Source organism: Acidicapsa borealis (genome assembly GCF_059115245.1).
In genome coordinates this window covers 1,265,024-1,322,694 of the sequence record NZ_JCACNY010000001.1, presented here as the reverse complement: position 1 = coordinate 1,322,694, position 57,671 = coordinate 1,265,024, and the positions used below count along the sequence as shown (strand labels likewise).

Below are 57,671 nucleotides of genomic sequence, written 5' to 3'. Positions count from 1 at the left end.
CAACTGGACGGGCAGCGTGATCGCGCAGTTCAACTCCGGTCGTCCTTATACGGCGCTGGTGAGCGATCTGAATGATTCAGCGGCGAACCAGGCTACAGCCAACACTGCGGCGGGTCTTGGTGGAGGCAACTCACCGGGATATGGACTTGCTCCTGGAGACGGAATGAACGGCTATACCGGACCCTGGATTATTGAAGTGGATACCGGTATTCAGCGCAAATTCCCTATCGGCGAACGGCAGGCCATCACGTTGAAAGCGCAGGCGTTCAATCTGTTGAACTCCGCAACCTACTACGTTGAGGCAGGCAGCGGCGTGAACGCAGTGAAGTACAGTTCGACGCTAAACGAGGATGGAAGCTATACGCTTGCTCCCAACGGCGATATCACCAACGGGGGCTTCCAGACGAAGACGTCGATTTCGCAGCCTAACCCGCCGCGTATTCTGCAATTCTCGTTCAACTACAGCTTCTAGGCTCGTAAGAGCTTAGATGAAATGATGACGAGGGCTTTTACGACTGCAATTGGTTCGAGAAAGCCCTCTCCGTTCCCCTCTGGTAAGCGTGTCGTAACGGATTTGGAATGATCGATGCACGCAGCAACTCTGGAGCAGCGCGACGTTGACACTGGAATGGTTTGAAAATAACGTGAAGAGAGTGACGGGCGTGTGGAACTCCGCCCTTGTTCTTCTTGGCAAACGACAAACGACCTGTGAATCCCCATCTTCTCCGGAGAGGAGGACGCAACCGGTGTATCCGACGCAACCACACCATCCCTTCGCATACTTTTCCCGCGCTGTTCTTTTCGCCGGTCTGCTGTCGTATGCAGCGTTCCCTACTCTGGCGCATGGCTCAGATGACGCTGCCTTCTACACCGAAAAGGTGCAGCCGGTGCTGGATCACCGCTGCGGCAGTTGCCATATAGCGAAAACCAAGGGCGGCCTGAGCATTACATCCTTCCAGGCACTGCTGAATGGCGGCGATAGTGGCGCCGCGATCGATGTAGAGCATCCGGAGAAGAGTTTGATTCTCGATGCTATCCACTACACGGATGTCGACTTGAAGATGCCGCCAAGCGGCAAGCTGCCGGACGATGAGATTGCGCTGATTGAGAAATGGATTCGCGGCGGCGCGAAGATGCCCATTGGAGACCCAGCTGTCATCGAACACAAGAGCACCAAGCAGGTTTCGAGCTCTGTGGAGCCACCTCAGTTCACCGCCGCACAGGATCAGTATTTTGAGGCCAAAGTCCGTCCTCTACTGATCAATCGTTGTTATGGATGCCATGCTGATTCAGCTTCGGGTGGACTGCGATTGAACTCTCGGGATGCAGTGCTGAAGGGCGGCAAAGATGGAGCTGTAATAGTTGCGGGTCATCCTGAGCAGAGCCTGCTGGTGACGGCAGTTCACTATCAGAGCCCCAGTTTGAAGATGCCGCCGAATGCCCCAATGTCGAGTGAAGAGGTTGGTATCCTCGAGCAGTGGATTCATGACGGAGCGCCGTGGCCTCATAGCACTGAGGCTGATAAGGGAATCGGCAATAAAAATTGGTGGGCGTACAAGAAGCCTCTACCGCAGACGGTTCCGACGATCAACTCCAAATGGGCTTCGACCGACCTTGATCGCTTTGTCCTTGCGAAGTTGAATGAGAAGCATCTGCAACCCGTTGGCGACGCGGACAAGAGAACGCTGCTGCGGCGCGTGACTTACGATCTGACAGGGCTGCCTCCTACGCCTGCTGAGACTGCCGCGTTTCTCGCAGACCGGCGGAGCGATGCTTATGCGCGCGTTGTGGATAGACTGCTTGCATCGCCTGCATACGGTGAGCGATGGGGTCGGATCTGGCTGGATGTTGTGCGCTATTCCGACACCTCAGGCAATGGGCCGGACTATCCTACTCCGGAAGCTTATAAGTATCGCAATTACGTGATCGATGCATTCAATCGCGATTTGCCGTATGACGAATTTGTTCGCGAACAGATAGCAGGCGACTTGTTGCCGAGCGAGTCTGAGCCGGAGCATTGGCGCAAGACCATTGCAACAGGATATCTGGCGATTGCCCGGCGCGGTGGTGACGACGAGGACAAGACGCTGGTCTACAGCGATGCGGTGGATAATCTGGGCTACGCATATCTTGGGGTGACAGTAGCGTGCGCTCGTTGCCACGATCACAAGTTCGATCCTATTCCGACCAAAGACTACTATGCGATCTATGGCATTCTTGCCAGCACGCATCTTCCGCACCCCGGCTCGGAGTCGATTCGCTATCCCACAGGCATGGTTTATCGCGATCCGGCGGCTGCAGATAGCCCGGAATTGAAGAGCTTTCAAGAACAACTGAAGCCGATCGCCGATACGATCGAGGCAGCACATAAGCTGCCTTACTTCGACGATATCCTGCCTCAGCTTGAGGCACGACGCATGGAGCTGTTTAGGCAGGTTCCGCGTTATGAGGCCGCTTATGCAGCGAGCGAGGGCACTCCACATGATGAGCATATTCAGTATATGGGCGATCCTCTTAAGCCAGGAAAGCTTGTACGGCGTGGTTTTCTGCAGGAGCTTGGAGGAGGGCCACTGCCTGAGAGTGTAAAGGGTAGCGGGCGCCTTGAACTGGCCGACTGGATCGCGAGCAAAGAGAACCCGTTGACTGCGCGAGTAATGGTCAATCGTATCTGGCAGGGCCTCTTTGGGCGTGGCATCGTTGCAACTCCGAATGACTACGGCAAGCGCGGCGTGGCGCCGAGTCATCCCGAATTGCTGGACTATCTTGCGCTTGAGTTCATGCGCAATGGATGGTCCGTCAAGGCGATGCAGCGTACGATTCTGCTGTCGCACACGTACCGGCTTGCCAGCACGACCTCACCTGCCGATGCGCTTGTAGATCCAGAGAACATTTACCTGTGGAAGCATTCGCGGAAACGCCTGGACGCAGAAGAAGTGCGGGATAGCTTGCTTGCTACATCTGGCACACTCGACAAGAGCATTGGAGGTGAGCATCCATTTCCCGCACTCTCAGAATGGAACTGGTCGCAGCATCGTCCTTTCAGTGCGGTGTATGACACGGACAAGCGCACTGTTTACGTCATGGTGCAGCGAACGAAGCGGCATCCGTATCTTGGTCTTTTCGACGGTGCTGACACGAATAACTCGACAGCCACGCGAGCAACAAGTGTCACTCCGCTGCAGGCACTCTACTTCATGAATGCTGGATTTCCGAAGAGTTGTGCTGTGCATCTGGCTGATTCCCTGCCCCATGGGGAGATGCAACAGAAAGAGCAGATCACGGGAGCGTTCGAAACAATTTTGGATCGGGCTCCAGATGCAGAGGAGCTGGCGCAATCGCGCGAGTTTTTACGTAAGACAGAATCGTTCTACAACGCTCATGGAGTAGAAGGCGATCAGGCCAGGAAAGACGCATTGAGCAAGTGGATCGAAGTGCTGTACGCGAGCAATGAGTTCATCTTTCTGGATTGATCGGCAGGTTAGTAAATCAATGTCTATTGCGCATGCATAGCCAAGCGAGGTACGAATGACGAAGTCTAGAGTGCGAGGCGTTTCCCGGAGAGGCTTTCTACAATCGCTTGCGAGCGCGTCTTTGCTGATGCCTGCCATGCTATCGAATCTGATGGCTGAAACTCCCGGCGCCGATAGCAGCAATCCTCTGGCACCGAAGCAGCCTCACTTTGCTCCGAAGGCTAAGCGCATTATCTTTCTTTACATGAGCGGTGGCGTTTCACACGTAGATACGTTTGACCCCAAACCGAAGCTGATTGCAGATGATGGAAAGAAGTACAAGGATAACTACCTCTCAGCGCCACGATGGAAATTCAATCGCTATGCCAAATGTGACACACAAGTGAGCGAGTTGTTTCCTCATGTTGGGGCGATGATGGATGACATTTGTGTGATTCGCTCGATGAAGAATGACTTTCCCAATCATGTCCAGGCCGCGATGGGGCTGCATGGTGGATCTGTGCTCTTCGAGCGACCAAGTTTTGGCTCGTGGGTAAGCTATGGTTTGGGAACAGTGAATCAGAACCTACCCTCATTTGTGGTGCTTGCGCCGGAGATGCCCTATGGGGGCACTATCCCGTGGGATGCGGACTTTTTGCCTGCATGCCACCAGGGAATTCACGTCACACCAGGCGGCGAACCGATTCCAAATATCACCCCGCCCGATGCCGCCGAAGTTCAAAATCTCCAGCTCGGACTGGCTGACTTCTTCAACAAACATCATGCTGCCTCGCGCGATGGCGATTCGGTTTTGGCGGCTCGTGTTAAAACTTATGAAACAGCATTCGGTATGCAGATGGAGGCACCCGAGGCCTTTGATCTCTCGAAGGAAACGGATGCAACGTTGAAGATGTATGGTCTGGAGCGCGGCAGTACGAAGGGATTTGCATGGCAGTGCCTGGTGGCGCGCAGACTCGCTGAGCGAGGTGTGCGTTTTATTGAGCTCATCGACGTTGGCACGAACCAGCTTGTGAATTGGGATGCGCATGCCGATATGCAGACACATGTGCCACTGGCGAAGAACGTCGATCAACCTATCGCAGCATTGCTTCAGGATCTGAAGTCGCGCGGCATGCTTGATGACACGCTTGTAGTTTGGTCGACAGAGTTTGGACGACGACCTGGTGACACCATTCCGAACCTCAAGGGACGCACGCATCACTCAGACGTTTACTCGTCGTGGATTGCCGGCGGTGGGATCAAAGGTGGTATCACGTATGGCGAGTCCGATGATTATGGTTATGCTGTGGCCAAGGATGAGTGCCATGTGCATGACTTCCATGCAACGATCCTGAACCAGATGGGGCTCGATCATACACGGCTTACCTACAGGCATGCAGGAAGAGACTATCGCCTCACGGATGTGAGCGGGCGTGTGATACGCGATATTCTTATCTGATTGGTAACGAGCCTTCAATGACACTTCGCTTTTGACAGCTTGTCTCTTGCTTTGCTTTGACGATGCACTAACATAGGACTCTCTCACGTGTACGATAATTGGCAACTCAGGAGCGGATGGATGAAATCCAGCCTCAACGGAATTGATCAGGCATTGGCAGAACAGCTTCCACCACTCTCAGCCAATGCGGCTTTGGTAGAGGCAGATCGATGCCTATATTGCTATGATGCGCCGTGTACCCACGCTTGCCCGACCCACATTGATATTCCTCGATTCATCAAGAAGATTGCGACCAACAATTTGCGCGGCTCTGCAGAGACTATCTATGCCGCCAACCTGATGGGCGCGACCTGCGCCCGGGTGTGTCCGGTTCAGGAGTTGTGCGAGGGCGCTTGCGTTTTGGGAGGGGATCACAAGCCGATTGCCATCGGGCGTCTTCAACGCTATGCCATGGACTTTGCCAGTGCTTCAGGGACTTATCCAACGGTGACGGACGCGCCAACTGGAAAGAAGATAGCTATCGTCGGCGCGGGGCCTTCCGGTTTGTCCTGCGCAGGCGAACTGGCTCGGCGTGGACATGCTGTCACGGTATTTGAAAAGCGCGAGCTTGCTGGCGGCTTATCGACCTACGGGATCATCGCTTTGCGTGAACCTGTTGAAGTTGCGATCGAAGAAGTCCGTATGATTTCAGCGATGGGCGTAGAGGTCAAGACGGGCGTCGAGTTTGGCAGGGATCTATCCTTATCCGCACTGCAAGCGGAGTTTGACAGCGTGGTTCTAAGCGTCGGTCTTGGCCGAACACCGTTACTGGGTATTGAAGGCGAAGAAGCGATCGTGGACGGTTTGGAGTTCATTGAAGCCAGTAAGACAGGAAGCGAAACGATGAAGGTTGGGCGCAACGTCCTCGTGATTGGTGCCGGGAATACTGCGGTGGATTGCGCGACGATCGCCAAACGCCTGGGTGCAGAGCGCGTCACGATGGTGTATCGGCGAACCGACAGAGAGATGACCTGCTATGAACACGAGTACGACTTTGCGCGCAAGGAAGGCATCGAGTTCAGGTTTCTAAGCCAGCCTTCTCGTGTCGTGATTGCCGATGAGGCGCCGGTGGGTCTTGAGTGCCTCAGAGTAGAGTTAGGTGGAACCGATGCATCGGGCCGGCCGTCGCCCATGGTTGTGGATGGGTCCGAGTTCGTCCTGGAAACAGATCAGATTGTGAAGGCGGTAGGACAGAAGAAGCCCGCCCTAGCAGTTGATTTAGGTCTCGAAACAAAAGGCGGCTTCATCTCGGTTACGAACGATTTCGAAACAAGCGTTGCTGGAGTTTACGCAATTGGGGACTGCATTCGCTCTCACGGAGCGGCTTCCACGGTGATGGCGGTTCAAGATGGAAAGCTGGCAGCGACGGCAATCGACGCACAATTGATGCGGCAAGCTGCTGCAGCGGGGGTACGGTAGCGATGGCAGATCTTCGCATTAACTTTGCAGGTATCAAATCACCGAATCCATTCTGGCTGGCTTCTGCACCTCCTACCAACTCCGGCGCGCAGATTCACAAGGCGTTTGAGGCAGGCTGGGGAGGTGCGGTATGGAAGACGATCGGCGCACCTGTATTGAATGTTTCCAATCGATATGGAGCCTGGCATTATGGTCGTCAGAGGATGCTGGCGATTAACAATGTCGAGCTGATTTCAGATCGTCCTATCGAGATTAATCTGCGCGAGATTGCTGAAGTAAAGCGGGCGTGGCCCGATCGGGCGGTGATCGTCTCAGCGATGGTGGAGGCCAAGCCCGAGGCGTGGCACACAATTGTCAGGCAGATCGAAGATACGGGCGCTGACGGCATCGAGTTGAACTACGGTTGCCCACATGGCATGAGTGAGCGGGGCATGGGGAGCGCGATCGGGCAAGTGCCCGAGTATTGTGAACAGATCACGCGATGGGTCATGGATGTCGCTTCCATTCCTGTGATCATGAAGCTCACGCCGAACATCACTAACATCGTGTTGCCTGCACGCGCTGGTGTTGCTGCGGGCGCAAGCGCGCTTTCTCTCATCAATACAATTAATTCCATCGTCGGGGTCGATCTCAACACCCTTGAGCTGACGCCTAGCATCGGTGGGAAAGGCGGGCATGGCGGTTATGCCGGTCCAGCCGTGAAACCGATCGCGCTGAACATGCTTGCCTCTCTCGGCACAGACGAGATTGTCGCTAATTCTGGTTTGCCTATTTCTGGTATGGGTGGCATTGCAACCTGGCAGGACGCTGCGCAATTCTTGTTACTCGGTGCTTCGAGCCTCCAAGTATGCACTGCTGTGATGCACTATGGGTTTCGGCTCATTGAAGACTTGTGTGACGGACTCTCAAATTGGATGGATACGCAAGGCTTCACAACGATTGCTGATGTGACCGGCAAGAGCCTCCACCGCGTCTCTGAATTCAAAAACTTTGACCTTTCCTATCGTGCTGTGGCTCGTATCGATGAAGCGAAATGCATCAAGTGCAACCTCTGCTATGTGGCTTGCAACGATACTGCTCATCAGTGTATCGACCTGGTTTCTCCGGATGGAAAACTGGTTGCGCCAACTTCCTATGATGTGCGTTCAAATGGCAAGCATGAGGCAGTAGAAACGCGGCCACAGCCTGTTGTGCGCGATGATGATTGCGTCGGTTGTCGTCTTTGCTATAACGTTTGCCCGGTGGATGATTGTATTGCGATGGTCGAGGTTCCATCCGGACGTGAGTCTGTCACGTGGAGTGAATTGTCAACCAACCAGACCGAGATTACTGAGGACTGGGAGAAGATGAAGGAATATCGCGAGCAGGTTGGTATTCACATCCACTAGGGCGATCGTTTGTCGTGTCAGTAGGGTTCATCGAGGAAATGGCGGTATGGGGTTGCTTATTCAAGGCGGAGAGATCGTGACTGCGGATGCACGCTATCGTAGCGACATCTACATTGAAGATGAGGCGATCACTCAGATTGGCATCGATATACCAGTGCCAGCAGGGACAGAGGTTATCGATGCAACGGGCAAATATATATTTCCCGGGTTCATCGATCCTCACGTACATATTCACCTTCCCTTCATGGCGACCTTCGCAAAGGATACGCACGTGACGGCGAGCAAAGCCGCATTGATTGGCGGAACGACCACGTTTATTGAGATGGTCTGTCCTTCACGCCATGAGGATACACTCGAAGGCTATCGAACATGGAAGGCCAAGGCAGAGGGGAACAGCGCGTGTGACTACGCCTTTCATATGGGTGTGACTCGCTTCGAGGATGAAACCGAGTCACAGCTTCGCGAGATCGTAGCGGACGGAACGGCCTCCTTCAAAATTTTCCTTTCCTATAAGAATTTCTTTGGCGTGAATGATGAAGAAATGTTTCGCACTCTGAAGCTTGCTGCGGATTTGGGCGTGATCACAACGGCGCACTGTGAGAATGCCGAACTGGTCGGCGAGTTGCAGCAACTGTTGTTAACTGAGGGCAAGACCGGGCCTGAATGGCATGAGCCGAGCCGCCCAGAATCCGTTGAGGCCGAAGGTACGAGCCGTTTTGCGACATTTGTTGAGCAGACGGGAGCGACCGGCTATGTGGTTCATCTGTCATGCGCTCCTGCACTTCGTGCAGCTGTCGATGCAAAGATGCGTGGAGTCAAACTGTATATCGAAAGCGTATTGCCGCATTTTCTGCTGGACAAGAGTTATGCCGAGCGTGACGGCGTAGAGGGGATGAAACATGTGATGTCTCCGCCTCTGCGTGACAAACGTAATCTGCCTGCGCTTTGGAGCGCCTTGCAGACTGGCCTTATCGATACCGTGGGAACGGATCACTGCCCGTTCGATGTAGAGCAGAAGCTTCTGGGATCAAAAGCATTCACACAGATACCCAATGGCATTCCGGGATTGGAAGAACGCGTGAATCTGATGTACACATATGGGGTGAAGCGAGGAGGGCTGGATCTGCACCGTTTTGTGGATGCTCTGAGCACTAAGGCTGCAAAGATATTCGGCTTGTATCCCCGCAAGGGCACAATTGCTGTTGGCACCGATGCTGATCTCGTGGTCTACGATCCTGCCTATCGCGGGACTATCAGCGTTGCGACGCAGCACACCAATAACGACTACAACGGATTTGAAGGATTCTCGATCGAAGGAAGGCCATCCGTTGTCACTGTACGAGGCAAGGTACAGGTGCGAGATGGAGAGTTTGTGGGAGAAGCGGAACGGGGACAGTTGCTTCGCAGGATTCCCCAATATAAACGCGAGGCCACCCATGCCGGTTGATGCCAAAGGAGCGATTTCGCTTCTCAAGGAATTGCGGACTGTCACCTCCGATGAACACGGCGCACAGAGAATGGCTTGGTCGCCCGTCTGGCTGAAGGCGCGAGAGTGGTTTCAGTCTAAGTTGCAGAGCTTGCCCATCGAACATCACTACGATGCTGCGGGAAATAGCTGGACTACGCTTCAAGGAACTACGGATGCCGCACTGATTCTCGGGAGTCATCTTGATTCGGTACCGAATGGTGGATGGCTGGATGGATGCCTCGGCGTAATCGCGGGCTATGCCATTTTGAAGCGAATTTCAGAAGAATATAACGGCAAACCTCCTGTTACTGTTCGCATGGTGGATTGGGCAGATGAAGAAGGTGCTCGTTTTGGGCGAAGCCTGTTTGGCTCATCGGCTTTTGCCGGTACGCACTCGATTGAAGCAGACAGGCGACGTACCGATGCCAACGGTGTGAGCCTGGAAGATGCGTTGGCTCAGTGCGGTGTTGCTGTGGATAATATCGGCTCTGCGCAGGTAGAACGCACACATGCTGCTGCCTACTTAGAGCTGCATATTGAGCAGGGGCCGGTGCTGGAGCGCATGGGACTTCCACTGGCCGCGGTGCTTGGAACAAAGGGAGTGGAGCGCCACACGATCACCTTCCATGGTCAGGAAGCTCATTCCGGTTCTACTCCGATGACGGTGCGGCGCGATGCACTCGCGGCAGCGGCCAAGCTAGCGATTGAGATTCGTCCAATAGCCATGCGACATACGGATGCTGTCTGCACTATGGGGAGCGTCAAGACTTTTCCGGGGATCGTGACTGCGGTTGTGGGCCGTTGCGAGACAACCCTCGATCAGCGTGATCTGGATGCTGATGTTCTAGCCCAGATGTATCGCGAGGCTAAGGTTAAGAGCGAACAGTTCGCGCAGGAAGAAGGCTGCACCGTGGAGTGGTCTCGCATCTGGAATATCGCTCCAGAGCCATTTCATCCTGCGCTGATCGAGATGTGCAAAGAAGCCATTCATGAAACCGTGCCCCAGGAAGGGGGCGACGTCCCAAGTCTTCCATCTGGACCTCTGCATGATGCTGCAGAAGTTTCGCGAGTGGGAATCCCTACGGTGATGATGTTTGTGCAATCGCTGAAGGGCATCAGCCACAACCACATTGAGGATACAAAAGAGGCACATCTTGAGTTGGCCGTCGAGGCTTTCGACAGGCTAGCTTCCAAGGCGATGCATTGGGTAGGCCAGCAATGAGGCGAGTTTCTGCAATTGGTTCAAGTGCCACGGGTCTGCGATTGCGGATGTCGGTTGGACGCGCCTCCGCGAAGAATTTAACCACTGAGCAACTTGTAAGCGCAGGCCTTCCGACTGTCGGTTCGATACTCGATCTAGCAGCGTTCAAGTCAGGAGAGTTGGTTACCGGATTTGGGCAGTTGCACCGCCCGGTCACGTGGGTGCATGTTGCGGAGGTGCTTGATGTATGGCGATTCTTGTCTGGCGGAGAGTTTCTGCTCAGCACCGGTATACAGTTGGCAAGCGCAACCAGGGAGCAGCGGTCGGTGTACATACGATCATTGATTCGCGCTGGCGCATCTGGTTTGGGCATTGAGATTGTACAGTCGTTGCGGCAACTCCCAGTTGAGATCTTTCGTGTTGCGGAGGAAGCCGATTTTCCCCTCGTGCTGTTTCGATCTGAGGTGAGCTTTGCCAATCTTACTCGCGCTGCACATGAGCGGATTCTACTGCCTCGCCTGGAGCGCAAAGAAGCTCCTTCCTTTGCTCCGATACTTGATGCATTGGTTGAAACAGGTCGAGACCGGATGTTTCTAGATAGCCAGCTTGGACCGGTGCTCTCTCTGCCACGCAGACAGAGAGTCATCTTACTTGGTACGCTTGAATCGCTCCTCGAGGCCCAATTCAACATTGCGGAAACGGCACGCCGCTTGAAAGTGCGCAGGCAGAGCATCTACTATCGCCTGGCGCAATTGACGGTGCTGCTGGGGTCGCTTAACGATCCTCAACGTAAGGTTGGTTTCATGATTGCGTTTGCGCTATTGCGTCGTACCGCAGTGGTGTAGATTAATCAACGGAAACGCTCCTTGATCGCAGACAAGAAAGACCTCATAGGAAGCGAGTCATCTTTGACTCAGTTCATCGATCCTATGAAGGAATTGAAAGGTTGAATCAGAGATGACGACAGATAGTGTGGCGATTGCAACTGCTTCTCATTGGATTGGCGGCAAGGCTGTCATCTGCCAATCAGGACGCTCGGGAAACATCACGAATCCGGCAACGGGCGAGGTCATTGCAGAAATATGCTTTGCCTCGGTTGATGAGGTCGATCAGGCCGTTGCGGTCGCAAAGGCGGCATCGGTCGAATGGCGTGCTACACCGCTTTCGCGGCGCGCGGAAGTCATGTTTAAGCTTCGCCAACTCATCGTTGACAATCGGCAGCGACTGGCAGAGATCATAAGCCTTGAGAATGGGAAGACCATTGCAGATGCTCTGGGTGAGGTGGCTCGCGGACTGGAGAACGTTGAGTTTGCCTGCGGAATTCCGAACCTCTTGAAGGGGGGCTATTCGGAGCAAGCAAGCCGAGGCGTGGATGTATACCAGATTCGCCAACCACTCGGTGTTGTGGCGGGCATTACGCCATTTAACTTCCCTGCAATGGTGCCGCTGTGGATGATTTCAAACGCCATAGCCTGCGGCAATACCTTTGTGTTGAAGCCTTCCGAGAAAGTGCCCTCAGCGAGTCTTTTCATCGCTGAACTCTCGAAAGAAGCGGGGCTGCCAGATGGCGTGCTCAACCTCATACAGGGCGACAAGGTGGCAGTGAACAGGCTCTTGGAGCATCCTGATATCAAGGCCATCAGCTTTGTCGGATCGACACCCGTAGCGCGTTACATCTATGAGACGGCGACGCGCAATGGTAAGCGTGTGCAGGCGCTTGGTGGGGCGAAGAATCATATGCTGGTACTACCCGATGCCGACGTAGCCATGGCTGCCGATGCTGCTGTTTCGGCAGGCTACGGTGCAGCAGGTGAACGATGCATGGCCATCTCTGTGGTGATCGCCGTGGGCGGTGTTGCTGATCCGTTGATCGATGCGATTCGCGAGCGAGTGGCGCGGATCAAGGTTGGTCCTGGTTCAGATGCATCGAACGAGATGGGACCGCTCATTTCGCGAGAGCATCGCGACCGCGTGGCTTCTTACCTTGATTCCGCAATCAGTGAAGGTGCGAGCTTGCCGATCGATGGGCGGCTTGATCCGGCAACAAAGACCGAGGGATATTTTCTTGGACCTTCCCTGATCGATAACGCGAAGCCAGGCATGCGCTGCTATGACCATGAGATCTTTGGCCCCGTTCTAAGTGTAGTGCGTGTCGATACGTATGCTGAAGCGCTGAAGCTGATCAATGATAATCCGTTTGGCAATGGCACTGCCATCTTCACTCAGAACGGTGGGGCTGCCCGGCAATTTCAATTCGATGTTGAGGTTGGCATGGTCGGTATCAATGTTCCGATACCTGTGCCTGTGTCGTATTACAGCTTCGGTGGCTGGAAGTCTTCCCTCTTCGGCGATCTGCACATGTACGGACCTGAGGGGGTGCAGTTCTATACAAGGTCCAAGGTTGTAACGAGCAGATGGCCTGATCCGGGTTCGAGTAAGGTCGATCTCGGGTTTCCACAAGTCCGGTAGACCCCAGAGCGCTTCTTCACCAGGCTGCCATCAGGGCTTGGTGAAGATCTGCTTAGGACACATGGCATGCACGCCTACGTTGCCATCGACTAACTGTGTGATGTCCACATCGACAGCAACGCTGGTCAGCATGTAGGCTTCGTCACGGCTCAGGTGTTTTTGCTGCACGAGGAAATCAATCATGTCGCGGACTGCGAGAGTCGTGGCTTCCTTGAGGTCGGGACTGAAGCCCATGCTGATGTAGTGGGTCGGCGTCTCAGCTCTCGGCCAGAGCAAGTGTTGATCTTTGTGAACGATGAAGCGGAAAGTTCCGGTAAGAAAGGTTTCCATTGCCGTAATATCAACTTCGCCATTGCCCTGCCCCGCATGCCCGTCACCGACCTCAAAGAGAGCACCATGAGCGTGAACGGGAATGAAGAGAGTTGTACCCGCAACCAACTCTTTGTTGTCCATGTTCCCTGCGTGCATCCAAGGTGGAGCGCTATCGAGGCGTCCAGCTGACTCGGGTGGCGCGACTCCCATGCTGCCGAAGAAGGGATGCAGGGGGATTTCAATACCCGGAGCAAATTTCGCGATCATCCTTTGCCTATCGAGTGGAATGATCTTCGAGCGGCTGTAGGGATAATCGTTGGGCATGAATCCACGCCCGGTGCCGAAGCGATTACAGGCGAAGGGAGTGTCCAGATCGATCTTGAGGATCTGCACTTCAAGGACATCTCCTGGTTCGGCTTCGGCGATCTCAAGCGGGCCGGTGAGGATATGGCCGCCGGGCCCCCTGTCCTTGACTTCGCGATAAATGTCGGCGTTATAGGAAGGGATATCAGCCGCTGCTACACCTTCACCGATCAGGCGCTCAGTGGGTCCGCAGGTCGACAGGGTTTGAATGCGCACGGTATCACCCGAGTGAGCCGTCATCGCAGGCTTGGCTTTTGCAGAGTAGTAGCCCCATACAACCGTCGACGGAGACGCAGGTAACACGAGCGATGCGCTCTGGCAGTAGCCGAAAGTTGGGGCCAACAGTAAAAGTGCAAGGGTGATCTTCCCACGCATAGGCTGCTCCTATATTGAGTGTCAATGCGATGGTATCAGCCCGCTGGTCGAGGCATTGACTTTTGATCGTATGAGTTGATGCGAACACTCAGATCATGCGTTACCCCAACCACCGCCGCCTGGAGTCTCGATGCGCAATACATCTCCCGCGGCAACTTGGCGACTGCACTTGCCGGGCAAGTTGATAACTTCCCCGCCATCGAACGGCGCAATCGAAGCCGCGCCGGTAGCGCCACCCTCTCCGTTATTCAGACCGTAGGGCGCGAAGGTGCGACGGTCCGCCAGCAGAGATACCTGTGCATCGCCGAGCAACTCTATTTCGCGTATGAGCCCGTCGCCACCAGTGAATTCTCCCGCACCCCCTGATCCACAGCGATAGGAATAGCGGCGCACACGCAGCGGGTATGCATATTCGAGCGCCTCTACGGGAGTGTTGAGCGAATTGGTCATGTGGGTTTGCACACCACTGATGCCGTCCAGGCCTGGTCTTGCGCCCATACCTCCTGCTGCCGTTTCGTAGTATGTAAACGGCTCACCGGTACGCGCGTCGATGCCGCCGATCGTGAGATTGCTCATCGTACCCGCGCTCGCGGACGGAACCCGTTTGGGTACTGCCTTGGCCAATGCGCGAAGCAGAACATCCACGATGCGTTGCGAAGTTTCTACGTTTCCCCCAGCCACGGGTGCGGGGGGAACAGCGTTGACAATACTGCCTCGCGGCGCTGTCAGAGTAAGAGGGCGCAGGATGCCGGCGGTTGCGGGTGCGCCATCACCAAGCAAGCAACGCAATACGTAGAAGCATGCAGAAAGTGTGATCGCCTCCACCGCGTTCACACAGCCGGTGACTTGGGGTGAGGAGCCGGTGAAATCGACATGCAAAGCGCAAGCCGCTGGGTTGAAGAGAAGGTTGACGGCAATCCTGATCGGCTGATTAGAGACTCCATCGTCGTCGAGCCAGTCCTCGGCATCAAAAGACCCTTCTGGCATCTTCTGCAATTCAGCGCGGATCAGGCGCTCGGAGTAATTGAGCAACTCGTCGACAAGTATGCCGAGATCTGCTGTCGAGTAACGTTGCATCAATTCAAGAATCCTGAGTTCACCAACCCGGCACGATCCGATCTGCGCTTCCAGGTCGCCCTGACGCTCTTTAGGCGTACGAACATTGAGGAGAATCAGATTCAGCACTTCGCGATCGACCGTTCCACCGCGGACGATGCGCACGGGCGGGATGCGTAAGCCCTCCTGGTAGATCTCACGCGCAGGCCCCATGGAGCCCGGGAACGTTCCGCCAACGTCGGCATGATGCGCGCGATTGGACACATAAAAAAGCGGCTTAACACCTCCAGCATCAAACACCGGGAGAATCATGGTGATATCCGGAAGGTGGGTACCGCCGGCATAGGGATCATTGAGAATTCCAATATCGCCACGGTCGAATGCGATTGCACTGATTGCCTCTTTCACCGACATCGGCATGGAGCCGAGATGAACCGGCATGTGGTCGCCCATGGCGATCACTCTGCCATGCGCATCAAAGACGGCACAGGAATAATCGCGGCGCTCCTTGATGTTGGGTGACAGCGCAGTCCGGCGAAGTGCAGCTCCCATCTCCTCTGCAATCGAATGGACTGCGCTCTGGAAGACTGCCATTGCGATCGGATCGGCTGGTTGCGAGTTCATGTCAGGCTCTTTCCTGGATACTGATGACGAGGTTCCGATAGCCATCAACGCATGCAATACAACCGGTTGGAATCAGAGTCGAAGAAGTATATTCGACGATCATCGCGGGTCCTGAAATCCGATGCCCCGGTTGAAGTGCTTCACGTTGATAGACGCGCGACGGAATTCGTTTGCCATGCAGGATCATCTCGTACTCTGTCCAGTGTGCATCGCAGAGCTCTGTGTCGATTGGATCACTGAATGCAGCGACAAAATGCTCTCCAGCCTTGACCGCCCGTAAACGGGCGTTCACAATCTCGACGGACCTCGATGCGTCATGAAAGCCATAGCGCTGTTGATGCTGGCGATGAAATGCCGTTACGCTATCTTCTGGCGAAGCTGGATCAAACGGTACGTTTAATTCGTAGGCCTGCTTGCGATATCGGATGTCAACACTGTAGTGCAGTACAGCGTTCGGATCGCACTTATACTGATCCTGCAAGTGCGCGAAGACAGAACCAAAGTGTGTAATCTGTTCGCCTGGCAACATCACGGTCCGGGAGTAATCTCGCACGCCGTCTGCGAGCAATATGCCCATCGCCGATAGTGCACCCGGCATCATGGGAACAAGTACCGTAGGAATCTTCAGTGCGCGCGCCAGCGAACAGGCGTGCAACGGACCGCCGCCGCCAAAGGCTACCAGTGCGAACTCGCGGGGATCGAAGCCACGCTCCATCGAGATAACACGGATGGCCTTCTCCATTTGCGTTTCGATAACCTTCAACACGCCAGCGGCAAACTCTTCGACGGATGCAAGCGGCCCCTTATGCTGAGACAGGATTTGCTGAGTACGCTGTAGATCGAGTGTCACGCCGCCATCAAGGAAGCTTTGCGGATGGAGTCTTCCCAGTACCAGGTTTGCATCGGTCACAGTTGGGAGCAATCCTTGGCCAAAGCAAACCGGCCCAGGTAGCGCTCCTGCAGACTCGGGGCCGACGCGCAACATTCCGCCTGCGTCCCATCGCGCAATCGAACCGCCGCCCGCTCCAACGGTGTGAATATCGAGCATGGGCACGCTGACAGGAACACCCGCTACCAAGGATTCACGCGTCAACTGAGCTCCACCCAGGCTCGAGTCGGAAAGAAATACATCCGTCGACGTACCCCCCATATCGAAGCCGATGATGCGATCGAAGCCAGCCCACTGTGCCAGGCGCGAAGCGCCCACCACTCCGCCTGCGGGCCCTGACAATAGCGTACGAACCGGTTCCTCGGCTGCAAGTTGGACCGGCACAATTCCTCCAGACGACTGCATGACATCGACGCTTCCAGCAGGAAAGCGAGTCGTTACCTGGTGTTGCAACTCCAGTAAGTAGGTTCGCATTCTTGGCGCGAGATAAGCGTTTACCACCATCGTCGATGCTCGCTCGTACTCACGGAATTCGGGAAGAATGCGGTGCGAAGTTGAGATGGGAAGATTTAGTTCCCGGAGCGCAGATTCGATCTGCAACTCATTTTCTGGATTCGCGAAGGCGAAGAGAGTCGAGATGGCAATCGACTGCGCGCCAGATACTCGAACGCTTTCGAGCAGTTCCTGAAGTTGCTTTGAATCTGGTCGAAGAAGGATTTGGCCTTCGGCAGTTACACGCTCGTCAACGCCAAACCGCAGATCTCGCTCTGCGAGGCATACAGGTATCGGAGCGAACCAATCGTAAAGTTTCGCGCGAGTCTGCCTGCCGATCGCGATGGTATCTTCGAATCCAGCTGTCGTGACAAAGGCGACACGCGCGCCCTTGCGCTCAAGCATGGCGTTCGTGCCCACAGTGGTTCCGTGTCGCACGTCGAAGCGGATGTCAGACTGCTGCTTAATTTCCGTGTCGGCAGCAATCTGTTCAAGAGCACGAATGACTGCGCGGGAGGGATCATCGGGAGTGGAGAAAACCTTGAGGACTCGCGGTTGCCCGTTCACCAGGTAAACACAATCGGTAAACGTGCCGCCTGTATCGATCGCTATCAGCAAGTGGCTTCTCTCTCGAATAAGGATAGCGAGACCCAATCCGTACGACGGCCTGCCTTATGCTAGAACTCTAACGCAAGAGGCGCAGAATCGAACACTGAGTGAGACGCGATTGAACAGGATTTTTGGTTGGCTGATCCATGCATCGCCGGAGGAAAAGCGCTCGCTGTTGGCAGCGTCGCTCGGTTGGATGCTGGATAGCATGGACGTCATGTTGTATGCCCTCGTGCTTGGTGAGGTGCAGAAGGAGCTTCATTTCTCTGCCGAGCTCGCCGGAGCGATGATGTCGGCCACGCTTGTATCCGCTGCAGTTGGCGGCATCGCATTTGGCTGGTTTGCAGACCGATACGGAAGAACACGAGCGCTGACAGCAAGTGTGATGATCTATTCCGTGGCCACTGCAGCGTGTGGCCTGTCGCATGCCAGCATGCAGTTGTTGATGTGCCGCATCATTCTGGGCCTGGGCATGGGCGGAGAATGGGCCTCAGGCGCGGCGCTTGTTGCTGAAACATGGTCTGAGAAACATCGCGGTAAAGCACTCTCGTTGATGCAGAGTTCATGGGCCGTCGGTTATGCCTTGGGCGCACTCGTCGTAGCGCTGGTGATGCCGCACTTTGGATGGCGAGCAGTCTTCTTTGTAGGCATCGTCCCTGCGCTGGTCGCCCTGTGGATTCGCAGGCACTTGCACGAGCCCGAAGCGTGGGAAAAGGTGCGCACGCCGTCAGTAGCGTTTGGTCAATTGTGCCGAGGATCCCTCGGCTACTCGACGCTGGTGTGCGCCACGATGAATGCAGCGACACTGTTCGCCTGGTGGGGCCTATTCACGTGGGTTCCGCGATTTCTTTCCATGCCCCTTTCCGATGGCGGACGGGGACTGAATATCATCCAGACTTCAAGCTGGACGATCGAGATGCAGGTTGGCACCTTCCTCGGATACGTTTCTTTCGGGTACTTGGCGGCTCGCTTCGACCGCAAGAGAACGTATATCGGATACCTGCTGATTGCAGCTGCGATGGTCCCGCTGTTTGCGCTGATCCGCGAGCCGATGGCACTGCTAGTTATCGGCCCTCTCGTTGGCTTTTTTGGCAGTGGCTATTTCAGTGGATTCAGCTTGATCACCAGCGAACTCTTTCCAACCGCATTGCGCGGGTCGGCCATGGGCTTTGTCTACAACAGCGGACGGCTTCTGAGTGCTGCTGCTCCCTTCATCGTAGGCAGCATTTCAGAAGGCCACGGGATGAGTTTTGCCCTTTGCATTACCGCGGTTGCCTTTGCCGCTGCGGCCGCCATTGCGACCGGATTGCGACTGCCGCGACGAAACCCCGAGGCGCTACAGTAGGGCCGAAGTCGTGCGATCGCCGTTTTTATGTCCGTGGTTGCCCGCATCCGTTAAGGCGATCAACCCCGGTCCGTATAGATCCAAGATAGAATGGTGGTGGTCAGGTCCCGCATCCTGAAAACGCTGCAGAGTGCGATTTGGGCTGGACTATAAGCTGCACTTAATCAATGTCTTGCGATCCTGCCGATCTTTTTCCCTGCCTTGGTCAAAATGACTCTGCACCCTGCTATCGATGCCCGTCATACTGCATCTAAAAGGTTGTGTCTTAATTTGGCATTCTCCCGGCGCTACAACCACTTACGTACTCGATGCCGATTCCCGCGAGGATGCCCTTTCCCCCCTTGCTGAAGGAGGAACGTGATGCATTTTTTTCGTATCAGGCTCGTTGCTGCGTTGCTCGTGGGCATCACCCTTATATCCGTAGGTTCGACCTATTTTGATGTGTTGGCTCATAAACATACCTTGCGAACCGACCTGGCACGACGGACACAGTGGTACGGAGCCGGCTTACAACCCCAGATTGAGCTGCAATTGACGCTGGGGCCTCCTGAGGCTCTGCCACGCGCTCTGCAACAGTTACGCCAATATCCGGATCAGCCAAGCCTTGCGGTGTATGACGTGCAGGGGCGCTTAATCGCATCGACTGGCGATATACTCCCGCTTGCTAATCTCTCGACCTCGTTCCTTGATCGTCCTCTCAAAGATGGCAAAGAAGCTACAGCCTTCGTTAAGGTCGCGGCACCCCGCAGTAAGCCGTCCGTGGAGTCTTCTTCCGATGCAAATCGTGGCGGAGACGCGTCGGCACCCGCACAGTCCACACGATTGTGGTATCAAGACGCCATTCCGCTGCACGACGGTCAGCGTACGATCGGTGCGCTGGTCATGCTGGCTGACGCAGACTATATCCGCATCGAGGGAATGGACGTATGGCGGAGAAGCTTTCTGCGCATCGCGGCCATGGTTGTGCTTGTCGTGGTTGTAACGGTGGTTATGGTGCGGTGGTTTTTGCTGAGGCCTGTCACGCGGGCTGCTGAATGGCTGCGCAGAGTGCGTCAAGGCAACGCGAATATGGATGAGGGCGCAAAGGAGTTTGGCTACCTGCTCCCTCTCGCGAACGAGGTGACCACGCTTGCAGAGAACCTGACCAGAGCGCGTGCCGCTGCGGAATCCGAAGCGCGTCTTAGAGATGCGGCCGAACATGTATGGACGGCAGATCGTCTGGGTGTGCACGTACGCGAGAGGTTAGGCAGTGGTTCGCTCTTCGTAGTGTCGAATCGCGAGCCCTACATGCATGTAAAGCGAGGATCAGAAACGGAGTGCGTTGTTCCGCCGAGCGGGCTCGTAACCGCGATGGAGTCCGTTCTGCGCGCCTGCGATGGCACGTGGATTGCGCATGGCAGTGGCAGTGAAGATGCTGCGTTTGTGGACGCGCGTGACCGCTTGCGAGTGCCTCCGGATGAGCCGCGTTACACCCTGCGGCGCGTCTGGCTTAGCGCGGAGGAAGAAGCGGGTTACTACGAAGGCTTTGCCAATGAGGGATTGTGGCCGCTCTGCCACATGGCACATACACGGCCCATCTTCCGCGCCAGTGATTGGCACTACTACCAGCAGGTGAATGCCCGATTCGCAGAGGTCCTGGTTGAGGAGATGCGTGATACGGAACACCCTGTCGTCTTCGTGCAGGACTATCATTTTGCATTGCTGCCTGCGATGATCAAAAAAGCAAGGCCAGACGCGCGTGTCGCAATCTTCTGGCATATCCCCTGGCCGAATGCTGAGGCCTTCAGCATTTGCCCATGGCAGGCAGAACTGGTTGATGGCCTGCTCGGAGCGGATGTTCTTGGCTTTCATATTCAATCACACTGCAATAATTTTCTTGAAACCGTGGATCGGGTCCTCGAGGCACGAACCGATTGGGAGCAGTTCAGCATTCGCCGAGGTGGACATCTCTCGCTGGTTCGGCCATTCCCGATCAGTGTGGCCTGGGATGAGCATCCGACCGATGAACTTGGGTACAGGGGTGACCGTCCAGGTGCCATTGGCCGGCCGGAAATTGTTCGAGCTGCGATCCAGAGTGAGACTGATGCTGCGAATGAGTTTGAGGTAGGCACTGGGCCGCTGCATCGCGAACTGGGGATTGAAGGGAAGCATCTCCTGCTGGGTGTTGACCGGATGGATTACACCAAGGGCATTGTGGAGAGGCTGCTTGCGGTTGAGTACCTGCTCGCAGAGCACCCCTGGTATCTAGAAAAGATTGTCTTCGTCCAGATTGCCGCTCCTAGCCGCACGCGCATTCCAACATATGTAGCGCTGCGTCTGCAGGTCGAAGAGGCTGCTGCTCGCATCAATCGACGCTTCGAAACGTCAAATTGGAAACCGGTGATTCTGATTGAACGGCAATGCAGCCACGAGGAAGTTGCGAGGTTCTACCGCGCTGCGGAGGTATGCGTCGTAACAGCGCTGCACGACGGAATGAACCTGGTAGCCAAAGAATATCTCGCCAGCCGAAAGGACGGCGACGGGGTGCTAGTCCTTAGCCGATTCACGGGAGCGGCGCTGGAGTTGCGGGATGCGCTGCTGGTGAATCCCTACAACACTGAGCAGGTTGGCGAGGCCATTCGAACAGCGCTCGAGATGAGTCCCGGAGAGCGAAGGCTACGCATGGAACGGATGCGCCACCAAGTGAAAGAGCATAACGTCTACAGATGGGCGTCTCGAGTGCTTACGGATGTATGTGCGGTCCGATTGGAAGATGAGAATCCAGTTGAGACCGGACCTCAGGCGCAACTGAAGCTCGCCTGACAAAAGGCGACTATCACGTTGAAGCATGCAGGGCTCAAGACGCGGCGTGAGAGCTAAGACGAACCATAACGAAATCACAACCACGTAAGGAGAAGCGTTTGATACCCGCCTTGGAAGAAGTCTCTACGACCCAGCGTTCCAACGAGACCATCCTTCAGCCATTTTTCCAATCTGTTGCCGTCGCGGGCAGGTCAGTGCTGCTGCTGGACTTCGATGGAACGCTGGCACCGTTCCGGGTCGATCCATCGACTGTACGCCCGTGGGCGCGGGTCTCATCGCTCCTCGATCAGATCCAGGAGCAGGGACGTACGCACCTCGCGATCGTCACCGGCAGACCGGCAGTCGATGTTGCCGTGCAGATCGGCATGAAGCGGCCTCCAGAAATATGGGGCCTGCATGGTGCAGAGCGACTGTTTCCAAGCGGCGAGATCGAGCATCAAACGCTCAGTGAAGAGGTTCAGTTTCACTTGAACACCGCGCGGCATGCGATCCACACGGCGCAGTTTGCAACCGAGTTGGGGCTGCGTTTCGAGAATAAGTGGAATGCGGTGGTTCTGCATTGGCGTGGGAAATCGTCGAAGATCATTCATGCGGCGCGGCTTCAGGCGCAGGCACTGCTCGCTCCACTTGAAAGCATACCGGGAATAACAGTGCTCCACTTCGACGGTGGTGTTGAAGTGAGAGCCGGCCGCAACAAAGGAGATGCAGTTCGTTTGCTTCTCAACGAATTTCCACTCTACACGCCGTCGGCTTACCTCGGCGACGACACAACCGACGAAGATGCTTTCGAGCAGATTTCGAGTCGAGGACTCGGGATTCTTGTACGACGGGAATGGCGACCGACGACTGCGCGGATATGGTTACGGCCGCCGGTTGAGCTGCGGCGCTTCTTGAACAATTGGCTCGACGCAGTCCGCAGCTAACAAAGATCCGTCCGGGGCATCTCCTAAAACAGCTTTGCAAATTCAACTTCTTGTCAGAGCCCTCAAACGTTCCTCCGTCCCGGCATCGTTGAGCCACACGAAATCCTGTTTACAAAGTACAGGCGGGAAGACTACATTGGTCGCCGTTCGCTTTTCTCAAAAATAAAGCGATTTAGGAGATTCCAATATGACGCCTCGCGTATCCCGCTGGTGCTTGGCTATCGGCTCTGCCTTACTGGTTGCTTGCCTTACTCTGACCAATACTAGTTGGTCCCAGCAGGCGGCCGCGGACAAGCCTTCGCAGACCATGCAGGATGCTTCCAAAATGCCGTATATGAATCCTGCCTTGCCGATTGACCAGCGCGTCGATGACTTGCTCACGCACATGACCATCGAGGAAAAAGCGCAGCAACTGGTGAATCAGGCTCGCGCCATCCCTCAACTTGGCCTGCCTGCTTACGACTGGTGGAGCGAGAGTCTGCATGGCGTTGCCGTGAACGGAACGACGGAATTCCCCGAACCGATTGGGTTGGCAGCGACCTTCGATCCTGCGACGATTCACGAAATGGCTATCGCAATCAGCATTGAGGGGCGCATCAAGCATGTGCAGGCAGTGCGTGCAGGGCACAGCAACATCTTTGAGGGCCTGGACTTCTGGGCTCCGAACATTAACATTTTTCGCGATCCTCGTTGGGGGCGCGGCCAGGAAACATACGGCGAGGACCCCTTTCTGACCGCGAAAATGGGTGTTGCATTTGTGACCGGCATGCAGGGCGATGATCCGAAGTACTATCGCGTGATTTCGACGCCCAAACACTTTGCCGTGCACAGCGGACCGGAACCGACGCGCCATACAGCTGATGTTACGGTGAGCAAGCACGACGAAATCGATACATACCTGCCCGCCTTCCGGGCAGCGGTCGTTGAAGGTAAAGCTGCCTCGGTGATGTGCGCCTATAACAGCATTAACGGGCAGCCTGCCTGCGTGAATCAGTTTCTGCTTGAAGATCAATTACGAGGCAAATGGGGCTTCAAAGGGTACGTCGTTTCCGATTGCGAAGCAGTACTCAACATTTACAGCGGCCACCACTTTACCAAGAGCCAGCCGGAGGCATCGGCGCTGGCTGTGAAGCGTGGCATGGACAATGAATGCGTGGACTTTATCGCCAAGGTAACCGACGGTCATGACTATCAGCCCTATGTAGATGCCGTGAAACAGGGGCTCTTGAAAGAGAGCGAGATGGATAAAAGTCTGCGACGGCTGTTCACTGCGCGCATCCAGTTGGGTATGTTCGACCCGCCGGAAATGGTGCCGTATTCGAAGATCGACGAGAAGCAACTGGACTCGGCTGAACATCGCGCCCTGGCCCGCAGGCTGGCCAACGAATCGATGGTTCTGCTCAAAAACGATGGTGTGTTGCCGCTCAAGTCAGGCGCGTTGAAAATCGCCGTCGTTGGTCCTCTCGCAGACCAGACCAAGGTCCTGCTTGGCAACTACAACGGCATTCCCACGCACTCTGTCAGCGTTCTCGATGGCCTGAAAGCGGAATTCCCCAACGCTCAGATCACCTTTGTTCCAGGCACGCAGTTCCTGCGATCCGAGGGTAGCCCACTGCCCGCCTCGCTGCTCTCCACGCCCGACGGTAAGCCGGGTCTGAAGGCTGACTACGGCACCGGAGAAATCATGGGTGGTAAACCAACTCCTTTGACCAGCCGCGTAGAAGCATCTCTCGATCTGACTGCGTCTGGATTGCCAGCTCAGGCAGTGGGCAAGACTCCACTGTCCGTGCAGTGGACGGGCTTCCTAACGCCAACGGAATCAGGAGAATATAACATCGGCCTTCTCGCGGACGGATTCTCGCAAGTCACAGTGGACGGCAAGCAGGTCGCTCAGAATTACATGACAAATGGCGCTGAACCGAAGATGGGCCGAGTTCACCTGGAGAAGGGAAAGAAGGTGGAAATCAAGGTCGAATACGCTCAGACCGGCACTGGCGCAGTAAGAGCGCAGTTGATCTGGTCTACGGTGGATATGAAGCCTTCCCCTGAGGCAGCTGCGGCGGCTCACAATGCCGATGTTGTCGTAGCCGTTGTTGGCATCACGAGCCAGTTGGAAGGCGAAGAGATGCCGGTGAACGAAGATGGCTTCAAGGGCGGTGATCGCACCAGCTTGGACTTGCCCAAACCGGAGCAGGATTTGCTCGAGTCGGTCGCTGCCACGGGCAAGCCAATGGTGGTGGTGCTGATGAACGGCAGCGCTCTCGGAGTGAACTGGGCCAAGGATCACGCCAATGCGATTGTGGACGCATGGTACTCAGGAGAAGAAGGCGGAGCCGCAGTCGCAGAGACTCTCAGCGGTAAGAACAATCCAGCGGGACGTTTGCCAGTTACCTTTTATAAGGATGTAAGCCAGTTACCAGCCTTTGAGGACTACTCGATGAAGGGTCGCACCTATCGCTATTTTATTGGCTCTCCCCTTTATCCCTTTGGCTACGGCTTGAGCTATACGACCTTCGATTACAGCGGATTAAAACTGGCCAGACCCAGCATCCAGGCCGGAAAGCCTCTATCGGCGGAGGTGACAGTCTCCAACACGGGAAAGAAGGCAGGTGATGAAGTGGTGCAACTTTATCTCAACTTTCCAGATGTCAAAGGTGCTCCCCTAAAAGCGCTTCGCGGTTTCAAACGAGTACACCTCGAGCCAGGAGCCAAGCAGACCGTGCAATTCGACTTGAACCAGCGAGACCTGAGCATGGTGACCGAGGCTGGCGATCCGACAATCGCGGCAGGCAAGTACAAGGTCAGCATTGGCGGTGGCCAGCCCGGAACATCCGCTCCGACATTAACAGGCGAGTTCACCATTGAAGGAACTCTCAAGCTGCCTGAATAGCTTCAACTCATCGCGACGGGTGAAATAGGCTATGCTCGTCTTTGTCAGGCGAGCATAGCTTTGCAGTGAGGAAAAGATTGATCAAGCGCAACGGCCCACCTATTGCTGTCGCATCGGTATTGGAATCTGAGAACGTGACCTGGGACACAGTTCTGACCCACGCGCCGGGCCCTGCAGGGCAGCTCCCACTCACGGCAGAGATGCTCATCAATCAGCCTTCAGGTAATCTCTTTGGCCTGAGCATGAATGTGGGTATGGGATGGAGTCCGGCTCATGTGCTTGGGCCCGAAGTACTGATTCTGAGCACGCATGGCGGCGTTCGCGCTCCGGATGGAAGTCCGGTCGCATTAGGATTTCACACGGGTCACTGGGAAGTCGGCTTACTGGTAGAAGAAGCTGCACGGGAACTCGCTACACTCAACGCAGTGCCTTTTGCCGGAGCTTGCACTGACCCATGCGACGGCAGGACACAGGGCACAACAGGCATGCTCGATTCCCTGCCCTTCCGCAATGATGCGGCGATCGTCTTGCGGCGGCTGATGCGATCGCTGCCAACGCGAGCGGGGGTGCTGGGCATTGCCACATGCGACAAGGGCCTTCCGGCAATGATGATGGCCCTGGCTTCATCGGGCGAAATTCCTACAGTGCTTATACCCGGAGGCGTGTCGCTTCTGCCAGAACATGGCGAGGATGCCGGCAAGGTGCAGACCATTGGCGCTCGGTTCGCGCAAGACCAAATCACCCTCGAGTACGCAGCGGAGATGGGATGCCGCGCCTGCGCTTCCCCTGGCGGGGGCTGCCAGTTTCTGGGCACTGCTGCGACATCGCAGGTCATTGCCGAGGCGCTCGGCATGGCTCTTCCGCATAGCGCACTTGGACCATCTGGGCAGCCCATCTGGCTTGATGTAGCAAGACGATCCGCACGCGCCGTGCTGCGGCTCCGGCAACTTGGCATTGGCACAGCGCAGATCGTAACGCAGGGTTCTGTCGATAACGCCATGGTGGTTCATGCAGCCTTTGGAGGCTCGACCAACCTTCTTCTCCACCTGCCGGCGATCGCTCATGCGGCGGGATTGCGGCGCCCCGTGGCAAGTGATTGGGAGAGAATCAATCGGCAGGTATCACGCATCGTCGATGCGCTACCCAACGGGCCAGAAAATCACGCCACAGTTCAAGTCTTTCTCGCTGGCGGGGCCGCAGAGGTCATGCTGCATCTACGCCGAGCCGGGCTGTTGGATACCACGGTGATGACGGCCACCGGAGAGACTCTCGATATCAATCTCGACTGGTGGCAGGAGAGTCCTCGCCGCCATGCTCTCCGCAAGCGCCTGGTTGATCTTGATGGAATTGATCCTGACAATGTCATCCTATCTCCGGACCGCGCGCGGTCTCGTGGACTGACGTCGACTGTGTGCTTTCCATTCGGCAACCTTGCTCCGGAAGGATCCGTGATCAAGAGCACCTCGATTGATACCTCCCTCATCGATGATGATGGTGTCTACAGGCATACCGGGCCAGCAAGGGTCTTCACCACTGAGGCAGCGGCCATACAAGCCATCAAGACAGGCGAAATCATCGCAGGGGACGTGCTTGTATTGATCTGCAGTGGACCTGCGGGAGCAGGGATGCAGGAGATCTACCAGATCACTTCAGCACTCAAGGCACTTCCTTTTGGAAAACATGTTGCCGTATTGACCGATGCCCGCTTCAGCGGTGTATCAACCGGCGCATGCATCGGGCATATTTCTCCGGAAGCACTCGCCGGAGGCGTTCTCGGCAAGCTGCAAGACGGCGATCAGATTGAAATCATCATTGATCGCACCATGTTTACGGGATCTGTCAATCTGCTAAGCCAAGGGCCAAGCAGCAACAGCATCGAGAATGGCACAGATTTGCTCAGTTCGCGCTCGCCACGAACGGACTTGCGAGCTCATCCTTCGGTGCCGGATGATACGCGTTTGTGGGCTGCACTGGTTCAAGCCAGTGGCGGAATATGGGGTGGTTGTGTCTACGATGTCGATGCCATCACAACACTGCTCAACAAGGGAAAAAGTTCAGACAATGCGCATGATTCAGTGAGGGCAAATCTGTGATCCTCTATCGAACAACCCGTGGACTCTTCGTTGAACAAGACTTGCGGTACTACCACCTGACTGAAAGTTCGGTTGATGTGCTGCTCACACAGCCGGACCTTCATGGCTATCTCAATTCACTTGTCTCAACCAGCGGCGCAGTTGATGCGATCGACCTATCGACGCTCCTGGCTCCAATCGAACACCAGGAAGTATGGGCGTCCGGTGTGACCTACTATCGCAGCCGCAGTGCCCGCATTGAAGAGTCGAAGGATGCAGGCGGTGGAGACTTCTACGATCGCGTCTATTCTGCAGAACGACCGGAATTGTTTTTCAAGGCTGTGGCACACAAGGTCGCGGGGCCAAACAGTCCCGTTAAAATACGCTCCGATGCGCATTGGTCCGTGCCAGAGCCGGAACTCACTCTCGTCGTGAATCCGACGGGAGCCATTATTGGCTACACCATCGGCAACGACATGAGCTCGCGAGACATTGAAGGCGCGAATCCTCTCTACCTGCCGCAGGCCAAGGTCTACGACTTTAGCTGTGCGCTTGGTCCAGGGATCCTTGTTCACGATAAGCCGATGCCCAGCACAACGACGATTTCTATGGAGATTCTGCGCGATGAGATCGCCGAGTTCTCAAGTTCGATCAAACTATCCGAGATGAAGCGGGACCCGCGCGTTCTTGTTGACTACCTCTACCGCGATCAGAGTTTTCCATTCGGATGCTTTCTGCTGACTGGCACGGGCATCATCCCTCCAGATGCGTTCACGCTAAAGAGTCGAGACCAGATCCGGATTTCGATAGAAGGAATTGGGACGCTCGTGAACCATGTAGCCTAAGTTACTCAGGCAGGACCTTAAAGTAGTCCAAGCATGGACTGATGCAGCGAGACCGTTATAAGTGCCGGTAAATCGTTTGGCATCCAAAGTGCTGACTGCGAGGCGAATCCACTCTCGTTCATAAGTTGTATAAGAGATGTAACCAAGTACCCGCGGCCGACGTGCTCAACCAGACCCGCGGTTTAAGCAGTGATTGACAGAGCCCAATTCAAGGTGGTATCAAGACAAGTGCGCAATCGCTTGCGCATTGGCTTTTCCTCGATTAATGAATCATTTGAAGGTGATACGATGTCCTCCCTCTTCCATACTCCGCTGAGTCGTCGCAAGGTCCTAGCAGCCCTTGGCGGAACTGCCTTGACTCCCCTAATCCCCTCATCGGTATGGGCCTCCGCTCCCCGCGCCAATCATACCTTGACCGCGGAAGATGGAGCCTTTCTCGACGACCTCGAAAAGCGTGCCTGCATGTTCTTCTGGGAGCAGGCGAGCCCCGAGACCGGGCAGGTTCTTGATCGCGCGCGCAACGACCTCGCGGCCGGTGCACGTGATCCACGTAAAATGGCAAGCATCGCCGCAACGGGATTTGGGCTAACTGCTCTTTGCATTGCAGATCGCCGCAAGTACCTGCCACATGAGCAGATTGTTGAGCGAGTCAAGGCAACTCTCGATTGGCATCTCCACCATTTTCATCAAGAGCACGGCTTCTACTACCACTTCACCGATATTGAAACTGGAGTTCCGTTCTCGGGCTCAGAGGTTTCCTCGATCGACACGGCGCTTCTCCTGTGCGGCGTGCTGACTGCCCGTGCGTACTTCAAGGACGCAAAGATTCATTCACTTGCAACGCAAATTTATGAGCGTGTCGATTGGCCGTGGATGCTCAACGGAGGCAAGACCTTCTCGATGGGATGGCACCCCAAGGAAGGATTTCTCGATGCTCGGTGGGCCCATTATTGCGAGTTGATGATGATTTATCTGCTCGCCATCGGATCGCCGTCCCATCCGGTTCCTGCGAGTGCATGGGATGCGTGGACGCGGCCCACTATCGAATACGCCGGAATTAAGTTCATCAGCGGCAATGATCCCATCTTTACGCATCAGTATTCGCATGCGTGGTTCGACTTCCGCGCCAAGCATGACAAATACGCGGACTACTTTGAGAACTCGGTGAAGGCAACGCGCGCGCATAAGGCCTTCTGTCTTTCCATGCCCAAGTGGTATTCGGAGGACTACTGGGGCATCAGCGCATCGGACTACCAGGAGGGCTACACAGCATGGGGCGGCCCTCCGCTGCAAGGGCCGGTCGATGGCACTGTTGTACCCAATGCCGCAGCGGGCTCCCTGGCATTCGTGCCCGCAGACTGTCTTCACGTTCTGCGCGCCATGCAAGCGAAATGGGGCAAGCAGGCGTGGGGTCGATACGGATTCGTAGATGCGTTTCATCCAGCGGCAAACTGGTATGACTCCGATGTGCTCGGCATTGATCAGGGAATCTCACTGATTATGGCCGAGAACCTGCGTACCAGCTTTGTCTGGGAGACTTTCATGCGCAACCCAGAGGCTTTGGATGCAATGAAGAAGGCCGGATTTGTTTCGGGAAGCATGCAGGGATAGTTGCTTCCCTTGCGTTAGACTGAATCAGCTTGACAGCACACAAATTGACCAGAACGAACAAGCAGGAGAGCAGCTTCGCGATGCACAGAAGCCGCACCTGCGATTCAGTTCGACGTTGCAACGACAATGACCAAGAAGACTGACAAATTGCGTACGGCTTCACCATCGAAGAACGCTGCCGAAAGCCAGACGCCTCCCGCAGGAAGGTCCATTGCGCTAAAGGAACTGTCCGCACACCTGGGTCTATCACAGTCCACAGTTTCGAGAGTGATCAACGGGGGCGCAACAGCGCATCGCATTGCGGATGCAACACAGCGCCGCGTGCTAGAGGCGGTTGCCACTTTCGGTTATAAGGCCAACGTCATTGCACGCAGCCTTCGACAAAAACGGACATTCACAGTTGGCGTACTTGTTCCCGAAATCAGTGAAGGCTATTCGACAGCGGTGCTCAGCGGCATTGAAGACGCACTACTGAAAGAGGGTCTGTTTTACTTCGTCGCCAGCCATCGTCATCGTCCTGAATTGCTGGAGGGCTATCCGCACCTGATGATCTCGCGTGCTGTCGATGGCATTATTGCCGTGGACACCAAAGTGAGCGAGCACCTACCCGTGCCAGTGGTCGCAGTGTCCGGGCATTGGCATAACCCGGACATCATCAGCGTTGAACTCGATCATCGGCAAGCCGCGTTGGTTGCCCTTGAGCATCTCCATAAGCTCGGCCATCACCGTATTGCTTTCATCAAAGGCCAGGCATTCAGCTCCGATACAGCTCGCCGATGGAAAGCGATTCGCGATGTCGCAGGCAAACTCGGGATCGTGATTCATCCGGAGCTTACAGTGCAGTTGCGCAGCCCCGATCCAGGCGCTGAACCGGGTCACTTGGCGACGCAGGAACTGCTCAGCCGCAACAGTCCCTTCTCCGCCATCTTCAGTTTCAATGATGTTTCAGCTGTTGGCGCGATTACGGCATTGCGCGAAGCTGGTCTGCAGGTACCACGGGATGTTTCCATCGTCGGCTTCGACGATGTTCTGTTTGCAGCAACCAGCCATCCACCGCTTACAACCGTGCGACAGCCACTCAGACAGATGGGCCAGATGGCTGCCACTACACTATTGGAGTTGATCCAGGGCGAGGAAACTCACAAGCCAGGAACAGTCCTGATGGTGTACCCGGAGCTTGTTGTGCGACGCTCAACCACTAAAGTCAGCCATCACTCGCCTGATGCCTAACTCAGGCTCTTCGCATTATGTGCAAAAGACGCAGCCCGAATTGATCGGGCCGCGTCTTTTGGTTTGCCTTCGGATTAGAGTTAGAAGCTAAAGCGCGCCTGGAAGTCGATCTTACGCGAACCAAGGGCGCTCGACGCCTGTCCAAGGTTCGAGTTGCCGATGTTGGTTGAAAGACTGCTCGGATTGATGTTGAGGATGTTAAAGACATTGAACATGTTTGCTTTGATCTCAATGTTCGCATGCTCACCCAGGAACCTCATGCTGGGCAGGCCAAAGGCCTTTGCAACAGTCAAATCGACGTTACGATAGCCCGGCCCCGAGAACGTGTTGCGGCCAAGACCTGGCGCGGGAATATAGACATTCGAAGATTGGCCGGCATTGTCAGTGATCGCTGCCGAGTAATCCGGTACCGAGAAGTAGTTGTTCGAGAAAAGGTTGTTGTCCGTTCCCGTATCCGGCGCAGTTGCTCCCGCAAAGTTACTACCTGTCTTGAAGGCATCATTGCTGGTACTGCTGCCAGCCCCACCTTTGTATGTGGGACGGAGGTTCGCGTAACCGTAGTTGCAGGTATTGCAGTAGATCTGATGAGGTGCCTGGTAGACCGGCGTCCAGCCAAAACCAGAGTGCAGCGTCATAATGCCGCTGAGCGACCACCCGCCTACAACCTTTTCCGCCCATCCGCGCGAGCCATGGAAGAAGACAGGTTGCCACAGACCAAATACCTTGAGTGATTTATTGATGTCAAAGTCAGAGCGTCCGTAGGAGTACCCAGGGTTGTAGAGGTAGGGGTCGCGGGAGTATGGCCCCGAGCCCGTATCTTCGCTGTGCGCCCAAGCAAACTGCGCTTCGGCAGAGAAGGTGTGCGAGAACTGGTGCTTCACTCCAGCCAGCAGAGCATTATTGCTGGAATTGCCCTTGCTGCCGAAGGTATTGACGCTGTTCACAAGAGGATTCTGCGGCGCACCCAGAATCTGGCCGAGGGCATTCGCATCGTAGTTGTAAAGAAGGTGCCGCCCCGCACTGCCTTCATAGCCGACATTGGCAATGATGGCGTGGCCGAAGTCGTACTCCACATCGAGCGAATAGTGATGCGCATACTCAGTCGGTAGCTTGCCAGGCAGAGCGCCAACGTTTGCACCGCCAGCAGTGGGTAGACCAGCAGCATTGAATGTCGTGATGGCATTTGGGTTTGCCGGATAGCCGAAGATATCCGTTGGGCTGCTCGATACAGCGTAGATGATATTCGGATTGATTTCCGACGGATTCTTACTCGAACCAGGCAGGGAGCTGGTTCCCGGAGGGTTGTAATCGTTGTTGTTGGAGGTGGCGATCTGTTGCTGGTTGTAGTTCAAGCCGTAGCCGCCGCGGATGACCAGTTTGTTCTTGAAAAAGTCAGGGCTGTAGTTGAAACCAAGTTGCGGTCCAAAATTCAGCTTTTGTGCTTCCCAACCATCGCGATGCGAATTGATCGTAATGCCGGTCAGCAGGCTGGTCCCCTCACCAAAGTCAAGGACACCCATGTTCTTGTCCTTGTCGGTCAGCGGTCCAAAGTAGGAGTAGCGCAGGCCCGCGCTCAGAGTGAAGTTCGGACGCACCTTCCAGTCATCCTGAATGAAAATGCCGAACATGTTCTCGCGGTTGTCATTGCGAAAGCCGCCAGGGATTCCCGTCGTCGACTGGAAGTTGCCGCCTTCTGCTTCGGGCGCATCGTTCAGTAAATCCCATACGTTGTAGAACGTGTAGTTCGGCGTGCCAAGGGGAGCATTCAGGTAATAGAGCCGCGTAAAGTCGCCGCCAAATTTCACTGTGTGGGCTCGGAGAACCTTGGTCGCAACATCCTTATATCCATAAGTCCACTGATCAAGATGATTTGGCGCGTTTACGCCGACAGTGGCAATATTGATGGAGCCAGTTTGAGTGATGCTGTCCGCCGGCAAGCCAAAAGGAGCCTGAGGATTGCTCAGTAGTTCGTTATAGCGCCAACCCGCTGCGTTCGCGCGAGCCTCGTTCAAAAACGTTGGCGAAAAGGTGTGGTTCCAGATGACGGAGAAGGCATCATTCACCTGGTCATGGTTGAAGAGCTGATATCCGAGACCACCGTTGTACGTGCTGGTGGAAGTTGGAACCCAATAGATCGCGAAGCTGGCGTGGTCACGGCTCGTAACATCCGCATCCAGGCGGCCGCTGTATTGCTTGAAGTCGCTGCTGGTCGGGTTCTTTGTAGAATATTCCGCAACATCAGCAACATCTGAGAGCCCGCTGCCAAGACCGGGATCTGAAGATGAGACATAACCAAGATCCTGCGAGCCAAGCGGCGAGGTAAGCGGCGAGCCGATGTTGATGCCTTGTCCTTGAATCGTGCGGCAGTTCACTCCTTCGGTGAGACCCGCGCTAGCGCAGTTCGCCGAGGCGATCACCGAACCGAGGACGGCGGCCTTTGGATAATTGAGAATCGTGTTTGCGATACTTCCGGATGGAGCTAGACCTGCCAACGCGGGGGTTGTAAACCATCCTGTGCCGGTAGCATTGATGTTTTGGCTCTGACCTTCATAGCTGAAGAAGGCGAAGATCTTGTTACGCCAGATGGGGCCACCAAAGCTGCCACCAAACTGGTTGTAACGGTCCTCATCGCGCAGCAGGCCACGGTCCGCCGGCGAAAGCTTTGCGCCGGTGTTGGGATCGACGGACGCCACCGAGTTGGGCCCGTTCCAACGCTGATATGCATTCAGGCCCGGACGAACCACTTGAGCGAAGAAACTGCCGTGGAACGCGTTGGTACCGCTCTTGGAAGTTATCTGTGTCAGGGCGCCGTTAAAACGGCCGTTCTCAGCGTCGTAGGCGTTCGTCAGCACTTTGACATTGCTCACCGACTCTTGGCTAGGTGTGACTACAGTCGACCCGCCCCACACTGCGCTGACCGTGCTGATGCCGTCCACTGTATAGCCGTTGTTTTGGAACTGACCACCATTCGAGTTGGCTGATGCACCATTCTCCGTAGCGAAGATGCTGCTGGAGCTTCCAAGATTGCCGCCGCCGCCGTGGCTGGAACCAGACTGAGTGCCTGGAGCAGCAAAGCCGCCGCCGCCACCGCTCTGTGCTCCATCCGCGATCACACCGGGTGCAAGTTGCAAGAGTTGTGTAACGTCACGCTGGAAAGAGGGCATGTGCTGGACTTCGTTCTCGGTAATTGACCGGCCGATGTTGGCCGTCTCGGTGTCAAGCGCCGGGGCAGTGGAAGCGTCGACGGTGACCGTCTCCGTATCTCCGCCGACCGAAAGCTCCACGTTCACCGAGTTCGGCTGCTCAGGAATGAGCGCCAGTTTCTCGAAAACCTGCTTCTGGAATCCCTTCTTTTCAACCACGAGATTGAAGCTATCTGGCGGCAACGCATTGAAGTTGAACACGCCGTTCTCGTCGCTGGTGCGAACCTGTTTCTGATTGGTTCCAATGTTGGTCAGCGTGAGCGTCGCTCCGGGGACCACTGCTCCTGTACTGTCGGTGACCGTACCTTGGATTGAGGCGCGATACTGCGCTTGTGCCGCCGTTGCAATCAAAACCAGCACGACGATCGGAAGCCATGCAAACTTTCCGAGCGTGCTGGGCGCCGTCCTTCTGAATCCGGTTCTATGAGTTCCGGTTCGGCTGCTTTTAGGTTTACTTTCAGTCAGTTGCATTCTTCCTCCATGAGTTTTGCCTGGGCGAATTGCTTGAGCAATTTCTTGTCTTGACTGCGAGCGTGCATGCAGTACCTCGTGCTGAGCGCAAGCGATTGCGCAACGGTTTTAAGAGATACCACCATCAATAAACGATCGTCAAGCACCCGAGGTTGGACAGGTGCCGAACGGGTCATTTGAACTGTGACGACTCATCAGAGTAAGAGCTAACCTGAATAGCGGCTGTACTGAATTGCTCGCTATCCGTCATGGGACTACAGCGCGGCTTGAAGCCGCCGCAAAGCCTGCCGGATTCCGAGTATCAGCATTAGGACCGAGGCTGCCAGCGGCACCAGGAGCCCCGTCCGCAAAGAGCCCGTCGAGCTCGAAATCACCCCCGTCGCCCAGGGCAGGAACGCCGATCCCAGGCCCGCCACAACGAAGATCAGTGTGTTCTCGGAATACTGCAATGCAATTGCGAGCAGGAGCGGATACACCGGTCCCAACCCAAAACCCACCAAAAACACCCCCGGCAGAATCCCAAGAGTGGCGTTTGTGGCCACCAATAACGCCATGCCCGCCACTACGGTCACAAGGCTCTGGATCAGGACTGCGGTCTCCGACCGCTTCCAAAGCAAGAGCGTAGAGCTGACGAGTCGGCTCAGCAGCAGCCCAAGCCAAAAGCAGGTCCCTGCCGTCACCGTCGTTGCGATGACCCTCTCAGTGCGCTGGACATAGGCCGCGATCCACGCGCCCATGGAGGACTCAATCCCCGTCGGCAACAGAATCACCAGGACGAGCGAGAGAGGCCAAAGCGACAAATTGGCAAGTTTGCTCCGTAAAGCTGAGATTCGCCTTATTCCGGAGAACCCTCCGCCAGCATGCCCAACCTGCGCCCGACGCTCGGGATCGCGTTCCATGAGCACCGACCACATGCAAAGCAACGCAAAGAAACTGCCCGTGATTAGAAAGATCGTGCGCGTATTCGCGATACGCAACGAATGCGCCGCAAGCGTAGGGCAGAGGCAAGCTCCCAGCGCCCACACCAGATTCAACTGGTTTAACTCAGCTCCGCGCCGGTTCAGGTTGCGCCCAGCCTGCAACAGGCTGATCGCCGTCATCGCCATTCCCAGCCCGACGCCAAAGACAGCCATCCAAACAAAGCAGCTCCGGTGCGATCCATAGGCCATGCCTATCAGCCCAGCCGACGTCAGCAGGCTTCCCACGGCGACCGATCGCGACCGCGAGGGCTGAACCAGTAAAGCTCCAATGGATGTCCCCATCCATCCCATGAAGAAAAACAGCCCGGCCTGGCTGTCTGCCAACCTCCATTGCACGAGCAGCGCCGGAAGCACGGATCCTGGAAGCGCCATTGCGATCCCGGTCGCCAAGAAACCGAGGTAGAGAATCACCCTCGACAGCCATGTAAGTTTTGCTTCATGCGTCATTGCGAATTTGGGCATCTCATCGAAGCGCGTGTCAATCGCCTCAGCGATCTTACTTGCTGTGGGGCTGCTCATGACGAACGCAACCTGTCCAGCCAAGGGCTGCTTGCGTTTGGTACGTCCAGCAGCGTCTAATGAACCAAATGGAGAGTGCCATGTCCACCATCCTTAGCCCCGGAACCACCGCGCCCGATTTTCAGCTTCCTGTCACGCCTGACCAGAAGCTTTCCCTCAGCGAGTTGCGCGGCAAGCCCGTCATTCTCGCCTTCTACCCAGCCGACTGGAGCCCGGTTTGCGGCGACCAGATGGCACTCTACAACGAGATTCTCTCCGATTTCCAGCAGCACGGCGCCGAGTTGCTCGGCATCTCGGTGGACGGTATCTGGTGCCATACGGCCTTCGCAAAGGACCGCAAGCTGCGCTTCCCGCTTCTCGCCGACTTCGAGCCCAAGGGCGCTGTCGCCCGCAGCTACGGCGTATACCATGACGACTGGGGCATCTCCGAACGCGCTCTCTTCGTCATTGACAAGGACGGCATCATTCGCTGGAGCTACCAGTCGCCAATCGGCGTCAATCCCGGCGCTGACGGAATCCTCGAAGCGCTGGAGGCTCTCGACGCATCGAAGTAAAGCGAGTTTACTTTGAGCAATAGATCGGGAGCAGACATGAGCACTTTAAAAATCGCCGTAAACGATGACGATCACATTCAGGGTAACCCCTCCGCACCCTGCACACTCGTTGAATACGGCGATTACGAGTGCCCTCACTGCCGGGTAGCGCATCCGCTCGTGAAGCGCCTGGAGCATCACTTCGGCGACCGCCTTCGTTTCGTCTTCCGCAACTTCCCCCTCACGCAGATTCATCCCTTTGCGCAGCCGGCAGCCGAGGCTGCCGAGTTTGCAGCCACACAGGGCAAGTTCTGGGAGATGCAGGACCTCCTATTCCAAGAGCAGGATCGCCTCAGCGATGAGCTCTTTCCCGAGCTTGCCACCAGGCTCGGACTCGATGCTGCCGCACTCCAGCAGGCCCTCGCCGACGGTACCTTCACCAACCGCGTCCGCACCGACTTCACCGGCGGCGTGCGCAGCGGCGTGAACGGGACGCCGACCTTCTTCATCAACGGCCAGCGACACAATGGCCCGGCGGACTACGATCACCTCGCCAAAGCAATCGACACAGCACTAGCTGCAACTGCCTAATTCCCTGCCTGCAATTCTCGGATATTCGCCATTTGCGATTCGCCAACCGGCTGCTACCCTCATATTCGTCAGCACCCACACGAATTCCGCGTTTTCTCGCTTATAGGAGCGGAGGCAGAGGATGTTTTCAGCTGATGACCGCGTTTCCCTCGACGAGCGATTCAGTCTGGTCTACGAAGAGCTGCGACGTCTAGCGGCAAACGTGCTGCGCAGCGAGCAGAATCTCCGCCTGACCCCGACCACCCTGGTTCACGAAGCCTGGATCAAGCTCGCCCACTCTCCCGAGATAGCCGACACAACTCCACTCCATTTCAAGCGAATCGCGGCACGCGCGATGCGTCAAGTTCTCGTCGAAGCGGCACGCCGGCATCACGCGCTACGCCGAAACGACGGCAACCTTCTCGTAACCTTCGACGAACTTCTTCCTGGGCTAAACCCGCTTACCGCGCCGAAAGAAATCCTAGCTCTCGACAGCGCCCTCGACAGCCTCAGCCGCATCTCTGATCGCCAGGCACGGCTGGTCGAAGGGAGATTTTTCGGCGGACTTGAAGTCCGCGAACTGGCAGAATTACTAGAGGTTTCCGAAGCCACCGTGGCCCGCGACTGGCGCTCTGCGCGGGCATGGCTGGCGGTGGAGATTCGCCGGTCGCTCTCGGCCCCTGTAGCCGCCGCCATAAAACATGATGGCTAGAGTCAGGCCGCAATCCATGGGCGCAATCAGGGAGTGGTCGAGCATGAACGAGGCCCGATGGCAGCAGATCCAGGATATATTCGCCCAGGTAGCCGACCTGCCCCTAGCAGAGCAACATGCAAGTGCCGCCGCGCTCTGTTCTGATCGCTCTATGCTCCCAGAAGTGCTGGAGCTGCTCGAGGAGGATCGCCGCTCTAACCCATTGCTTGACGCAAGCCTCGACCAGACCGCCGTCGCCGTACTCGAGTTTGGTCCGTTGCCAACTCTCGTAGAAACACAGATCGGCCCATATCGGCTGCTGAAGCTGCTCGGGGAAGGCGGCATGGGCGTCGTCTATCTCGCTGAACGCACCGACATCGGCGGCCACGTCGCCATCAAGCTGCTGCGCGATGCCTGGCTCTCCCCCATGCGACGGAATCGATTCCGCCTCGAACAGTCCACCCTGGCGCAGCTGAACCACCCATCCATCGCTCGCATCTATGATTCCGGGACACTCGAGGACGGCACACCCTGGTTCGTAATGGAGTATGCCGAGGGCCAGCCGCTCACCGACTACTGGGCGCAGCAGAGAGCCTCAGCCACAAACTCACATCCCAATACAATTCGTGCCTGTTTGGGCCTCTTCCGCCGCGTCTGCGAGGCAGTGCAATACGCGCACAACCATGCGATCATTCACCGAGACCTCAAGCCTTCAAACATCTTCGTCACCGAAGCGGGCAATGTGAAACTGCTCGACTTCGGAATCGCGAAGCAGTTGCACACGGATGAGCCCGAGGAGATTTCATCCGACCGCACCCTGACCGGGCTGCGCATGATGACCCTGGCCTACGCCGCGCCAGAACAGAGAGCCGGCGACTCGGTTGGTGTCTATACCGATGTCTACGCTCTTGGCGTGCTTCTATACGAGCTTGTCACCGGCAGCCTCCCATCAACTAGAAACACGCGCGAAGGCGACCTTCTCGCCATCGGCTTCGACCACGAGATGCTGGAGAAACCATCCTCACTTCTCCGCCGGGAACAATCCAAAGCATATGCACTGCTGACACGATCAGAATGGGCAGATCTTGACGTACTTGTTCTGAAAGCTTTGCAGCCTGCCGTTGAGCGTCGGTATCGCACCGCCGACGCTCTCATTCGCGAGATTGATGCTCTGCTCGAAGGACGCCCGCTGGAAGCCCGACCGAACAAGCTCACCTACACCGTAGCGAAATTTATACGTCGTAATGGGCGCCTGCTCGCCGGCATCGCGGCAGTGCTGATCCTCGCAACCGCCGCGGTCGTCTTCTACACACTCAGCCTTCGACGCGCTCGCAACGAAGCCGTCCAGGAGGCAGCCCGCACTCGCCGTATTCAGCAGTTCACCGAAAGCCTCTTCGATGGCGGAGACAAATCCGCAGGCCCGGCCCTCGACCTTAAGGCGCTCGACCTTTTGGCCCGTGGCAGCAACGAAGCCGCAGGGCTCGGCAACGATCCGCAAATGCAGGCCGACATGCAGGACACCCTAGGAGGCATCTACCTTAAGCTCGGCAAACTCGATCTCGCCGAGCCGCTGCTGGAGTCCGCGCTCAGTACAAGGCGAAAATCGCTCGGCAGCGAGCACGGCAAAGTCGCAGACAGCCTCGTCTCTCTCGGACTGCTTCGCAAAGATCAGGGCAAGCTCGACGAAGCCGAAAGCCTCATCCGGCAAGGCATGGAAATGAGTCAACGCATCCACGCCGAGCCTGACCCGGAGACGACACGATCCATGGTCGCGCTCGGCGCAGTGCTCGACGTGCGCGGCAAGTATGATCAGGCCATTCAAATTCTGGACGCCGCACTACGCCTGCAGCCCGCACCGTCATCCGCCACAGCCCTGACATCAGAAAATCTGACCGAACTGGGAAACGCACATTTCTACAAGGGTGACTACGACGTGTCCGAATCCCTCAATCGACAGGCCCTCGCCATCGACCGCCGCCTATTTGGCGAGCGCCATCCAGCCGTTGCACAGGAGCTAAACAATCTGGGTGCCATCGAAGACAATCGCGGCAATTACCCCGCTGCGGAAGCCTACTACCGCCAGGCACTCGCCATCACCGAAGCGTGGTACGGCAGCGACCACCCGGAGACCGCCGCCAACCTCACCGCCATTGCCCAGGAAGTCTCCTATCAAAAGCGCGACGCCGAGGCACAGATACTGTTGGAACGAGCGCTGTCCATCCAGAAACGTGTCAACGGGCCTGTCAGCGCCACCGTCGCCACCACGCTCAACCAGCTAGGCGTCCTTGCGTACGACCGCAAGCAATACGACGCCGCCAGGGACTATTTCACCCAGGCAATGAATAGTTGGACCCGACTCTACGGCGACCAGCATCCGTCCCTCGCCGTTGCCTATTCCAATCTGGGCAGCATTTGCCTTGACCAGAAAGACTACCCATGCGCGCAAAAGATGTACCGCGAGGCCATTCGCCGTTTCGAAGCCATCTCCAAGTCCAGCGTTAATACCGCGATAGCGCACCTGAAATTGGGCCGCTCGCTGCTCAGAGCTGGCAACTTCCAGCAGGCAGAGCCGGAGTCGCTATCCGGCTACCAATACCTGGTTAAACAAATGGCTTCAAACAACGGCTTTCTCATGGCAGCGCGCAAAGACCTGGTTACCATATACGATGGTCTGCACAAGCCGGAAACCGCCGAATGCTTCCGTGCCGAGTTGAAACAAGCCTCAGCCGGCGCAAAAGGCCACTAGCAGGAGAAAACACGGATTGTAAGGATGGTAGGCGAGGCAGGGCTTGAACCTGCAACCCCCGGCTTAGAAGGCCGGTGCTCTATCCAGTTGAGCTACTCGCCCGCGTAGTTTCATTCTATCGCTGACTGCCCTAAAACCGCATCGCTCAATCTCGCCAGAGCCTCGCCGAGCACCTGCTTCGCCGCCTGCGCCGTCGCTCCACACGCCGTCACATAAGCCGTTACTCCGACATCCATTGCATCTGTCGCGATCATCGCGCTGCGCACCACCAAGTCAACCCGGCAGCACCGCAACGGGATAGCCTGAAGCTGGCCGCATAGGAATTTGCACCGGACCACCGCGCTGGCAGCATCCCCCCACTGCCGATCGCTGCGTGGCAGCAGGTCAACATAGCATCCCCAGCCTGTCAGAGCTTCTTGACTCTCCGCATCCAGCTCATCTGGGTCCAACTCCCTAACATCTGCAAGCGGCCAGACATCGCATTTCACCGTCCACACCGGAGATTGAGGCCCGTTCAGCCGAGCCAGGACCCTTTCTAGTAGCGGAAAGTCCACCACCTCAGGCAACTCCTTCACCCGCCCCGGAGCTGCGGCCAAATCGACAAATCCGTCCCAAAGCGCATCGATCACCGGCCCTCCCGGCCCAATCTCAACCTCCCAGTCAGCCTCCATTGCCTGCTCCCGTCTCATGCCCGACGACCGCCATCAGGTAGCGAACCAGCGTCGCCTCCGCCCAATGCCGTTCGCGTCCGACTCCGTTTTGAAGACTCCGGGCAAGAAAAGCGCAATGACCGCCGTGATCCGTTTCAATAAGCTCTATCGCAGAATTCCCCAACAGCGCCGCACGCGTCTCTGGCATCATTCGAATAAACGGATCATCGAGAGCATGCAACACCAGCGCCGGTATCGCGACCTGCGCAACGACCCGCGCCGCCGAAGCCCGATAGTAGTAGTCATCCGCACTGCCAAAACCGCTGTAGCGCGCGGTAATTTTCTCGTCGAACTCTCTCACGGACCGAACTGGACCAACCCCCTCCGTCGAGTAGATCGCCGGAAATAGGGCCGCCTTGCGTTGAAAACGCCGCATCAGGTTGCGCAGGAAGTGCCACTCGTAAGCGCGGTTCGCAGGCTCGTGCAAAGCATCCGCACTCGCCGCCAGATCGGATGCAGGACTCACACCAACCACAGCCCGCAACCATTCAGGAGCCGCTGATCCAAGCTCCCCGGCCAGCTTCAGCACAAGATTTCCACCCATCGAATATCCCGCCATGGCCACGCGCCGCAACTGATATAGACCGACGAAATGCCGTAGCACCGCGTCCACATCCGCAGAAAGCCCGGAGTGATAGAGTGTCGGCGTCCATTCCTCCGTCCCCCCGCAGTTCCGCATGTTCATGCGGATCACGTTGCAACCAGCCGCGAAAGCACGTGCGGTAATCCCCTGCATGTACCGAGAATCCGAAGAGCCCTCCAGCCCATGCACCAGCACGATCGTCAGCCGGCCAGCACGAACCGCCTCAGGCTGCCAATGCGCATGACAGAGAACCCGGCTTCCATCCCGGGCGTCAACCAAGACTCGTACGGCTTCAAACGGAACGACAAGAGAAGGACGCCGCCAATAATTACCAGCAAGCGTCTGCACATGTCCCCCGCTCAACAGACGCAGAGGCTCAAATGGCTGAAACCACGCAGCCCCGGGATGGGTTCTCATGGCTGGACCGGTCAAGTCAGTATCCTGCTCCGTACACCGGAGCGAACACCACCGAGTCTCTGGGACTCGATTCTCTTGAATTTTCGAAGGGAGGAAATTGGGGCGGCTAGTGGGGATCGAACCCACGACATCCTGTGCCACAGACAGGCGTTCTGCCCCTGAACTATAGCCGCCATCTATAGGAAAGAGTATAGCATCGAACCATCTGTACGATCCAGATTTCCACCCCTTGGCACCTCACCAACGCAAGCGAGCGCGAAAAGGAACAACTTCACGATGGCCGCCTCGAAGCCCGCAAAGCTACGCACTCTTCCCCAGGCAGGTATTGTCGAAGCGCGCGAGAAATGGCGCCAGCGCAGCGCGAATTCCCAAACCTTTGCGCAAGACCGCCTCGCTAACGGAGGCCGCCTGCTGAGCGATGCACGACTCCACTGGCTCGAATACATCCTCGACGAAGCATTCCGCATTCCCGGCACCGGGATTCACTTCGGTCTCGACGGCATCATTGGACTCGTCCCTGGCCTTGGAGACGTCGTCGCTGCATGTCTCTCGCTGTTCATTCCGTTGGCCGCATGGATCCGCGGCGTACCCTACGTCACCCTGCTGCGCATGCTAGCAAATGTGTCCATTGGCCTCCTCGTAGGCACCATTCCCGTCCTCGGGGACGCTTTCGACATTTTCTGGAAAGCCAACCGCCGCAACTACCATCTGCTGACACTTCACATCGCAGAGCCTCGCCGACACACCTGGAAGGATTGGGTGTTCCTGCTGTTTCTAGGCGCGATCATCACGATCATTTTCGCGATTCCGCTACTCCTCTTGGGATGGCTGGTCGTTAAACTAGGCACCTGGCAGCCCATGCCCTGAACAGGTCACGGTAAAGTGTGACGGAGCACTGCCAAAAGTAAATCAATTCGCGTTACAATCAGGAGAGGCGCTTCCTCGGAAGCGTCACGCGTTCAGCCTATCTGAACGCCCAGTCGGGGCGTAGCGCAGCCTGGTAGCGCATCTGCTTTGGGAGCAGAGGGTCGGGAGTTCGAATCTCTCCGCCCCGACCAATTAAATCAAGAATTTACACCGTGTTCTGACCTTCGCCCACGCTTGAACGTGTCGATCAGGATTGAATTCACTCTGTCCCCGCATGTGCAACATTACCTGTGGAGTACCCCCTTGCTCGTGTTCCGGAGTGTTCCTATATTCGAGACAAACTCCGATACTATAGACCGGTCAGGAGTGGAACAACCGATGAACTTTGATCTGGAACAAGGCCCGGCGAGTCAAACCTATAAGCTGCTGGTGGGATTGGTGGCTCCAAGGCCCATCGCGCTTATCACCAGCTTGGATGAGGATGGAAAGCTCAATGCTGCACCTTTCAGCGCCTACAACTACCTCTGCACGGACCCTCCCATCATTGGCGTCGGCGTCACCAATCGGCCGGACCAGCAATTCGTGCCCAAAGATACTGCCCGCAATATCCGGCGCACCGGTGAATTTGTCGTCAACGTCGTCACAGAGGATATCGCCGAGAAAATGAATATCTGTGCAACGGACTTCCCGCCTGAGATGAGCGAGGTGGAGCTTGCCGGGTTCACCACGACGCCATCACAACTTGTGAAGCCGCCAAGGCTGGCCGAGGCGCATGCCGCGCTAGAGTGCCGTGAATACACGAGTATGGAAATTGGCCGGTCTCGCATCATCCTCGGGCGGGTGGTTGCCATTTACGTCGAAGACAAGTTTGTCGATCCTGCTGGGCCTTACATCAAAGCCGACGAATTACATGCGATCGGTCGCATGAACGGACTGGGCAACTACGTGCGCACACGCGACGCATTTATGACGATTCCGCGCATCTCGTACGCGGATTGGAAGGACGGGAAACAATAGAACGATGAAACGGCTCACACGGCTCATGATGGATCCGATTTGAGCAGAACTATGGCTTGCAGGACCGATACAGCCTAGGAAGCCACAATAAAGGATGGCGCCTCCACGCAGAAGATCCACGGGCATACGTTACGCGCAGTAATAAGAACTCTACATTACGGTATCAGCGTTGGATTTTTGTCCACCATTTTTGAAGCTTCACGAGAGGGTTGAACGTGCTTCGTACTCCCGCCTTACTGTAGATCAGCATGCCTGGAACACGAAGTGTGATCTCGGTGCCCGAGGTAGATGTTACAAGATTAAACTCTCCGCCGATCTTTGCAGACCTTTCCCTCATTCCCCGCAGCCCGAAATGCCCTTTTTTGCCTTCAACTACAATCTCGTTCGCGATTCCCCTCCCGTTATCCTTTATTTGCAGAGTAAGACTTTTCGCGTAACGAATCTCCACGTGAATTCGAGTTCCTCCAGAATGCATACATGCATTACGAATTCCCTCACAAGCAATGCGATACACCTCTTCCAGCAAATTTGAATTCAACTCCTGTATCGTCCCGATGACTTTGAATTCTATCTTGGTGGAGCTTTGGGCTTCGAATTCCTGAGCGACTCTTTGCAGGGCCTCGAGGAGAGTATGACCTCGAGTTTCAGGGCGGCGCAGAGAATCCAAGGCTGCACGCCCCTCTTCAGTTGCCTGTCCGAGCCACTTAGACAACTTATTCATCGTGGCGTACAAGCCAGTGAGCGTTATCGGCGCCCTCAATGCATCATCGGCGACCATCTTGCTGGATTGAATTGTTTGCAGAAGGGTGTCATGAAGTTCGCGAGCCAACCTCGTTCGCTCGTTGACTCGCTCCTCCAAGCGCACGCTAAATTCAAGTGCAACCTGGCGTAATCGGTATAAGTATGCAAATGCGATCAGCAGTAAGGTCAACAGACTATAGCCTGCTGTGAACCACCATGTACCCCACCACGGAGGCAATATCTCAATCTCCAACGTAGCGCCCGGTTCATCCCAAGGACCTCTTGCGGTAGCGCCCTCGACACGGAAGGTGTATTTGCCATTAGGTAGAGTAGTGTAACTCGCAACTCGCTGGTCACTTCCTACTTCGTGCCACTGACTCTCTAATCCCTCGAGTCTGTAGCGATAGCGATTGGTCATTGCGTTGAAATTGCTCAGTGCTGAGAACTCGATGGCAAAAATATTCTGCTCGTGAGACAAGGTGACCGATTTCGTGTAGGTGATCGACGAATGGAGCGCCGATCCGGGCGCGACTGAAACAGAGTTGCCCGCCAATCGAAAGTCGGTAAGCACCGTTTTCGGAACAAAAGAACTGTCACTGAGTTTGTTGGGATAAAACGCCGTAGCGCCACTAAATCCGCCAAAAAACATCTCTCCTCGTGGACTTCTGAAGCAGGTAGACCAGCCTGTCAAGTCAGGTCCCGGGAGTCCGTCGGCCACTGAATAATTCTTGAATCTTTCCGACTGTGGATCGAAACTGGACAAGCCATTGTTCGTTCCCATCCATAGCGATCCGCGTTCATCTTCAAGGATGCAGCTCACGACGTTACCGGCGAGACCGTCTTTTTCGTAGTAAACCTTGGCAGTACCCGAGTCGGGATCAAACCGGTCGAGGCCGTCCTGAGTTCCAAGCCACATTCGCCCTGTGTGATCAAAAAAGACTGTGGTTATTCGGTGGTCACTCACGGAATGGGGATCGTCGGGATCATGCTTATATATGGTGAATTTTCCAGTCATCGGGTCAAAACGTTGGAGACCGGATTCGCCGCTAAGCCATAACTTCCCACTTGTGTCCTCTTTGATATTGGAGTAAGCGATTGTTTCTTGTGGATATGGCTTGTAGGTCGCGGTGAACTCTCCCTTTGCCGAATCGAAACGCCTTAGACCTCCCCATGTTGCCGCCCATAAAGTGCCGGCATGATCGATGATGATTCGCATGATCGGATAAACACTTTGATCAGGAAGATCACTCTTGCCTTGGACATAAGGTTTCGCACTCCCAGTGGCCGGATCGATTCGCTGCAGTCCCTGCCGAAATGTGCCGGCGACGATGGTGCCTGAGTGATCCTCAAGAATCGATAGCACCTCTCCCTTCACGCCAACATCTGTAGGTACTAAGTTGCTACCCGTTGCACGATCGATACGATTGAGCGCACCCGTTGACCCGATCCAAAGTATTCTCCGCCGATCTTCATAAATTACAGTGACCAATGATCCTTTCAAATTACCGCGCACGTGGGTAAAGTTTTCAAAGGGTGGCTGCCTTTCAGAAAAGGAATACGGAGCTGTCTCGTGCAAATCAAGCCAAATGTTGGATTCGTTGTCCTCAAATAGGCCAATTACGCTGTTACCTCCTAAGCTATCGTTGTCCTCCGGATGATTGATATATCTCACCAACTGATTACGGGCTCGATCGAACTTCAGCAAACCGGCACCCTCCGCACCCATCCACATAGTGCCATCTCGCGATTCGATCATCGAATAGATTCCTGCGATATTCGTTACTTGGTGCGATTCACCGAAGATTGCAAAGCAGTTGAATTTCCTATTTTCTCGATCCAAGACTGCTAGCGGGCACTGAGGGGAAGTATTGATGAGCCAAAACACTCCGAACTGATCTTCATGAAACATGGCTGCCGAGTGACCGGCTAAGGATATGTGGAGCTTTACTTTTCCAACTTTTCGATCGAATGCATCCAGCCCGCCATCGTTGACAACCCAAAAGGTTCCTCGACGGTCTTCCCCCGAAAAAGTGGTGTCAGTGCCGCCCAAGCTCGTAGGGTCACCTGGAACATGAACATAGCGAATCGTCCGTCCACGAGCAGGATCAAGCATGAACAGCCCCTTGGCAGTTGACAGCCATAGCCTACCGTCGGGATCTTCACTGATGTGGATAGCGGGACCATAGCTTTCATTGGTCCCTTCTATTCCAATGCGAAAGTGAGTAAAAGTCTCCGCAATTGGATCAAATCTGTCGAGAGATTGATCGCAGCTGACCCATAACGTCCCGGAGTGGTCCACGAAAAGAGTCCGCACATACACGCCACTGAGGCTAGCGGGCTTCCCTGCCTCATGTCGAAATACCTTGAACTTATAGCCGTCGAATCGATTGAGTCCGTATTGCGTACCGAACCACAGAAAGCCTAGTGAGTCCTGTACCGTCGCTCCAACTCTGGTTTGGGACAATCCGCTCACGCTCGGAATCTTATGGAATCGGATATCCACGCCGTCAACTAAACGCAATGGGAGCGTTTTGGTCTCAAGTTGTTCCGTAGCCACCTCGTTGCGCAGGAACGCAGAAGGAGCAAGACCCTCCCGAAGGCGTTGCCCAGTGGCAGATATCGATAAAGCGGAAAATGCAATCAAGCACATGAGAATCACAACCGACACTGGTGTACGCAGAGAGGGGTATGCCCTTTCTTCAATACAAGGTTGCAATTCTACGTCAGTTCTCACAGGAGTCAGACCCCTCCGCAACATCATAATGCGCCCCCGAGATGGAACGGCATGCATTCCGCTCTCTGGAACACAGCCCAATCTGTTAGGACTGAAAAATGGAGGCGGATACAGGGCGACATTTCTATGCAGAGAACAGGAGCCTTAGCTAGAATCTAGAGATAGCAAGGTGGAGTTCGATTTTGCCAAGCAGCCACCCAATTCGGATCTTGATCGTTGAGGACCACCCAGTATTTCGCGAGGGATTGGCGACGATTGTCGCCACCAAACACGACATGGTTCTTGTCGCCCAGGCATCGAACGCGCAAGAGGCGATCGAGAAATTCGGTATCCACCGGCCGGATATTACCCTGATGGATCTTCGTCTGCCTGGCCGCAACGGCGTCGACGCCCTGATCGCAATACGAGGCGACTTTCCCAGGGCGCGCGTGATCATGTTGACCACCTCAGACGGGGACGGTGAAATTCATGCGGCGCTCAAAGCAGGTGCGGCTGCGTACGTTGTAAAGAGCATGCCCATCGAGGAATTATTTGCTATTATTCGTTCCGTGCACGAAGGTGGCCGGCATGTTCCACCAGAAGTTGCACGGCGACTGGCCGAACACCTTGGCGACGAAAAGCTTACCACTAGGGAACTCGAAGTTCTCCGACTGATTCGAGATGGTCATCGAAACAAACAGATTGCCGATGAACTCACCATTTCGGAAACAACAGTGAATTTTCATATCAAGAACCTTGTGGACAAGCTACAGGCGAACGACCGAACCCATGCGGTCACCATCGCACTGCGCCGTGGAATTCTTCATATTTGAACTCAGGATCACTCTTCGAGGATACTGCGCCATTCCGTCTGACCCGTCCTGCGCTTCGCAACAGCAGGATGCCCTGCGGAGCTAAGGCGTCACGCATGTGTAGTTTAGCTACATATAACGCCTGCTCGCCAAGCCCTCATTCACTGCCAGACGGCAAATAAAAGAGCTCGATCTGTGAACAGACATATATCTCGTAGGTCAATTGGCCAGCGTCAGGCTTGCCATGCTTCTCACCGACCAGCGTGATTCCGTTCGATCATTGTCAGATGCAAGGGCAAGCACAGAGCCAACGGTGCATTCTCAACCCAACAAGCGCTCCCTCAACACTTAAGTCACACTCACCATGCTCGAAATATCCCCTTCATCCGTGCCACTTCTATAGTTCCTTATGGCTCCTGGGCCAGTGAAATTGTATCCAGCGGTCAAGATCGACGGCACCGTGGACGTTTGCAGGAGTGCGGAGGGAAGTCCGGCTGGATACAACTTACAGGTACCTAATTTGCTAAAGAAAAATACAGGGTCCAGACTGTTGTTCCCCGTATGTTCAGAACGCACGCCCCCATCTAGTCTTCTGGTACGGCGAATCAGTTCCCCAGCGAAGGTTGTTTTAACTTACGAATACAGTTCGACGCGACCGTTCTACTGATTCGCTCCAGGAGGGGTTACCCATGCAAGCAACCTACCAGAGTGCCGCTTCAACTGCGCATTTCCATTCAAATAGAATGCCAAAACGACAAGTCCCAGTAAACGTCAGTGTCGCGGAGCAAGCCAACCAGACCATCTACCTTATCGGTGAGAACTTACCGGTCTCCGAAGCTTCTTTCGAAATGCTCAGTGCTCTCAATGTAACGTTTCGCCGCTTTAGGTCGCCAGCGGACTATCTCAAATACGGAAAAGAGGATGAACCCGGTTGCCTCATTATCGATTTGCGACTGTCGGTCGACTCTGGCATTGATCTGCAACATCGAATTGGGCGGGAGACATGTCCCCCAATCATCTTCATCAGTAATGAGCCTGATATACAGGCTGCAGTTCGTGCCATGAAGGCAGGTGCGATCTCGATCCTTTGCGATCCGATAGATCCCGCCGCATTAGTTGCAGCAGTTCGGGAAGCACTTACACACGACCGAAAGCGGCGCTTCAGAAGAGCAGAACGCGAGAAGCTGACTCAGCGATTCTCACTCCTCACGCCAAGAGAGCGAGAAGTTCTACCGCTCATCATTGGAGGGCTCCTAAACAAACAAGCTGCATCGGTCCTTGGCATTTCAGAAGTCACGCTACAAATCCATCGAAGCCATGTAATGCGAAAAATGGAAGCTAGTTCGATCGCAGAACTCGTGAGAATAGCGATGCATCTTCGCATACCCCATTGGCGCGCAGAGAATTGCGGTTCGCAGTTTGCCATGCAGTCCAACTGTTCCTGATCGTCTTAGGCGCAACAGTTCAAAGCCACACCTCAGAAGGATGTAATCCTTCTATAGCGGAAACACATGATAGACGCAAATCCTACGAATGATTACGCTCTGAGACTGAATGATCCGGTTGTTTGTCAGTCAGAGCAGGACTGCGTATCCTCATGCTTCATCTCTCTAGAACGGTGATTGAGCGTCGATGAGGATTTCTGGTGTCAGAATGATCTGCAAGGAATCTACCAGTTAGCGAACCCCATAGCGAGATGCCCAACAATTGCACAGGAGGTTGCGGTGTTCGATCAAATGGAAAAGGAAGTAAAACGGAAGAGAGGTACTCGAATCCCACCTCTCCCCATCATGAAGGAAATGAGTCGTCGCGATGTGATCCTCGGCGGGGCGGCTGCCGTTGCCTTCATCAGCCTTCCGGCTGCAGCGCGACCAAGCGAGAGTCTACCCACAATCACTTTGGGCGCGCGCGGGGGATCTAGCAGAAATCAACTGAGCACTATGACAGCCAAAGACGGGACTCGCATTCACTTCAAGGACTGGGGCAGTGGGCAGCCCATTGTGTTCTCGCATGGATGGCCTTTAAACGCCGACGCGTGGGACGCACAGATGTTATTCCTCGCTCAACACGGCTATCGCGTGATTGCACACGACCGTCGCGGTCACGGACGCTCGGGACAGTCGCGCAACGGGAACGATCTCGATACCTACGCTGATGACCTCGCCCAGCTGCTCGAATCGCTGAATCTCAAAGATGTGATGCTAGTAGGTCATTCGACCGGTGGCGGTGAGGTTGTACGCTACATTGGGCGGCACGGCAATCAACGATTAGCAAAGCTCGTACTGATTGGCGCAATCACTCCCACGCTGATGAAGTCTGATAACAACCCTGATGGTATTCCGCGTTCTGCCTTTGATGATGTTCGTACAGCGGTCGCTACGGATCGCTCACAGTTTCTCACGGAGCTAAGTCTGCCTTTCTTTGGATACAACAAGCCAGGTGCGAAGATTTCGGATGGAGTGCGAAGTGAGTTCTGGCGCCAGGGAATGCAGGCATCCATCGATGCGACCTACGACTGCATTAAGGCCCAATCCGAAACGGATATGACACAAGATTTGAAGAAGATCAATGTGCCAACGCTGATCTTACACGGCGAGCAGGACCAGCTTGTACCCATAGCCGACACTGCGATGTTGACCGCGAAGATCATCCCGAAGGCTACGTTAAGAATCTATCAGGGCGCACCGCACGGAATGACAGTAACCATGGCAGATAGGGTTAACCAGGATCTGCTGGCATTTATCAAATCGTAGCCTTTATGGAATACGCAAGGTTGGTATCCATTGCCATTGGCGCTAGCAGTAACACATGAAACGCACCGGCTCATTTTATCAATTGGCACAGGGTCTCGCTCACAACCGCAAACAACTAAGGAGGAAAAATGACGGATTTTATAACGACGAAGGATGGAACGCAGATTTACTTCAAAGACTGGGGTAGCGGCAAGCCAGTAGTCTTCTCGCATGGATGGCCTTTGAGCGCTGACGCATGGGATGCTCAGATGTTGTTTCTTGGGCAGCGCGGGTACCGTGTTATCGCACACGATCGTCGCGGTCATGGTCGCTCAGGACAGTCATGGGGTGGCAACAATCTGGATACCTATGCCGATGATCTTGCGGAACTGATTGAAGCACTCAATCTCAACGACATTACGCTTGTAGGACATTCGACGGGCGGCGGAGAGGTGACGCGTTATGTCGGTCGGCACGGTAACAAGCGGTTGTCAAAACTAGTGTTAATTGGTGCCATACCGCCAGTGATGGTCAAGTCCGATACGAATCCAGGTGGCTTGCCAATCTCAGTCTTCGACGGGCTTCGGGCTGGTGTAGTCTCCGACCGGTCACAACTCATGAAGGATCTCAGCTTGCCCTTCTATGGTTACAACAAACCCGGTGCAAAGATTTCGGAGGGGGTTCGCGACTTCTTCTGGCTCCAGTCTATGCAGGCTTCAGTCGTCGGAACATACGACTGCATCAAAGCCTTCTCCGAAACTGACCTGAACGAAGACCTCAAGAAGATTGAAGTTCCCACTCTTATCCTGCATGGTGATCAGGACCAGATCGTGCCGATCGAAGACTCAGCGCTCCTGAGCTCGAAGATCATCAAGAACGCTACCTTGAAGATTTATCCCGGCGCGCCACACGGTATGAGCGTCACCCATGCTGATGAGGTCAACGCAGACCTGCTGGCTTTCCTCAAGTCCTGAGACAGTTGAAGCACCAGCACGCACGTTGTTATAGAGCGGCGTGCTGATTCTCATAAGAGCATAACAACCTGGAAGGAAGTATTCCTCGTGCATGACTTTTTGCGTGAAGACGATGGTTCATCACTTCGGCATTTGCGAATAGCAGCTCTATCCAAAGCGTCAAAGCTTGACCGCGTGGCAATAGGGATGTTGCGAGTTGCATTAGTGATCGTGCTTGTGTGGATTGGCGGACTGAAGTTCGTAGACTACGAAGCGGACAGTATAGTCCCACTCGTAGCGAACAGCCCACTCATGAGCTTCCTCTACCATCGACCGGCGGAATATCGAACTCACATGAACAAGGAAGGTGAGTTGAATCTTCAGCACAGGGAGTGGCACCGGCAAAACGGCACGTATGCGTTCTCGCACGGCCTGGGCGGGGTCATCATTGGGATTGGACTTCTGATCGCTTTCTACCCCATCCGGCCTGACATCTCAGCACTTGGCAGCGGCCTGCTCATCTTGATGGCCTGCACCACACTGTCGTTTCTCGTCACTACTCCGGAAGCCTGGGTGCCGGCCCTGGGAGATGCCAATCACGGCTTCCCATATCTTTCAGGTGCTGGCCGATTGATCGTCAAAGACGTCATCATGCTTGCCGCTGCTTTTGTCACGCTAGCAGATTCAGCAAAGGCAGCTCTACTTCGTAAGGCGTGAGAGGCGCGATGACTTGTTCATCTGAATCTCCAGTTTTTCTTGCGGTCATATGAGGGATGACAGTCGAGCAGTCATCAATCGCAACGTGCAAAAGTTCACACAGGACTTCCAGGAAAGGGCCGTCATCAGGCGAATGAGGAGCATCGTATGCAAACACCACGGCGTAACCTCAGATCAACCCTCGATGCTACACCAGATATCTTCGTCGGTCCTACCTCAGATTCGCCGCTACTGAAGGCAAATTTGACCACGGCTCAGATGCGAGCCGGAGGAGTGCAGGCAGAAGTGACAGTTCAATCCCTGCGGAATCAGGCGTTCCTGCTTTCAGGATCGGGAGGCAATATTCTTGTCCTTACTGGAGCTGACGGAACGCTTGTCGTCGATAGTGGCCTTGCGACATCAAGAGCTCGAATCGATAAGGTACTTCATTCCATCTCGGCCGATCCCCTACGATTCCTCATCAATACGCATTGGCACTTTGACCATACTGACGGCAACGAATGGATGCACGCAGCCGGTGCTACCGTAATCGGCCACAAGAAGACCCTCGAAAGAATGCAGCATGAGCAGTTCATCCCGGAGTTCGAGGGCATCTATCCGCCTAGTCCTGCAGGCGCACTTCCAACAGTCACATTCGAGCACCATTGGACTCTAAAAGCAAATAGACATCAGGTTGCTCTGACCCAATACACACCCGCTCATACCGACACAGACATATCCGTATTTCTGGTCGATGCCGACGTGTTGCACACCGGGGATAGTTTCTTCCCCAGGTTCTATCCCTTTATCGATTACAGCAGCGGTGGAAGCATTGATGGCATGATTGCGGCATGTCGCGAAACCCTCGCTCTCATCGGTCCATCCACCATCCTGGTAGGCGGCCATGGCCCTGCTGGGACACGCAACGATCTCCTATCTTTCCAAGAGATGCTCGTGGATGTGCGCGGTAAGATCGCGGCGCTCAAGCAGTCCGGAGCCTCCGCTCAAGAGGTTATTGCTCGAAAGCCTACGTCATTATTTGACTCAGAGTGGGGTGAAGGATTTATCTCACCAGACCTATTCACTTGGCTTGTTTATCGAGGTATTTAGTCTGGATTGGAACAACACAAGATTCGAAAGCGCCAACTTTCCCCTTAGGCCTCACACGCAACACTGGCCCATATGGCGTTGGCTAAATTGTACCGATAACTGACTAATGCAAGTACATGATAGTCAGGCGTTCTGGATACGGTTACGCTCGTCCTGTACTTGAGAGATATCAGTGCTCACGCAGCTAGTTCTCTCAACGTGTTTCGTTCATTTACTTCGAATTCGGAGGATCGGATGTCTACTCAATTCAATATCTCCCCGCGCAGCGAAAAAGGATTGTTGACTCCACATAACTGTGTACTCGTGCAGATCGACCTTCAGCCTCAGATGCTGTTTAGCGTCTCCAACTTCGACCGCCAGTCCGTTATCAATAAGAACATCATTCTCGCTAAGGCCGCTCGCATCTTCAACGTGCCAAACGTGTTGTCTACGGTTGAGACGCAAAGCTTCAGCGGCATCATGTGGCCGCAGATCCAGGCAATCTTTCCGGATCAAGAGCCGATTGAACGCACCAGCATGAACTCCTGGGACGATGCGAATTTCGTCGCTGCAGTGGCAAAGACAGGCAAGAAGAAGATCGTCATGTCCGGCCTATGGACAGAGACCTGCGTTGCACTGGCCGGCATTCAAGCCATCTATGACGGCTACGAAGTGTACGTGGTCGAAGACTGTTGCGGAGACATCAGTGAGCTATCGCATGAAAATGCGATGAAGCGACTGATCCAAGCGGGTGCAAAGCCTGTCACGGCAATCTCGGTGATGTTGGAGTGGCAACGTGATTGGGCACTGACCGAGACCTACAACGCGGTGATGGACGTAGTGAAAAACCATGGTGGCTCCTACGGCGTCGGCGTGGAGTACGCCTACACCATGCTTCATAAAGCGCCGCAGACTAAGTACCCCGAATACGTCATTCCAGGACCGACACGCAGCTAAGGTGTGCCCCTAGGAAATGAACCAGGAGGTAGAGATACCAATGCGCTCATTCATTAGAAAAAGGCTCGCCTGCAGTAAGGAAACTCTAGTGTTGGTGACGCTTCTTCTGGGCGTACAGGTCTGCGTGGCTCAGCAGGCCGCGCCCGCCAGCAAGAGCGTCGCTGTCGGACCGCAGTACGACACGACACACGTTTACGTTTCACCATCGGACCTGGACGCGTTTGTAAGCAGCTTCACGGCGACCTTTGGCGGACAGGGATCAAAGAAGGTCGTCGCCAACATCCTGCCGGTTCCCAGCAGCACGACATTTCAGTACGTCTGGACGCCAGTGGGAACGTTATCGGTATTCGCCTTCACCACTCCTATTCCCTTCCCCTTCGGGTCGGAGCGCACGGGCTACATGGTCACTGACCTGAATGAAGCTCTGGACGCAGCCAGGAGTTCAGGGGCCGAGGTACTTGTGTCACCCTTCCATGATCCGGTAGGACTTGACGCCGTCATCCAGTGGCAGGGAGGCGTCAGAACACAGCTCTACTGGCACACCACCGCTCCGTCCTATGGTCCGCTTGACACTGTTCCCGAAAATCGCGTGTATGTCTCTCCGGACCGCGCCGACGGATTTCTTCAACAGTTTCTGCAGTTCAGTCAAGGTAAACTTCTCTCCGACAATAAGAGTGCGGATGCTGGCGAAATTGGCATTCCCGGCAAGAACTTTCGACGCATCCGAATCGAATCTCCTTTTGGCAGAATGCAGATCAACGTCACTGACGGTCACATTCCTTATCCCTTCGGAAGGGAATTGACCGGATATCAGGTTGCAGATCTGGACACAACACTTGCAAAAGCTAAGGCCTCAGGCGCAAAGGTGCTCTTCGAGCCCTATCGCTCCGCCGATCGAACAACTGCGACCGTTGAATTTCCCGGCGGCTACATCGCGGAAATCCACGCCCTGAAGAAACAGTAATCACTTCGACAGGTATTGACTTGAACACTTCTCTGCACTCTCGAGCGGGGATGGAGAGTCGCGCGCTGACGCAGCTCAGCGAGGACCAGCAGTTTCCAAACAGGAGCCAATCATGACCGCCGAAACAATTCTGCATAACGGAAAAATTGCAACGAACGGATCGCCGGAATTTGTCGAAGCCGTTGCCATCCTTGATGGCAAGATCGTGGCAACCGGTAACAATAACTGCGTCCTTGCCTTCCGCGGCCCAATGACCCATATCATCGACTTGCATGGACGAACGGTGATACCTGGCCTCAACGACTCGCACATGCACCCGATTCGCGGCGGTCTCAATTACAACATGGAACTTCGCTGGGATGGTGTGCCATCGTTGGCCGATGCGCTTCGCATGCTCAAAGAGCAAGCCCAGCACACCTCGCCCCCACAATGGGTGCGCGTCGTGGGTGGGTGGACTGAGTTTCAATTTGCCGAGCGCCGCATGCCAACTCTTGCGGAAATTAACGAAGCCTCTCCAGATGTCCCCGTTTTTGTACTTCACCTCTACGACCGCGCGTGGCTGAATGCCGCCGCTCTGCGGGCCATCGGCTATACCAAAAACACGCCTCCATTTCCTGCAGGTGAGATCGAATACGACGGTGCCGGAAATCCGACCGGACTAATCATAGCTAAGCCCAACGCCACCGTCCTCTACTCTACGTTGGCACGCGGTCCCAAGCTTAACCACGAAGATCAGCTCAACTCATCCCGCCTGTTCATGCGCGAGTTAAATCGCTTCGGCATCACCAGCGCGGTCGACGCCGGAGGCGGTTTCCAGAATTACCCCGATGACTACGATGTCATCAATGAATTACACCGGAAAGGCGAGATGACCATTCGTCTCGCCTACAATCTCTTCACTCAGAAGCCAAAGCAGGAGATCACCGACTTTCAACGCTGGACAGGCATGGTCAAGCCGGGCCAGGGAGATGATTACTTCCGCGTGAATGGGGCCGGCGAGATGCTTGTTTTCTCTGCAGCGGACTTTGAAGACTTTCTCCAGCCACGTATGGAAGTCCCCGCCGTGATGGAAGAAGAACTTGAAGTCGTCATTCGTCATCTCGTCGAGAATCGTTGGCCTTTCCGCCTCCATGCAACATATGACGAGACGGTTTCCCATGCTCTCAATGTGTATGAGCGCGTCAATCGGGACACTCCCTTCGACGGTCTTCATTGGTTTTTCGATCATTGCGAAACCGCCTCGGATCGCAATCTGGAAAGAATCAAGGCTCTGGGCGGCGGCATCGCAGTCCAAAACCGCATGGCGTTCCAGGGTGAATACTTTGTCGATCGCTATGGCAAGCAAAAGGCCGAGCGCACACCACCCATCCGTAAGAT

The 57,671-nt window shown here is 55.3% G+C and carries 40 protein-coding genes and 3 tRNA genes (2 of these 43 running past the window's edge); 33 read left to right on the top strand and 10 right to left on the bottom strand.

The window, feature by feature from the left end; translation table 11 throughout:
• The 9 genes from AC5S27_RS05290 to AC5S27_RS05250 form a co-directional block, all read left to right on the top strand.
• Positions 1–472, top strand: the 3' end of a protein-coding gene (locus tag AC5S27_RS05290) for a TonB-dependent receptor domain-containing protein (RefSeq protein WP_493933521.1). The gene continues 2,003 nt to the left of window position 1, outside the view; the window shows 472 of its 2,475 coding nt (coding positions 2,004–2,475); the start codon falls outside the window, past its left edge; it ends in the stop codon at positions 470–472.
• 274 nt (positions 473–746) lie between these two features.
• Positions 747–3,470, top strand: coding sequence for a PSD1 and planctomycete cytochrome C domain-containing protein (locus AC5S27_RS05285; RefSeq protein ID WP_493933520.1), 2,724 nt, complete (start codon positions 747–749; stop codon positions 3,468–3,470).
• Between the two features lie 127 nt (positions 3,471–3,597).
• Entirely contained in the window at positions 3,598–4,908 is a 1,311-nt protein-coding gene (locus AC5S27_RS05280) for a DUF1501 domain-containing protein (protein WP_493937271.1), read from the top strand.
• A gap of 120 nt (positions 4,909–5,028) precedes the next feature.
• Positions 5,029–6,366, top strand: coding sequence for an NAD(P)-dependent oxidoreductase (locus tag AC5S27_RS05275; RefSeq protein ID WP_493933519.1), 1,338 nt, complete (start codon positions 5,029–5,031; stop codon positions 6,364–6,366).
• A gap of 2 nt (positions 6,367–6,368) precedes the next feature.
• Complete coding sequence (gene preA / locus AC5S27_RS05270) at positions 6,369–7,754, top strand: NAD-dependent dihydropyrimidine dehydrogenase subunit PreA (protein ID WP_493933518.1); 1,386 nt, start codon at positions 6,369–6,371, stop codon at positions 7,752–7,754.
• A 46-nt stretch (positions 7,755–7,800) separates the two neighbouring features.
• Positions 7,801–9,201: a dihydropyrimidinase gene (gene hydA, locus AC5S27_RS05265; protein ID WP_493933517.1), complete on the top strand. Its 1,401-nt coding sequence runs from the start codon at positions 7,801–7,803 to the stop codon at positions 9,199–9,201.
• On the top strand, positions 9,191–10,444 hold the full coding sequence (locus AC5S27_RS05260; protein WP_493933516.1) for a Zn-dependent hydrolase: 1,254 nt from the start codon (positions 9,191–9,193) through the stop codon (positions 10,442–10,444). Before hydA ends, AC5S27_RS05260 begins: the two co-directional genes overlap by 11 nt.
• The gene (locus AC5S27_RS05255; RefSeq protein WP_493933515.1) at positions 10,441–11,268 is read left to right on the top strand and encodes a PucR family transcriptional regulator ligand-binding domain-containing protein; all 828 of its coding nucleotides are present in this window, start codon (positions 10,441–10,443) and stop codon (positions 11,266–11,268) included. The genes AC5S27_RS05260 and AC5S27_RS05255 overlap by 4 nt, the downstream gene beginning before the upstream one ends.
• A gap of 112 nt (positions 11,269–11,380) precedes the next feature.
• Positions 11,381–12,892, top strand: coding sequence for a CoA-acylating methylmalonate-semialdehyde dehydrogenase (locus AC5S27_RS05250; RefSeq protein WP_493933514.1), 1,512 nt, complete (start codon positions 11,381–11,383; stop codon positions 12,890–12,892).
• A 30-nt stretch (positions 12,893–12,922) separates the two neighbouring features.
• Here AC5S27_RS05250 and AC5S27_RS05245 read toward each other — a convergent pair whose 3' ends face one another.
• The 3 genes from AC5S27_RS05245 to AC5S27_RS05235 all read right to left on the bottom strand — a co-directional run bounded on the left by AC5S27_RS05245 (position 12,923) and on the right by AC5S27_RS05235 (position 17,621).
• Entirely contained in the window at positions 12,923–13,942 is a 1,020-nt protein-coding gene (locus tag AC5S27_RS05245) for an acetamidase/formamidase family protein (RefSeq protein WP_493933513.1), read from the bottom strand.
• Between the two features lie 93 nt (positions 13,943–14,035).
• Positions 14,036–15,622, bottom strand: a complete 1,587-nt coding sequence (locus tag AC5S27_RS05240; protein WP_493933512.1) for a hydantoinase B/oxoprolinase family protein — start codon at positions 15,620–15,622, stop codon at positions 14,036–14,038.
• Between the two features lies 1 nt (position 15,623).
• Entirely contained in the window at positions 15,624–17,621 is a 1,998-nt protein-coding gene (locus tag AC5S27_RS05235) for a hydantoinase/oxoprolinase family protein (RefSeq protein ID WP_493933511.1), read from the bottom strand.
• 109 nt (positions 17,622–17,730) lie between these two features.
• Here AC5S27_RS05235 and AC5S27_RS05230 point away from each other — a divergent pair, with 109 nt between their 5' ends.
• The 8 genes from AC5S27_RS05230 to AC5S27_RS05195 all read left to right on the top strand — a co-directional run bounded on the left by AC5S27_RS05230 (position 17,731) and on the right by AC5S27_RS05195 (position 31,330).
• On the top strand, positions 17,731–18,957 hold the full coding sequence (locus tag AC5S27_RS05230) for an MFS transporter (protein ID WP_493933510.1): 1,227 nt from the start codon (positions 17,731–17,733) through the stop codon (positions 18,955–18,957).
• 360 nt (positions 18,958–19,317) lie between these two features.
• Positions 19,318–21,759, top strand: a complete 2,442-nt coding sequence (locus AC5S27_RS05225) for an alpha,alpha-trehalose-phosphate synthase (UDP-forming) (RefSeq protein WP_493933509.1) — start codon at positions 19,318–19,320, stop codon at positions 21,757–21,759.
• Between the two features lie 98 nt (positions 21,760–21,857).
• Complete coding sequence (otsB, locus tag AC5S27_RS05220; RefSeq protein ID WP_493933508.1) at positions 21,858–22,682, top strand: trehalose-phosphatase; 825 nt, start codon at positions 21,858–21,860, stop codon at positions 22,680–22,682.
• Between the two features lie 187 nt (positions 22,683–22,869).
• Complete coding sequence (locus tag AC5S27_RS05215; protein ID WP_493933507.1) at positions 22,870–25,572, top strand: glycoside hydrolase family 3 C-terminal domain-containing protein; 2,703 nt, start codon at positions 22,870–22,872, stop codon at positions 25,570–25,572.
• A gap of 65 nt (positions 25,573–25,637) precedes the next feature.
• On the top strand, positions 25,638–27,665 hold the full coding sequence (locus tag AC5S27_RS05210) for a YjhG/YagF family D-xylonate dehydratase (RefSeq protein ID WP_493933506.1): 2,028 nt from the start codon (positions 25,638–25,640) through the stop codon (positions 27,663–27,665).
• The gene (locus AC5S27_RS05205) at positions 27,662–28,489 is read left to right on the top strand and encodes a fumarylacetoacetate hydrolase family protein (protein ID WP_493933505.1); all 828 of its coding nucleotides are present in this window, start codon (positions 27,662–27,664) and stop codon (positions 28,487–28,489) included. The genes AC5S27_RS05210 and AC5S27_RS05205 overlap by 4 nt, the downstream gene beginning before the upstream one ends.
• 288 nt (positions 28,490–28,777) lie before the next feature.
• Entirely contained in the window at positions 28,778–30,100 is a 1,323-nt protein-coding gene (locus AC5S27_RS05200; protein WP_493933504.1) for a glucoamylase family protein, read from the top strand.
• A 126-nt stretch (positions 30,101–30,226) separates the two neighbouring features.
• A complete protein-coding gene (locus AC5S27_RS05195) occupies positions 30,227–31,330 on the top strand; it encodes a LacI family DNA-binding transcriptional regulator (protein WP_493933503.1) in 1,104 nt (367 codons plus the stop codon).
• An 80-nt stretch (positions 31,331–31,410) separates the two neighbouring features.
• On the opposite strand, the gene AC5S27_RS05190 is transcribed toward AC5S27_RS05195, so the two are convergent.
• Together AC5S27_RS05190 and AC5S27_RS05185 are read right to left on the bottom strand one after the other, a co-directional pair.
• Positions 31,411–35,004 carry a TonB-dependent receptor gene (locus AC5S27_RS05190; protein WP_493933502.1) on the bottom strand — a complete coding sequence of 1,198 codons (3,594 nt, stop codon included), beginning with the start codon at positions 35,002–35,004 and terminating at the stop codon, positions 31,411–31,413.
• Positions 35,005–35,258: 254 nt separating this feature from the next.
• Positions 35,259–36,503: an MFS transporter gene (locus AC5S27_RS05185; RefSeq protein ID WP_493933501.1), complete on the bottom strand. Its 1,245-nt coding sequence runs from the start codon at positions 36,501–36,503 to the stop codon at positions 35,259–35,261.
• An 80-nt stretch (positions 36,504–36,583) separates the two neighbouring features.
• Between AC5S27_RS05185 and AC5S27_RS05180 the strand changes: the two genes are divergently transcribed.
• The 4 genes from AC5S27_RS05180 (at position 36,584) to AC5S27_RS05165 (ending at position 41,043) form a co-directional block, all read left to right on the top strand.
• Positions 36,584–37,057, top strand: coding sequence for a peroxiredoxin (locus AC5S27_RS05180; RefSeq protein WP_493933500.1), 474 nt, complete (start codon positions 36,584–36,586; stop codon positions 37,055–37,057).
• Between the two features lie 36 nt (positions 37,058–37,093).
• Positions 37,094–37,627, top strand: coding sequence for a DsbA family protein (locus AC5S27_RS05175; protein WP_493933499.1), 534 nt, complete (start codon positions 37,094–37,096; stop codon positions 37,625–37,627).
• A gap of 121 nt (positions 37,628–37,748) precedes the next feature.
• On the top strand, positions 37,749–38,318 hold the full coding sequence (locus AC5S27_RS05170; protein ID WP_493933498.1) for an ECF-type sigma factor: 570 nt from the start codon (positions 37,749–37,751) through the stop codon (positions 38,316–38,318).
• A 43-nt stretch (positions 38,319–38,361) separates the two neighbouring features.
• Positions 38,362–41,043: a tetratricopeptide repeat protein gene (locus AC5S27_RS05165; protein WP_493933497.1), complete on the top strand. Its 2,682-nt coding sequence runs from the start codon at positions 38,362–38,364 to the stop codon at positions 41,041–41,043.
• 25 nt (positions 41,044–41,068) lie between these two features.
• On the opposite strand, the gene AC5S27_RS05160 is transcribed toward AC5S27_RS05165, so the two are convergent.
• The 4 genes from AC5S27_RS05160 to AC5S27_RS05145 all read right to left on the bottom strand — a co-directional run bounded on the left by AC5S27_RS05160 (position 41,069) and on the right by AC5S27_RS05145 (position 42,926).
• Positions 41,069–41,145: transfer RNA gene (locus AC5S27_RS05160), tRNA-Arg, on the bottom strand.
• A gap of 8 nt (positions 41,146–41,153) precedes the next feature.
• The gene (locus tag AC5S27_RS05155) at positions 41,154–41,714 is read right to left on the bottom strand and encodes a hypothetical protein (RefSeq protein WP_493933496.1); all 561 of its coding nucleotides are present in this window, start codon (positions 41,712–41,714) and stop codon (positions 41,154–41,156) included.
• On the bottom strand, positions 41,704–42,753 hold the full coding sequence (locus tag AC5S27_RS05150; protein ID WP_493933495.1) for a YheT family hydrolase: 1,050 nt from the start codon (positions 42,751–42,753) through the stop codon (positions 41,704–41,706). The genes AC5S27_RS05155 and AC5S27_RS05150 overlap by 11 nt, the downstream gene beginning before the upstream one ends.
• Before the next feature lie 98 nt (positions 42,754–42,851).
• Positions 42,852–42,926: transfer RNA gene (locus AC5S27_RS05145), tRNA-His, on the bottom strand.
• 103 nt (positions 42,927–43,029) lie between these two features.
• Here AC5S27_RS05145 and AC5S27_RS05140 point away from each other — a divergent pair.
• The 3 genes from AC5S27_RS05140 (at position 43,030) to AC5S27_RS05130 (ending at position 44,637) form a co-directional block, all read left to right on the top strand.
• Entirely contained in the window at positions 43,030–43,620 is a 591-nt protein-coding gene (locus AC5S27_RS05140; protein ID WP_493933494.1) for a DUF4112 domain-containing protein, read from the top strand.
• Between the two features lie 114 nt (positions 43,621–43,734).
• Positions 43,735–43,811, top strand: a tRNA-Pro gene (locus tag AC5S27_RS05135).
• A gap of 187 nt (positions 43,812–43,998) precedes the next feature.
• Positions 43,999–44,637 carry a flavin reductase family protein gene (locus AC5S27_RS05130; protein ID WP_493933493.1) on the top strand — a complete coding sequence of 213 codons (639 nt, stop codon included), beginning with the start codon at positions 43,999–44,001 and terminating at the stop codon, positions 44,635–44,637.
• A gap of 163 nt (positions 44,638–44,800) precedes the next feature.
• On the opposite strand, the gene AC5S27_RS05125 is transcribed toward AC5S27_RS05130, so the two are convergent.
• Positions 44,801–48,112: a ligand-binding sensor domain-containing protein gene (locus AC5S27_RS05125; RefSeq protein WP_493933492.1), complete on the bottom strand. Its 3,312-nt coding sequence runs from the start codon at positions 48,110–48,112 to the stop codon at positions 44,801–44,803.
• A 182-nt stretch (positions 48,113–48,294) separates the two neighbouring features.
• Here AC5S27_RS05125 and AC5S27_RS05120 point away from each other — a divergent pair, with 182 nt between their 5' ends.
• From AC5S27_RS05120 to AC5S27_RS05080, 9 genes are all read left to right on the top strand, one after another.
• Positions 48,295–48,924 (top strand): response regulator, encoded by a 630-nt coding sequence (locus tag AC5S27_RS05120; protein WP_493933491.1) that lies wholly within the window; start codon positions 48,295–48,297, stop codon positions 48,922–48,924.
• Positions 48,925–49,592: 668 nt separating this feature from the next.
• Positions 49,593–50,348 (top strand): response regulator transcription factor, encoded by a 756-nt coding sequence (locus AC5S27_RS05115; protein ID WP_493933490.1) that lies wholly within the window; start codon positions 49,593–49,595, stop codon positions 50,346–50,348.
• Between the two features lie 177 nt (positions 50,349–50,525).
• Entirely contained in the window at positions 50,526–51,656 is a 1,131-nt protein-coding gene (locus tag AC5S27_RS05110; protein ID WP_493933489.1) for an alpha/beta fold hydrolase, read from the top strand.
• Between the two features lie 128 nt (positions 51,657–51,784).
• Complete coding sequence (locus AC5S27_RS05105) at positions 51,785–52,609, top strand: alpha/beta fold hydrolase (protein ID WP_493933488.1); 825 nt, start codon at positions 51,785–51,787, stop codon at positions 52,607–52,609.
• A gap of 87 nt (positions 52,610–52,696) precedes the next feature.
• Positions 52,697–53,305, top strand: a complete 609-nt coding sequence (locus AC5S27_RS05100; protein WP_493933487.1) for a DUF417 family protein — start codon at positions 52,697–52,699, stop codon at positions 53,303–53,305.
• A gap of 147 nt (positions 53,306–53,452) precedes the next feature.
• On the top strand, positions 53,453–54,394 hold the full coding sequence (locus tag AC5S27_RS05095; RefSeq protein WP_493933486.1) for an MBL fold metallo-hydrolase: 942 nt from the start codon (positions 53,453–53,455) through the stop codon (positions 54,392–54,394).
• Positions 54,395–54,628: 234 nt separating this feature from the next.
• Positions 54,629–55,330: a hydrolase gene (locus tag AC5S27_RS05090; protein WP_493933485.1), complete on the top strand. Its 702-nt coding sequence runs from the start codon at positions 54,629–54,631 to the stop codon at positions 55,328–55,330.
• 94 nt (positions 55,331–55,424) lie between these two features.
• Complete coding sequence (locus tag AC5S27_RS05085) at positions 55,425–56,294, top strand: glyoxalase (protein WP_493933484.1); 870 nt, start codon at positions 55,425–55,427, stop codon at positions 56,292–56,294.
• Positions 56,295–56,406: 112 nt separating this feature from the next.
• Positions 56,407–57,671 carry the 5' portion of an amidohydrolase gene (locus tag AC5S27_RS05080; RefSeq protein WP_493933483.1) on the top strand. It continues 553 nt past the right edge of the window, so the window shows 1,265 of its 1,818 coding nt (coding positions 1–1,265); the start codon lies at positions 56,407–56,409; the stop codon falls past the right edge of the window.

Bases quoted from the DNA above. Each gene is read 5' to 3' on its own strand.
- AC5S27_RS05185 (WP_493933501.1), bottom strand. From the start codon at position 36,503: ATGAGCAGCCCCACAGCAAGTAAGATCGCTGAGGCGATTGACACGCGC.
- AC5S27_RS05215 (WP_493933507.1), top strand. From the start codon at position 22,870: ATGACGCCTCGCGTATCCCGCTGGTGCTTGGCTATCGGCTCTGCCTTA.
- AC5S27_RS05115 (WP_493933490.1), top strand. From the start codon at position 49,593: ATGCAAGCAACCTACCAGAGTGCCGCTTCAACTGCGCATTTCCATTCA.
- AC5S27_RS05105 (WP_493933488.1), top strand. From the start codon at position 51,785: ATGACGGATTTTATAACGACGAAGGATGGAACGCAGATTTACTTCAAA.
- AC5S27_RS05240 (WP_493933512.1), bottom strand. From the start codon at position 15,622: ATGAACTCGCAACCAGCCGATCCGATCGCAATGGCAGTCTTCCAGAGC.
- AC5S27_RS05190 (WP_493933502.1), bottom strand. From the start codon at position 35,004: ATGCAACTGACTGAAAGTAAACCTAAAAGCAGCCGAACCGGAACTCAT.
- AC5S27_RS05255 (WP_493933515.1), top strand. From the start codon at position 10,441: ATGAGGCGAGTTTCTGCAATTGGTTCAAGTGCCACGGGTCTGCGATTG.
- AC5S27_RS05260 (WP_493933516.1), top strand. From the start codon at position 9,191: ATGCCGGTTGATGCCAAAGGAGCGATTTCGCTTCTCAAGGAATTGCGG.
- AC5S27_RS05275 (WP_493933519.1), top strand. From the start codon at position 5,029: ATGAAATCCAGCCTCAACGGAATTGATCAGGCATTGGCAGAACAGCTT.
- AC5S27_RS05150 (WP_493933495.1), bottom strand. From the start codon at position 42,753: ATGAGAACCCATCCCGGGGCTGCGTGGTTTCAGCCATTTGAGCCTCTG.
- AC5S27_RS05180 (WP_493933500.1), top strand. From the start codon at position 36,584: ATGTCCACCATCCTTAGCCCCGGAACCACCGCGCCCGATTTTCAGCTT.
- AC5S27_RS05155 (WP_493933496.1), bottom strand. From the start codon at position 41,714: ATGGAGGCTGACTGGGAGGTTGAGATTGGGCCGGGAGGGCCGGTGATC.
- AC5S27_RS05195 (WP_493933503.1), top strand. From the start codon at position 30,227: ATGACCAAGAAGACTGACAAATTGCGTACGGCTTCACCATCGAAGAAC.
- AC5S27_RS05170 (WP_493933498.1), top strand. From the start codon at position 37,749: ATGTTTTCAGCTGATGACCGCGTTTCCCTCGACGAGCGATTCAGTCTG.
- AC5S27_RS05225 (WP_493933509.1), top strand. From the start codon at position 19,318: ATGCATTTTTTTCGTATCAGGCTCGTTGCTGCGTTGCTCGTGGGCATC.
- AC5S27_RS05280 (WP_493937271.1), top strand. From the start codon at position 3,598: ATGCCTGCCATGCTATCGAATCTGATGGCTGAAACTCCCGGCGCCGAT.
- AC5S27_RS05130 (WP_493933493.1), top strand. From the start codon at position 43,999: ATGAACTTTGATCTGGAACAAGGCCCGGCGAGTCAAACCTATAAGCTG.
- AC5S27_RS05095 (WP_493933486.1), top strand. From the start codon at position 53,453: ATGCAAACACCACGGCGTAACCTCAGATCAACCCTCGATGCTACACCA.
- AC5S27_RS05245 (WP_493933513.1), bottom strand. From the start codon at position 13,942: ATGCGTGGGAAGATCACCCTTGCACTTTTACTGTTGGCCCCAACTTTC.
- AC5S27_RS05140 (WP_493933494.1), top strand. From the start codon at position 43,030: ATGGCCGCCTCGAAGCCCGCAAAGCTACGCACTCTTCCCCAGGCAGGT.
- AC5S27_RS05165 (WP_493933497.1), top strand. From the start codon at position 38,362: ATGAACGAGGCCCGATGGCAGCAGATCCAGGATATATTCGCCCAGGTA.
- AC5S27_RS05090 (WP_493933485.1), top strand. From the start codon at position 54,629: ATGTCTACTCAATTCAATATCTCCCCGCGCAGCGAAAAAGGATTGTTG.
- hydA (WP_493933517.1), top strand. From the start codon at position 7,801: ATGGGGTTGCTTATTCAAGGCGGAGAGATCGTGACTGCGGATGCACGC.
- AC5S27_RS05250 (WP_493933514.1), top strand. From the start codon at position 11,381: ATGACGACAGATAGTGTGGCGATTGCAACTGCTTCTCATTGGATTGGC.
- AC5S27_RS05200 (WP_493933504.1), top strand. From the start codon at position 28,778: ATGTCCTCCCTCTTCCATACTCCGCTGAGTCGTCGCAAGGTCCTAGCA.
- preA (WP_493933518.1), top strand. From the start codon at position 6,369: ATGGCAGATCTTCGCATTAACTTTGCAGGTATCAAATCACCGAATCCA.
- AC5S27_RS05175 (WP_493933499.1), top strand. From the start codon at position 37,094: ATGAGCACTTTAAAAATCGCCGTAAACGATGACGATCACATTCAGGGT.